The 57,671-nt window shown below is 29.0% G+C and carries 54 protein-coding genes, 1 pseudogene and 1 riboswitch (2 of these 56 only partly in view); of the genes and pseudogenes, 38 read left to right on the top strand and 17 right to left on the bottom strand.

Features of this window, described 5'->3' with window-relative positions; translation table 11 throughout:
- A protein-coding gene (locus OXH55_RS06000) for a sensor histidine kinase (protein WP_268048808.1) crosses the window boundary here: on the bottom strand, nucleotides 1-1,363 show its 5' portion. 263 nt of this gene lie to the left of the window's left edge; 1,363 of the gene's 1,626 nt are visible here — the first part of the coding sequence; its start codon is at nucleotides 1,361-1,363; its stop codon lies off the left edge, out of view.
- Between the two features lie 390 nt (nucleotides 1,364-1,753).
- Between OXH55_RS06000 and OXH55_RS05995 the strand changes: the two genes are divergently transcribed.
- The 4 genes from OXH55_RS05995 to OXH55_RS05980 all read left to right on the top strand — a co-directional run bounded on the left by OXH55_RS05995 (nucleotide 1,754) and on the right by OXH55_RS05980 (nucleotide 5,603).
- Entirely contained in the window at nucleotides 1,754-2,899 is a 1,146-nt protein-coding gene (locus OXH55_RS05995) for a glucose-1-phosphate adenylyltransferase (protein WP_268048806.1), read from the top strand.
- A gap of 15 nt (nucleotides 2,900-2,914) precedes the next feature.
- Nucleotides 2,915-4,039, top strand: a complete 1,125-nt coding sequence (gene glgD / locus OXH55_RS05990; RefSeq protein ID WP_268048804.1) for a glucose-1-phosphate adenylyltransferase subunit GlgD — start codon at nucleotides 2,915-2,917, stop codon at nucleotides 4,037-4,039.
- 224 nt (nucleotides 4,040-4,263) lie between these two features.
- The gene (locus OXH55_RS05985) at nucleotides 4,264-4,827 is read left to right on the top strand and encodes a TetR/AcrR family transcriptional regulator (RefSeq protein ID WP_268048802.1); all 564 of its coding nucleotides are present in this window, start codon (nucleotides 4,264-4,266) and stop codon (nucleotides 4,825-4,827) included.
- A gap of 86 nt (nucleotides 4,828-4,913) precedes the next feature.
- Nucleotides 4,914-5,603 carry a hypothetical protein gene (locus OXH55_RS05980; protein ID WP_268048800.1) on the top strand — a complete coding sequence of 230 codons (690 nt, stop codon included), beginning with the start codon at nucleotides 4,914-4,916 and terminating at the stop codon, nucleotides 5,601-5,603.
- 16 nt (nucleotides 5,604-5,619) lie between these two features.
- Here OXH55_RS05980 and OXH55_RS05975 read toward each other — a convergent pair whose 3' ends face one another.
- Entirely contained in the window at nucleotides 5,620-5,781 is a 162-nt protein-coding gene (locus tag OXH55_RS05975) for an aspartyl-phosphate phosphatase Spo0E family protein (RefSeq protein ID WP_268048799.1), read from the bottom strand.
- Nucleotides 5,782-6,032: 251 nt separating this feature from the next.
- Between OXH55_RS05975 and OXH55_RS05970 the strand changes: the two genes are divergently transcribed.
- The 5 genes and pseudogenes from OXH55_RS05970 (at nucleotide 6,033) to OXH55_RS20195 (ending at nucleotide 11,454) form a co-directional block, all read left to right on the top strand.
- Entirely contained in the window at nucleotides 6,033-6,539 is a 507-nt protein-coding gene (locus OXH55_RS05970) for a hypothetical protein (protein WP_268048797.1), read from the top strand.
- Nucleotides 6,540-6,577: 38 nt separating this feature from the next.
- A complete protein-coding gene (locus tag OXH55_RS05965) occupies nucleotides 6,578-8,485 on the top strand; it encodes a peptidase G2 autoproteolytic cleavage domain-containing protein (protein ID WP_268048795.1) in 1,908 nt (635 codons plus the stop codon).
- 303 nt (nucleotides 8,486-8,788) lie between these two features.
- Nucleotides 8,789-9,196 (top strand): annotated as a pseudogene (locus tag OXH55_RS20205) (PAS domain S-box protein); the annotation flags it as partial.
- A 228-nt stretch (nucleotides 9,197-9,424) separates the two neighbouring features.
- On the top strand, nucleotides 9,425-9,991 hold the full coding sequence (locus tag OXH55_RS20200; protein ID WP_418921832.1) for a methyl-accepting chemotaxis protein: 567 nt from the start codon (nucleotides 9,425-9,427) through the stop codon (nucleotides 9,989-9,991).
- A gap of 1,154 nt (nucleotides 9,992-11,145) precedes the next feature.
- On the top strand, nucleotides 11,146-11,454 hold the full coding sequence (locus OXH55_RS20195; protein ID WP_418921831.1) for an Ig-like domain-containing domain: 309 nt from the start codon (nucleotides 11,146-11,148) through the stop codon (nucleotides 11,452-11,454).
- 58 nt (nucleotides 11,455-11,512) lie between these two features.
- Here OXH55_RS20195 and OXH55_RS05950 read toward each other — a convergent pair whose 3' ends face one another.
- Nucleotides 11,513-12,550: an FAD:protein FMN transferase gene (locus OXH55_RS05950; RefSeq protein ID WP_268048790.1), complete on the bottom strand. Its 1,038-nt coding sequence runs from the start codon at nucleotides 12,548-12,550 to the stop codon at nucleotides 11,513-11,515.
- A gap of 207 nt (nucleotides 12,551-12,757) precedes the next feature.
- On the opposite strand from OXH55_RS05950, the gene OXH55_RS05945 reads away from it, so the two are divergent.
- The 4 genes from OXH55_RS05945 to pepT all read left to right on the top strand — a co-directional run bounded on the left by OXH55_RS05945 (nucleotide 12,758) and on the right by pepT (nucleotide 16,211).
- A complete protein-coding gene (locus tag OXH55_RS05945) occupies nucleotides 12,758-13,138 on the top strand; it encodes a NusG domain II-containing protein (RefSeq protein WP_268048788.1) in 381 nt (126 codons plus the stop codon).
- Nucleotides 13,139-13,149: 11 nt separating this feature from the next.
- Nucleotides 13,150-13,653: a Gx transporter family protein gene (locus tag OXH55_RS05940; RefSeq protein ID WP_268048786.1), complete on the top strand. Its 504-nt coding sequence runs from the start codon at nucleotides 13,150-13,152 to the stop codon at nucleotides 13,651-13,653.
- A gap of 225 nt (nucleotides 13,654-13,878) precedes the next feature.
- A complete protein-coding gene (locus tag OXH55_RS05935; protein ID WP_268048784.1) occupies nucleotides 13,879-14,829 on the top strand; it encodes a DUF6263 family protein in 951 nt (316 codons plus the stop codon).
- A 158-nt stretch (nucleotides 14,830-14,987) separates the two neighbouring features.
- Nucleotides 14,988-16,211 (top strand): peptidase T, encoded by a 1,224-nt coding sequence (gene pepT / locus OXH55_RS05930; protein ID WP_268048782.1) that lies wholly within the window; start codon nucleotides 14,988-14,990, stop codon nucleotides 16,209-16,211.
- A 57-nt stretch (nucleotides 16,212-16,268) separates the two neighbouring features.
- Here the strand turns inward: pepT and OXH55_RS05925 are convergent, their stop codons facing one another.
- The 6 genes from OXH55_RS05925 to OXH55_RS05900 all read right to left on the bottom strand — a co-directional run bounded on the left by OXH55_RS05925 (nucleotide 16,269) and on the right by OXH55_RS05900 (nucleotide 21,572).
- Nucleotides 16,269-16,511, bottom strand: a complete 243-nt coding sequence (locus OXH55_RS05925; RefSeq protein ID WP_268048780.1) for a metal-binding protein — start codon at nucleotides 16,509-16,511, stop codon at nucleotides 16,269-16,271.
- 89 nt (nucleotides 16,512-16,600) lie between these two features.
- Nucleotides 16,601-17,701 carry a Ger(x)C family spore germination protein gene (locus OXH55_RS05920; protein WP_268048778.1) on the bottom strand — a complete coding sequence of 367 codons (1,101 nt, stop codon included), beginning with the start codon at nucleotides 17,699-17,701 and terminating at the stop codon, nucleotides 16,601-16,603.
- Nucleotides 17,688-18,770, bottom strand: a complete 1,083-nt coding sequence (locus tag OXH55_RS05915) for a GerAB/ArcD/ProY family transporter (RefSeq protein WP_268048777.1) — start codon at nucleotides 18,768-18,770, stop codon at nucleotides 17,688-17,690. Before OXH55_RS05915 ends, OXH55_RS05920 begins: the two co-directional genes overlap by 14 nt.
- A gap of 31 nt (nucleotides 18,771-18,801) precedes the next feature.
- On the bottom strand, nucleotides 18,802-19,884 hold the full coding sequence (locus tag OXH55_RS05910; RefSeq protein WP_268048776.1) for a GerAB/ArcD/ProY family transporter: 1,083 nt from the start codon (nucleotides 19,882-19,884) through the stop codon (nucleotides 18,802-18,804).
- Nucleotides 19,877-21,352, bottom strand: coding sequence for a spore germination protein (locus tag OXH55_RS05905; protein ID WP_268048774.1), 1,476 nt, complete (start codon nucleotides 21,350-21,352; stop codon nucleotides 19,877-19,879). Before OXH55_RS05905 ends, OXH55_RS05910 begins: the two co-directional genes overlap by 8 nt.
- 28 nt (nucleotides 21,353-21,380) lie before the next feature.
- Nucleotides 21,381-21,572: an H-type small acid-soluble spore protein gene (locus OXH55_RS05900; RefSeq protein ID WP_268048772.1), complete on the bottom strand. Its 192-nt coding sequence runs from the start codon at nucleotides 21,570-21,572 to the stop codon at nucleotides 21,381-21,383.
- A gap of 149 nt (nucleotides 21,573-21,721) precedes the next feature.
- Here OXH55_RS05900 and OXH55_RS05895 point away from each other — a divergent pair, with 149 nt between their 5' ends.
- The 13 genes from OXH55_RS05895 to OXH55_RS05835 all read left to right on the top strand — a co-directional run bounded on the left by OXH55_RS05895 (nucleotide 21,722) and on the right by OXH55_RS05835 (nucleotide 32,690).
- On the top strand, nucleotides 21,722-23,098 hold the full coding sequence (locus OXH55_RS05895) for a DUF5050 domain-containing protein (protein WP_268048770.1): 1,377 nt from the start codon (nucleotides 21,722-21,724) through the stop codon (nucleotides 23,096-23,098).
- A gap of 88 nt (nucleotides 23,099-23,186) precedes the next feature.
- Nucleotides 23,187-23,317, top strand: a riboswitch (FMN riboswitch).
- Between the two features lie 300 nt (nucleotides 23,318-23,617).
- The gene (ribD, locus tag OXH55_RS05890; protein ID WP_268048768.1) at nucleotides 23,618-24,718 is read left to right on the top strand and encodes a bifunctional diaminohydroxyphosphoribosylaminopyrimidine deaminase/5-amino-6-(5-phosphoribosylamino)uracil reductase RibD; all 1,101 of its coding nucleotides are present in this window, start codon (nucleotides 23,618-23,620) and stop codon (nucleotides 24,716-24,718) included.
- Between the two features lie 5 nt (nucleotides 24,719-24,723).
- Complete coding sequence (gene ribE / locus OXH55_RS05885; RefSeq protein WP_268048766.1) at nucleotides 24,724-25,377, top strand: riboflavin synthase; 654 nt, start codon at nucleotides 24,724-24,726, stop codon at nucleotides 25,375-25,377.
- A gap of 15 nt (nucleotides 25,378-25,392) precedes the next feature.
- Nucleotides 25,393-26,619 (top strand): bifunctional 3,4-dihydroxy-2-butanone-4-phosphate synthase/GTP cyclohydrolase II, encoded by a 1,227-nt coding sequence (locus OXH55_RS05880; protein WP_268048764.1) that lies wholly within the window; start codon nucleotides 25,393-25,395, stop codon nucleotides 26,617-26,619.
- Nucleotide 26,620: 1 nt separating this feature from the next.
- Nucleotides 26,621-27,082, top strand: coding sequence for a 6,7-dimethyl-8-ribityllumazine synthase (ribH, locus tag OXH55_RS05875; RefSeq protein WP_268048762.1), 462 nt, complete (start codon nucleotides 26,621-26,623; stop codon nucleotides 27,080-27,082).
- Nucleotides 27,083-27,144: 62 nt separating this feature from the next.
- Nucleotides 27,145-27,804 carry an HAD family hydrolase gene (locus tag OXH55_RS05870; RefSeq protein ID WP_268048760.1) on the top strand — a complete coding sequence of 220 codons (660 nt, stop codon included), beginning with the start codon at nucleotides 27,145-27,147 and terminating at the stop codon, nucleotides 27,802-27,804.
- Between the two features lie 299 nt (nucleotides 27,805-28,103).
- The gene (locus OXH55_RS05865) at nucleotides 28,104-28,334 is read left to right on the top strand and encodes a hypothetical protein (protein ID WP_268048758.1); all 231 of its coding nucleotides are present in this window, start codon (nucleotides 28,104-28,106) and stop codon (nucleotides 28,332-28,334) included.
- Entirely contained in the window at nucleotides 28,315-28,626 is a 312-nt protein-coding gene (locus tag OXH55_RS05860) for a YbjQ family protein (protein ID WP_268048756.1), read from the top strand. The genes OXH55_RS05865 and OXH55_RS05860 overlap by 20 nt, the downstream gene beginning before the upstream one ends.
- 180 nt (nucleotides 28,627-28,806) lie before the next feature.
- On the top strand, nucleotides 28,807-29,382 hold the full coding sequence (locus OXH55_RS05855) for a nucleoside recognition domain-containing protein (protein ID WP_268048754.1): 576 nt from the start codon (nucleotides 28,807-28,809) through the stop codon (nucleotides 29,380-29,382).
- A gap of 37 nt (nucleotides 29,383-29,419) precedes the next feature.
- Nucleotides 29,420-29,941, top strand: coding sequence for a spore maturation protein (locus tag OXH55_RS05850; RefSeq protein ID WP_268048752.1), 522 nt, complete (start codon nucleotides 29,420-29,422; stop codon nucleotides 29,939-29,941).
- 131 nt (nucleotides 29,942-30,072) lie between these two features.
- On the top strand, nucleotides 30,073-30,246 hold the full coding sequence (locus OXH55_RS05845) for a glycine zipper domain-containing protein (protein ID WP_268048750.1): 174 nt from the start codon (nucleotides 30,073-30,075) through the stop codon (nucleotides 30,244-30,246).
- Between the two features lie 52 nt (nucleotides 30,247-30,298).
- Nucleotides 30,299-31,024: an ABC transporter ATP-binding protein gene (locus tag OXH55_RS05840; RefSeq protein WP_268048748.1), complete on the top strand. Its 726-nt coding sequence runs from the start codon at nucleotides 30,299-30,301 to the stop codon at nucleotides 31,022-31,024.
- Nucleotides 31,017-32,690 (top strand): putative ABC transporter permease subunit, encoded by a 1,674-nt coding sequence (locus tag OXH55_RS05835; RefSeq protein WP_268048746.1) that lies wholly within the window; start codon nucleotides 31,017-31,019, stop codon nucleotides 32,688-32,690. Before OXH55_RS05840 ends, OXH55_RS05835 begins: the two co-directional genes overlap by 8 nt.
- 35 nt (nucleotides 32,691-32,725) lie before the next feature.
- Here the strand turns inward: OXH55_RS05835 and OXH55_RS05830 are convergent, their stop codons facing one another.
- Genes OXH55_RS05830 through OXH55_RS05815 form a run of 4 tightly spaced genes read right to left on the bottom strand, consistent with a single transcriptional unit; the run spans nucleotide 32,726 to nucleotide 37,585 of the window.
- Nucleotides 32,726-33,802 (bottom strand): GerAB/ArcD/ProY family transporter, encoded by a 1,077-nt coding sequence (locus OXH55_RS05830; protein ID WP_268048744.1) that lies wholly within the window; start codon nucleotides 33,800-33,802, stop codon nucleotides 32,726-32,728.
- A 58-nt stretch (nucleotides 33,803-33,860) separates the two neighbouring features.
- Nucleotides 33,861-34,937, bottom strand: a complete 1,077-nt coding sequence (locus OXH55_RS05825) for a GerAB/ArcD/ProY family transporter (protein ID WP_268048742.1) — start codon at nucleotides 34,935-34,937, stop codon at nucleotides 33,861-33,863.
- Nucleotides 34,938-34,947: 10 nt separating this feature from the next.
- Entirely contained in the window at nucleotides 34,948-36,105 is a 1,158-nt protein-coding gene (locus OXH55_RS05820; RefSeq protein ID WP_268048740.1) for a Ger(x)C family spore germination protein, read from the bottom strand.
- Entirely contained in the window at nucleotides 36,086-37,585 is a 1,500-nt protein-coding gene (locus OXH55_RS05815) for a spore germination protein (protein ID WP_268048738.1), read from the bottom strand. Before OXH55_RS05815 ends, OXH55_RS05820 begins: the two co-directional genes overlap by 20 nt.
- A 271-nt stretch (nucleotides 37,586-37,856) precedes the next feature.
- Here OXH55_RS05815 and thrB point away from each other — a divergent pair, with 271 nt between their 5' ends.
- Complete coding sequence (gene thrB / locus OXH55_RS05810; protein ID WP_268048737.1) at nucleotides 37,857-38,747, top strand: homoserine kinase; 891 nt, start codon at nucleotides 37,857-37,859, stop codon at nucleotides 38,745-38,747.
- Nucleotides 38,748-38,787: 40 nt separating this feature from the next.
- Here thrB and OXH55_RS05805 read toward each other — a convergent pair whose 3' ends face one another.
- From OXH55_RS05805 to OXH55_RS05795, 3 genes are read right to left on the bottom strand one after another with little or no spacing between them, the layout of a single operon-like run.
- Nucleotides 38,788-39,861 carry a GerAB/ArcD/ProY family transporter gene (locus tag OXH55_RS05805; RefSeq protein ID WP_268048736.1) on the bottom strand — a complete coding sequence of 358 codons (1,074 nt, stop codon included), beginning with the start codon at nucleotides 39,859-39,861 and terminating at the stop codon, nucleotides 38,788-38,790.
- A 55-nt stretch (nucleotides 39,862-39,916) separates the two neighbouring features.
- The gene (pdxR, locus tag OXH55_RS05800) at nucleotides 39,917-41,368 is read right to left on the bottom strand and encodes a MocR-like pyridoxine biosynthesis transcription factor PdxR (protein ID WP_268048734.1); all 1,452 of its coding nucleotides are present in this window, start codon (nucleotides 41,366-41,368) and stop codon (nucleotides 39,917-39,919) included.
- A gap of 28 nt (nucleotides 41,369-41,396) precedes the next feature.
- Nucleotides 41,397-42,299 carry a D-alanine--D-alanine ligase gene (locus OXH55_RS05795; protein ID WP_268048732.1) on the bottom strand — a complete coding sequence of 301 codons (903 nt, stop codon included), beginning with the start codon at nucleotides 42,297-42,299 and terminating at the stop codon, nucleotides 41,397-41,399.
- A gap of 216 nt (nucleotides 42,300-42,515) precedes the next feature.
- Here OXH55_RS05795 and OXH55_RS05790 point away from each other — a divergent pair, with 216 nt between their 5' ends.
- The 5 genes from OXH55_RS05790 to OXH55_RS05770 all read left to right on the top strand — a co-directional run bounded on the left by OXH55_RS05790 (nucleotide 42,516) and on the right by OXH55_RS05770 (nucleotide 47,435).
- Nucleotides 42,516-44,540 (top strand): methyl-accepting chemotaxis protein, encoded by a 2,025-nt coding sequence (locus OXH55_RS05790; protein ID WP_268048731.1) that lies wholly within the window; start codon nucleotides 42,516-42,518, stop codon nucleotides 44,538-44,540.
- 243 nt (nucleotides 44,541-44,783) lie between these two features.
- Nucleotides 44,784-45,161, top strand: a complete 378-nt coding sequence (locus OXH55_RS05785) for a GntR family transcriptional regulator (protein ID WP_268048729.1) — start codon at nucleotides 44,784-44,786, stop codon at nucleotides 45,159-45,161.
- Nucleotides 45,162-45,165: 4 nt separating this feature from the next.
- On the top strand, nucleotides 45,166-46,062 hold the full coding sequence (locus OXH55_RS05780; RefSeq protein WP_268048727.1) for an ABC transporter ATP-binding protein: 897 nt from the start codon (nucleotides 45,166-45,168) through the stop codon (nucleotides 46,060-46,062).
- Nucleotides 46,043-47,155, top strand: a complete 1,113-nt coding sequence (locus OXH55_RS05775) for an ABC transporter permease (RefSeq protein WP_268048725.1) — start codon at nucleotides 46,043-46,045, stop codon at nucleotides 47,153-47,155. The genes OXH55_RS05780 and OXH55_RS05775 overlap by 20 nt, the downstream gene beginning before the upstream one ends.
- Nucleotides 47,156-47,198: 43 nt before the next feature.
- Complete coding sequence (locus tag OXH55_RS05770) at nucleotides 47,199-47,435, top strand: hypothetical protein (RefSeq protein ID WP_268048723.1); 237 nt, start codon at nucleotides 47,199-47,201, stop codon at nucleotides 47,433-47,435.
- Nucleotides 47,436-47,460: 25 nt separating this feature from the next.
- Here OXH55_RS05770 and OXH55_RS05765 read toward each other — a convergent pair whose 3' ends face one another.
- On the bottom strand, nucleotides 47,461-48,813 hold the full coding sequence (locus OXH55_RS05765) for an MATE family efflux transporter (protein WP_418921830.1): 1,353 nt from the start codon (nucleotides 48,811-48,813) through the stop codon (nucleotides 47,461-47,463).
- A gap of 367 nt (nucleotides 48,814-49,180) precedes the next feature.
- Between OXH55_RS05765 and OXH55_RS05760 the strand changes: the two genes are divergently transcribed.
- The 6 genes from OXH55_RS05760 to OXH55_RS05735 all read left to right on the top strand — a co-directional run.
- Nucleotides 49,181-51,208: a methyl-accepting chemotaxis protein gene (locus OXH55_RS05760; protein ID WP_268048720.1), complete on the top strand. Its 2,028-nt coding sequence runs from the start codon at nucleotides 49,181-49,183 to the stop codon at nucleotides 51,206-51,208.
- 155 nt (nucleotides 51,209-51,363) lie between these two features.
- On the top strand, nucleotides 51,364-51,675 hold the full coding sequence (locus tag OXH55_RS05755; protein ID WP_268048718.1) for a hypothetical protein: 312 nt from the start codon (nucleotides 51,364-51,366) through the stop codon (nucleotides 51,673-51,675).
- A 125-nt stretch (nucleotides 51,676-51,800) separates the two neighbouring features.
- Nucleotides 51,801-52,358, top strand: coding sequence for a uracil-DNA glycosylase (locus tag OXH55_RS05750; protein ID WP_268048716.1), 558 nt, complete (start codon nucleotides 51,801-51,803; stop codon nucleotides 52,356-52,358).
- Between the two features lie 180 nt (nucleotides 52,359-52,538).
- Complete coding sequence (locus tag OXH55_RS05745; protein WP_268048715.1) at nucleotides 52,539-53,945, top strand: MATE family efflux transporter; 1,407 nt, start codon at nucleotides 52,539-52,541, stop codon at nucleotides 53,943-53,945.
- 15 nt (nucleotides 53,946-53,960) lie between these two features.
- Entirely contained in the window at nucleotides 53,961-54,407 is a 447-nt protein-coding gene (locus tag OXH55_RS05740) for a MarR family winged helix-turn-helix transcriptional regulator (RefSeq protein ID WP_268048714.1), read from the top strand.
- A 218-nt stretch (nucleotides 54,408-54,625) separates the two neighbouring features.
- A protein-coding gene (locus OXH55_RS05735) for an SNF2 helicase associated domain-containing protein (RefSeq protein ID WP_418921829.1) crosses the window boundary here: on the top strand, nucleotides 54,626-57,671 show its 5' portion. 179 nt of this gene lie beyond the right edge of the window; the window shows 3,046 of its 3,225 coding nt (coding positions 1-3,046); it begins with the start codon at nucleotides 54,626-54,628; its stop codon lies beyond the right edge, outside the window.

The following is a 57,671-nucleotide window of genomic DNA, read 5'->3' as shown; positions in this document are numbered from 1 at the left end:
CAAATATTATATTTTGTTTGTCTTTTGGAATACCTATTCCAGTATCTCTTATAGAAATAATAATAGAATCACTTTTATCATATACATTTATAAATATTTTTCCAGGTGATGGAGTGAATTTAACGGAATTAGAAACAAGATTTAATAATATCCGTTCAATTTTATAGGAGTCACAAGCCATAATTTTTTCTTCTATATCTGTATCAAAAGTTAAAGTTAATCCTTTAGATTCAATAAATTCTGCTATAGATAAACTTATATTTTCTACTAATTCTACAATATTTTCATTTTTTAAATTTAAATCTAAATATCCAGTATCAATTTTAGTAATATCTATAAGGTTATTAGTTAGTCTTATTAGTCTCAAGCAATTTTGTTTCATAGTGCCTATATATTTTTGCATTTTTGAGCTAGTTTTTTTAAACCCTTCTTTAGAAGAATTGTTAAGTAAAATAGTTAGTAATTGTAAAGAACTATATAAAACATTTAAAGGAGTTCTAAATTCATGAGATAAATTAGCAAAGAATTCAGATTGAAGTTCATTATATTTTTTTGCATCATTTAATAATTTTTGTTTTTCTTCAACTTTTTTTTGAAGAGTTTGAGCTTGTCTATGCTCTGTAACATCTTTAAAACTCCAAACTCTTCCTATGATTTTATCATTTTGAATTAAAGGTGTGCTGTAGCGTTTAAAAATTCTATTGTCTTTAAATAGTAAAGAGTCAGTTACTTCTTTATTTGTATTACGAATAGAGTTTATATTACTTTTAAATTTATCAGGTTCCTTTAATCGGTTACAAACAAGATTTATTAGTGCATCATTGTCATATTTTTTTACACTAAAATCTTCTGGTAATTCCCACATTTCTATAAATCTCTTATTTACGTGAAGTATACTTCCTTTTAAAGATACTACAAGTATTCCATCTCCAGTTGAATTAAGTATAGCTGTTAAAAGGTTTTGATTAAGACGAAGTTCGTTTTGTTTTTTTAGCAGTTCAGCATTATTTCTTTTTATGTGCTTATCCAAAATATTAGCCAAAAAGGTAGTGCTTAATAAAGATAAGAAAAGAAAAATAAAATTTAAGTGTTCATAATTCTTAAATGGAAAAATAAAAAAACATAAATCATAAAAATATATAGCAGTAATAGCTGCGCTAATTAGAGAAACAAGAAGTCCTCCTGTAAAAGTTGAGTAAAGAATACTTATATAAAATATAGAATACAAAGTTGGAATTTTAACAATAGTATATATATTTAATGTAAATACTGTTCCTATCAATAGTGTAAGAATAGGTCCACTAATTTTTAATAAACCTTTGTTTCTCAAAATTATATTTTTAATTGGATTAGAATTTTTCAATATACCACATCCTTATATACGCTACTAATAATATTACTAAATGTTTAATGTATATTTCAACAAAATTAAATAAATACCTCCTAAAAAGTAAAAAAATATCATAAAAATGAAAAAAATGACGTTTACCACATAAAAAAACCATAATTTGGGGATATATTAACAGTATATATATAAATAAGAATATATTGGTTACAGATTTATTAAGAATTGATAGTATTGATTTTCAATTTCATCTAAGACTTTGAGAGCTTATTTTATCTTTAGCACTATATTAATTGTAAAAAAAAGGATAAAAATTTGTTTTTAATATTGAACATTATTTCAAAATATTGTAATATTAACATATATATACTTTTTTTATTGAAATTAACATGAATGGTGGTGAAGAAAATGCTAAAAAAAGAAATCTTAGCGATGATTTTAGCAGGTGGACAAGGTACTAGATTAAAAGTATTAACTAAGAAAAATGCAAAACCCGCAGTACCTTTTGGCGGTAAATACAGGATTATAGATTTTACCTTGAGTAATTGTTCAAATTCAGGAATAGATACTATTGGAGTATTAACTCAATATCAACCACATAGACTAAATGCCCACATAGGAATAGGAAGTCCTTGGGATTTAGATAGGAATAATGGGGGTGTAACTATTCTTCAACCTCATATGAAAAATGATGGTGGAAATTGGTATATGGGTACAGCAGATGCTATCTATCAAAATATGTCTTTCATTGATAGATATAATCCAGAAAATATTTTAGTGTTATCAGGAGACCATATTTATAAGATGGACTACTCTAAAATGCTTAAATTCCATAAGGAAAAGGCAGCAGATGTAACCATTGCGGTTATTGATGTTCCAATAGAAGAGGCTAGTAGATTTGGTATTATGAATACAGAACCTGATAATAAAGTATATGAATTTGAAGAAAAACCAGAAAAACCAAAGAGTACTAAAGCTTCTATGGGGGTTTATATATTCAATTGGAAAATTCTAAGAAAGTATCTTGTAGAAGATTCTAAGGATAAAGAGTCTAGTCATGATTTTGGTAAAAATATAATACCAAAAATGTTGAATAGTGAATTTAGTTTATATGCATATCCTTTTGAAGGATATTGGAAAGATGTTGGTACAATTCAAAGCTTATGGGAAGCAAATATGGATTTACTAAATCCAGAAAATCAGTTGAATATCCATGATGAAAGTTGGAAGATATATACAGCTAATCCAACAAAGCCTCCTCAATATATAGGTAATACTGCTAAAATAAATAATTCTCTTGTAGTTGAAGGATGCAGTGTGTTTGGAACTGTAAATAATTCAGTTTTATTCCCAGGAGTTTATGTAGGGAAAAATACCATAATTGAAGATTCTGTTATTATGTGTAATACGAAAATTGGAGATAACGTAATTATAAGAAAATCCGTAGTTGCTAAACGAGTCACTATAAGAAGAAATAGTGTAATAGGTAATTCTGAAGAAATAACGCTTATAGGTGATGATGAGGAAATAAAAAGCAATTCTATAATCAAATAATCAGGGGGTGAAGTGATGACTAATGATTATATGGGAATTATAAGTTTAAATGAAAATGATGAACATATAAAAAGCTTAACAAGTGCAAGACCTTTAGGAGCAATTCCTATAGGGGGAAGATATAGAATAATAGATTTTGTGCTTTCTAATATGGTAAATGCAGGATTAACAAATGTAGGTGTATATACTCAAAGTAGGTCAAGATCTTTGATGGACCACTTAGATTCAGGTAAGGATTGGGATTTGGATAGAAAGATTAATGGATTATTTATCTTTAATTTTAATTGTTCAAATTCTGTTACTAACGATATAAATCTTATAAAGGAAAGTATAGAATATCTTTGCCGTAGTAAGCAAAAAAATGTTATATTTTCTTCTTCAAACATGATTTGTAATATAGATTACAAACAAGCTATTGATTTTTATGAAAAAGAAGGAACGGATATAACTATAATATATAAAAAGGTAACAGACGGTACTAAAAACTTTTTAGATTGTAATGTATTAAATATAGACGAGAATAATGCAGTTAAGAGTGTAGGAAAGAATACTGGAATTAAGGATAAATCTGATATATCTATGGATATGTTTATAATGAAAAAAGAAACTCTTATAAATATTCTTAATGAATGTGTTTCAACAGGATGCTGCGAATCTATAAAAGACTATATTTACATGAATGCTAAAGATCTAAACATTAATGCACATGAATTCAAAGGTTATTTAACATGTATAAATTCTACAAAGACTTATTATAAATCAACTATGAGCATGCTTAATCCTAAGATTTGTAGAGAATTATTTTTTGATGGAGCACCTATATATACTAAAGTAAAGGATGCACCACCAACTAAGTATTCTTCAAGCTCTCAAGTAACAAACTCTTTAATAGCCAACGGATGTGTAATAGAAGGAGAAGTAAAAAATTGTGTGATTTCGAGAAATGTTATAATACATAAGGGAGCTAAGCTTGAAGATTGTATTATAATGCATAACTCTGAAATAAAAGAAAATGCTAAATTGACAAAGGTTATTATTGATAAAAATGTGGTAATTCAAAAAAATAAGGAACTGAAGGGAGATAAGGAATTCCCAGTAGTAATAGAAAAAAGTCATTATTATGATTCATTTGTGAAATAAAAATTAGGCATGTGAGATTACTTTGACAGGTATAAGTGTAAGGTTATAAACCAATTTATTACTTTTATGAAATATTATAACTTTATATATCTCTAAAAGTAATTTTGCATGCCTTTTGGTATTTTTTTCTTGAAAAATTTAAATTCAAAAATATTGACAGATAAATTATTTGAAGATATAATTTAAATGAACAGTGTTCATTTGACGTTTTTAGGAGGGGTAAATTGGCTAGAGTAATTGAAAATCCTAGAGAACTCATTTTAAATGAGGCTAAAAAAATCTTACACAATGAAGGATTTGCTAACATCAGTATTAGAAGAGTTGCTAAGGAATGTAACATTGCAGTAGGAACAATATACAATTATTTTCCAACTAAAAAAGAATTAATTGTAGAGATGATGACAAATTTTTGGAAGGAATATTTTTATAATATCCAAAGCATAGTGAGTTCCCAGGAAACCTTTTATGTAAAGCTTAAAAGTATATTCAACAATCTTGCTGAGTTTATAAAAAGATTTAGAGAGGTTTGGTTGAATAATGAACTTTATTCTTCACCTGATTATATAGAAAGTGGTTTAGAAAAACAAAACATTTATATTCATAAGCTGATTATAATCATAGAAGATTTGCTAAAAAAAGAAGTAGATAATCATAGTCATGAAATCACAAAAAAACTTAATTCATATGAATTGGCAAGTTTTATTGTTATGAATTTTATTTCAATGATACAAATGCCATACTTTGACTATGCATTATTTGAAAGTATATTAAAAGAGTTAATCCAATAGATCATATCTAAAAAGAGATATGATTTTTAAATGAACTCAAATGAACAATGTTCATTTGACGAAAATAATTAAAGGAGATGATTTATATGAAGTATTTTGAACCAATTTTTCATGTGTTTTATTTAGGCGTAGTATTTTACATGTCACTTAAAATGATTTCTGCTGGTAAGAACAATAAACTTATAAAATTATTTGGAGTTATGGGATTTACATTAGGGGCTGGAGACTCATTTCACTTGATACCAAGAATATATGCTTTGTTAACTACTGGATTAGAAGCAAATGCAGCAGCTCTAGGGATTGGAAAGCTTGTTACATCCATTACAATGACATTATTTTATGCAATTCTTATTAAAATTTGGGAAATAAGATTTGATATAAAAGAGAATAAAGGCATTAGAGTGTTTGCAGGAATATTAGTTGCATCAAGAATAATATTAACCCTTATGCCTCAAAATCAATGGACACTATATGATGCTCCAGTTAGCTGGGGAATATATAGAAATATACCTTTTACAATCTTGGGAGTTTTAATAGTTTATTTAATTTTAAAGGAAGCAGTTAAGTATAAGGATGAGGCATTTAAAAAGATTGGAATAGGGATCATAATATCATTTGCATGTTATTTGCCAGTTGTATTATTTGCTACCACATATAGATTAGTTGGAATCCTTATGATTCCTAAAACACTTGCTTACTTGTGGATAGTATATATTGGATATAGAGAGATGAATAATATGGTTTTTGATTCAATAAATTTAGAACAAATTATTTAATTTCCTATTTTAGTTTTTAAAGTTTTTTAGAATTAAATTTAGAATTTTGATATTTAATTATAAGCTTGTCTAAATATTGACTACAATTTATAACTTCTATATCAGTAGGCTTTTTATAGTCTAAAAGTGTGTATAGAAGTTTTTTTACATATTCAATTTTTGAATCTAATAACTTCAACTTAAAATTATATTTCATAATAAATATGATGCCTTTCTTTTAAATTATTACAAGAATTTTATATTATAATTAACCATAATCAATACACTTATAGGATAATATTGAAATTATACCATAAAATCAAATAAAACACTTATTTAAATAAAATAATAAGATATTGTTAAATAGAATTTCTCAATATATGATAACACTTCCATAGCATAGTGCATAGTTTGTTGGTAGATATAAATATCTTAAAGGGGAGAAACTGAATGGATTGCTATCAATCCCTAACACAACATGCAAAATCTAATTTTGTACAAAATCCAAGTTTTGAAAGAGGATTGTCTAATTGGACTTCTAATAATGTAACAATTGCAAATAATAATGCTTTTGAGGGAACGGCATCAGCACGATTAGGTCCTGGTATTGCTAGTTTGCACCAAGATATTCCTATAAATATGAATTCAAGGGAAAAATCATATTTCTTGTTTGGGTTTGCTGTTCAAGCACCAGTAAACGTTAATCCAGGAAATCTTATAGTAGAAATAGAGTGGTTAAATAGTACTGGTGCATCTATTGGTATTGGTTTAAAGCTTTTTATAGCTAACAATACAACAGGTACGCAGATATCCTGGTTAACCTACTCTGATGTAACTGAGATTATTCCAAACAATGCTAAGAAAGCTCGCATTATATTTAGTAAATCAGTGGGGGAAGATAACCCGAATGATGTTTTAGATATAGATAAGATTTTCATGGCTAAAGTAAGAGTGTAGGAAGAGACTTTATTAGCAAATCTAAAGGGGGATGTATTATGGCAGATGTGAAGTTGAAATCAGATATTATTAAAGATCTTTTTAGCAGGGTAGGATGCAATAATCAAGCTACAGGAGAATGTTCTCATGCTGAAGGTAAAGGAACGGAAGCAAGTGGCTTAGCTTCTCATTCAGAAGGCGGAGGAACAAAAGCAATTGGAATAGAATCTCATGCAGAAGGTGAAGGTACAAGAGCAATTGGAGACGTTTCACATGTAGAAGGCATTAGTATAATGGAGGAAGGAAGCTTAACTCGTACAACAGCAAATGGTTTAGCTTCTCATGCAGAAGGTGGAGGTACAACATCAAATGGAAAGTATTCTCATGCAGAAGGCAAAAAAACAGAAGTATCTGGACAGGGTTCTCATGCAGAAGGTGTAGAGACAAAAACAAGGGCAGCAGGTTGCCATGCAGAAGGTATAGAAACAAAAGCAGAAGCATGGGGATGTCATGCAGAAGGTTTCAAAACAACAGCAGGTTTGACAGCAGATGAAGAAGGACAAATTGTTCTCGGTGGAAATTATTCTCATGCAGAAGGTCATGAAACAAAAGCAAATGGAGAAGCTTCCCATGTAGAAGGTTTTAGAACAGAAGCAAAAGGTAGTTCTTCTCATGCAGAAGGTTCTCATACAATAGCAGAGGCAACTGATTCTCATGCAGAAGGGTTTGAAACAAAAGCTATGAAATTTTCCTGTCATGCAGAAGGTTCATTTACGGAAGCTATAGAAGAACATTCTCATGCGGAAGGTTATAGGACAAAGGCAGAGGGAGGCTCTTCCCATGCAGAAGGTTATAATACAAAGGCAGAGGGAGGTGCTTCTCATGCAGAAGGTTTTAATACAGAAGCATTGCGTGGAGGTTCTCATGCAGAAGGAGAAGAAACAAAAGCATTTGGATCGAATTCCCATGCGGAAGGTTATAAGACAAAGGCAGAAGGAAGTTCTTCCCATGCAGAAGGTTCTAATACAGAAGCATTAGGGGGAGCTTCTCATGCAGAAGGGGAAGCAACAAAAGCACTTGTAAGTGATTGTCATGCAGAAGGTTACAATACAAAAGCAGGGCGAGTGATTACAATTGGTGATGTTACCTATTTTGAAGGATATTATGCTCATGCAGAAGGCAATAGTACAGAAGCAAGTGGAGAAGCTTCCCATGCAGAAGGTTGGAATACAACAGCAGGAGGAGATTTTTCTCATGCAGAAGGTAGGGATACCTTAATAGAACAATTCTTTCCAGGTGCTCATATTATAGGGCAACATGGAAAAGCAAATAAAGAGTATTCTTGGTTTTTAGCAAATGGTTCAACTGATACTGAGTTTGGATTAGCAGCTAAAATTTTGAATAATGGAGATGCTGGTTTTGATGGTACGATAACTACCGGTCCTGGTAGTGCAGATTATGCAGAAATGTTTGAAACTGTTGATGGTAAATCTATTGAACCTGGGTATTTCGTTACCTTAGATGGTAAGAAAATACGAAAAGTAAATGAGAAGGATGATTATATATTAGGAGTTACTAGTGCTACTCCTTCAGTAGTTGGAAATAGTGGAGAACTAAGATGGAAAGATAAATTTATAACTGATGAATGGGGTAGGGTTCAATACCAGGATGTACTTGTTCCAGCAGTAAAAGATAAAGAAGAAAAAATAATAATTCCAGAACGTACAGAAAAGCAACATGTTTTAAATCCTGAATGGAATAATACAAAGGAATATATACCACGATTAAAGAGAACGGAATGGGCAGCTGTAGGTCTACTTGGGCAAATCCTTATTAGGGATGATGGAACGTGTCAAGTTAATGGATATTGTAAACCTAATAAAGAAGGAGTTGCAACAGATTCTAAGGAAGGCTACAGAGTCATGGAGCGTACAGGAGCAAATCAAATATTAATTTTGTTTCGTTAAGTGAATATAATTAATTGCATATAAATAAGGTTTATGACACAAAAAGTTCTTGCAAAGGCAGGAGCTTTTTTATTTTGTATGAGATGATTTTATATAGATAGTTAGCGTATAAATAAATTTTTGTAAAAAATATATTTATACAAAAAGTGACTCTTTAATATATTGATTTTAATTCTATATATTAGTAAACTAATATATAATATACTTATTATAGTAAAAATATGAATAAAAATGGGAAAGATATATGGGCTTTGTCTACAAATGACAAAACATGTAATAAAAAAGGGGGATAAGTGAAGTAGTATGTTTAATAACAAAAAATTAAAAGAAGAATTGATTGCAAAAGAAAAAGAGATATTGGAATTAAAAAGACAGAATAATATTTTGAAAGGAATACAATCTGCTATGCCTGATCCATATTATGTTAGAGATATGGATTATAATATAATTTTATGGCCAAAGGCTATGGAAGAATTGACAGGATATAATGAGGAAGAAGCAAAAAAAATTAAATGTTGTGACATATTTAAGGCAGATGTATGTAGTGACTGTCCAACACAAAAATGTGTGTTAAATAAACAGTTTTTAAAAGATGCGGCAGTAGCGGTTTGTACTAAAAAAGGAGATTGGATTGCTGCTTTAGTATCAAATGCAGGAATTTATGATGAAGATGGTAATCCGATAGGAGCAGTAGAAATAATAAAGGATAATACTCAATATAAAGATTTAATAAACTCAGTAGAAACTAATTCCGAACAAATAAGTTCCGTATCAGAACAACTTGCAGCATCTTCAGAAGAGGTAGTAGCTTTATCCAATGAAGTAAATGAGCAAACAATAGAAATTAATAACCAAACAAAACAAGGAGTAGATACTGCAATTGATGTTCAGAATAAGGCTAATAACTGTACCGAATTCGCTAATGATGTTATAGATAATATGCAATCTATTAATAAATCTATGAAAACATCCGTTGAAAAAATAAATGACTTAAAAGAAAAATCAGAACTTATTGTAAGTATAGTAACAACTATACAAGGAATTGCTTCTCAAACCAATTTGCTTGCTTTAAATGCTTCTATTGAAGCAGCTAGAGCTGGTGAACATGGTAAAGGCTTTGCAGTTGTAGCGGATGAAATAAGAAAATTAGCAGAAGGTTCAAATGAATCTGCAGGGGAAATAAATAAAACTATTGATGATATTATAAATGTTGTTAAAGAAACAGTAGTGTTTACTACAGAAACAGAGAAGAGCTTGGAAGCAGGTGAAAGTGCTATTAAAAGATTACTTGAAGTAATCGAAGGAATAAATTTAGCTTCAAATGATATGCTTCAATTAGTAAAGAAAATAGAAGAAGTTACTTCTGAAGGATCTGAAATCACTAATAATCAAAAAATGGCTATGGAGGATATAGCTAGAGCAAGTCAACATTTAGCGGATATTGCACAGACATTAAAAAATGATTTTGAATCAGAGATTAAGAAAGTAAGGCATGAAAAAATGTAATATCTAAATAAATTAAGAATTTTAATACGATTAAAATTTCCACTAAAAATTAAACTTTCCAATATATTAAACGATAAAATTTAGTAAGGGAGCTATATCCCAAAATATAATATATTATACAAGGAGGGTTTGGTATGAAAAAATTTAACAAAATTATGTCAGCTATTGTCACAGGAATATTTATTTCTTCATCTTCAACAATAGCTTTGGCAAAACCAAAGTCAAATATTGACAATGGAAGTGTTAAAAGTAAAAAAGCACCAAAAGTGGACAAGGTCAGGGAGGACCAAAAGGGTAAGCCGGATAAAAAGGATAAGAAGGATAAGAAAGAGAAGAAAGATAAATCAATCAGAACTTTAGAAAAGATAAATATTAAATTAGATAAAATTGAAAAAGATATTAATAAAATATCTATTAGAATCGATGGATATTTCAATCAAGAAGTAGAAAATGATGAAATAGAAAATCAAGAAGAAGTAAACCAAGATACAGAAGCTAGTGAATCAGAAAACCAAGAGGTAGTAAATCAAGATACAGAAGCTAGTGAATCAGAAAACCAAGAGGTAGTAAATCAAGATACAGAAGCTAGTGAATCAGAAAACCAAGAGGTAGTAAATCAAGACACAGAAGCTAGTGAATCAGAAAACCAAGAGGTAGTAAACCAAGATACAGAAGCTAGTGAATCAGAAAACCAAGAGGTAGTAAATCAAGACACAGAAGCTAGTGAATCAGAAAACCAAGAGATAGTAAATCAAGATACAGAAGCTAGTGAATCAGAAAACCAAGAGGTAGTAAATCAAGACACAGAAGCTAGTGAGTCAGAAAACCAAGAGGTAGTAAACCAAGATACAGAATCTAATGAATCAGAAGAGCAAGAAATAGAAGATGAAGATGAAGATGAAGATGATGTAGAAGATGTGGAAGAAGAAGAAAGTATTAGTGGATACAGCTTTATTGGAAAGTTAAATGCACTAAATAATAGACTTAATGCGATACAGAAACAAATTAAGTCTCCATCAAGAAAGCTTGATACTAATAGTGAACAATATACTGAAACAATTAATAGAATATCTAAACTTAAGAAAGATATTTCTAATAATGTTGAAAAGTTAGATGAGTTTCAAAGTCCTGTTTTAGAAAAATTAAGAAAAAAAGTGGAAGAACATAGGGAATATGTGCCTAAAGAGAAAGTGATTGAAACTAATAAGGTTTGGACAATAAAGTTTAATAAAAATATTGATTTAGAAACATTAAAAGGAGTTAATATATTTGTAGTTGATTCTAATGATACTATTGTTGATATTAAAGTAAGTTATGATAAAGAAAAAGGAGCTATTAGAATTATTCCTATAGAAGGATATTTGCCAGGAAACAAATATACCTTATTTATTAGTAATGATATAAAGTCAAATGATGGAGATCAACTTCAACAAGCAACAAAAGTTCAATTCGAAGCTAAGTAATAATAAAAGAGCGTAAGGTATTAATATAAGACCTTACGCTTTTTTTTATTGAAAAAATTTAATTTTTTAACTTGAATTTTTCATTAGTAATTTTAAAATTATTTTTAAGTCCAGGTGTAATATATATATCGTAGTCTTTTGTTACAAATATTGCCTCTACATTTTCCATAGAGTCTATTAGCTTTAAACCATCTTCTAAGCCTAAAGCAAAAGTTGTAGTAGATAAAGCATCTCCATCTATGGATTTATCAGATATAATAGATACACTTGCAAGGGAATTATCAACAGGGTATCCATTTTGAGGACTTAAAATATGATGATATCGCTTACCGTCTTTTTCTATATACCTTTCATAAATACCAGAGGTAACAACTGATTTGTCTGATACTTCAATAGTTCCTAAATGTTGTCCTCTTGAATCAAAAGGATTTTGAACTCCAAGCCTCCAATTTTTATTATCAGGTTTTGAACCTAAAGTTAAAATATTTCCACCTAAATTTATAATAGCGTGTTCAACACCATTTTCTTTTAAAACTCTTTCAACTTCATCACCTGCATAGCCTTTTGCTATAGCACCTAGGTCTATAATCATACCTTTTTTCTTTAACATAACTTTATTTTCTTTTTCATTTAGTAAAATATTTTTATAATCAACAAAAGGTATTTTATCTTCTATTTCCTTAGCTGAAGGTACTCTAGCCTTGTCAGTTCCTATATTCCACAGCTTTACTATAGGACCTATTGAAACATCGAATTTACCACTAGAAATTTCAGAATAGTGCTTGGCCTGTTTGATTACATAAAAAGTATCTGGAGATACTTTAACATAATCTAAGCCAGCTTTTGAGTTTACGTTTATGATTTCGCTGTTAGATTTATTAATAGTCATTTTGTTTTCAATTTTTTCTATTCTATCAAAAGCCTTTTCTAAAATATCTCTAGAAGCTTCATCATATATGGTAATCTTACAAAATGTTCCTAAGAAAAGTCCTTCCTTTGAGATAGGTTCTGGCTGTTTTTTTGTACAACCTGAGAGTAAAAGCACCAAAGTAAGTGATGTTAGAATAAACAGTAAACTTTTTTTAAACTTAAACATCTTATTCCTCCAATGTTTATTTAATAGTGTAAATATCATTAATTGACTCCCTAATTTTACTCTTTGCATAGATAAAAGTCAATTTAGAGTAAAAATCAATTACATTAATAGTTGCTCATGTAAATTTCTAATTGTACAAAAGATTTGTTTAACGATATAATACTAATGACAGTTAACAGACTGTAGCTTTTAGAAGGAGTAGATTCTATGAAGAAATTTGATAAGATAATAATAGTTTTTTGTGTTTGTATAGCTGTAGGGTTAGGAATTTTCTTCAAAGTACGCAAAAAAGCTGATTATGCCCAAAAGTATGCTGAGATTTATGTAAAAGGTAATTTGTACAAAAAGGTAATTTTAACTAAAGAAATGAAAAAAGATAGAATAGACATTAAAACCGAGTTAGGTGAAAATATTATAGAGATAGAAAATGGTGGAGTTAGAATCATAGATTCAGATTGTCCAGATCAGATATGTGTTAAAGATGGCTTTAAGGACGAGCCAGGAGATATTCTTGTATGCCTTCCACATAAAGTTGTGGTGGAGATTAAGGGAGAAAAAAAATCAGATATAGATGAAGTATCTTTTTGAGGTGAAAACTAATGAAAAAAACACAAAAGTTAACATTTATTTCTTTATTTGTAGCACAAGGTTTAGTCCTATATATGATTGAAAGAATGATACCAGTACCATTTATTACACCAGGTGCTAAATTAGGTCTTACTAATATAATTACAGTATTGGCGTTATACATGTTTGATTTTAAAGATGTATTTTTAATTATTGTTCTGAGAATACTTTTATCCACATTAATGGGAGGAAGCTTATCAAGTTTTTTATACAGCATAGCTGGAGGAATTTTAAGTTTTCTAGCAATGTATGGAATTAAAAAACTAGGTAAAGACGAAATAAGTATTATAGGAATAAGCATTGTTGGGGCAGTTTTTCATAATGTAGGACAGATAACAGTTGCAGCTTTAGTAATAGAAAATGCAATGATAGTTACTTATCTTCCAGTTCTTATAGTAGCTGCATTAGGTACAGGATTTTTCGTAGGATTAACATCAAAGTATTTACTGCCATTTATAAAAAGAATTAAGATTTGATAAAATCTAAGATAGATTTTATCAAATCTTTTTTATTTTATAGGAAATTATAAATTAGACTTTCTTAGTGAAGTGAAGCGCCTTTATAGCAATATATACATTTGTTCTCTTTAATATAGAATTTCATTATTAATAAAATAAAACATAGTAGAAGGTTATATAAAATTATTAATTCATGGAACACTATAATTAGAGAGAGTATATAAGTTAGGAGGTATTAGTGTTTTGAAAAAGAAAGTAATTACTCTGATAGTATTTATTTTAACTAGTATATTATTATTAACTGGCTGCATGGAAGAGAAAGTTAAATTTTCATTGAAATTAAAAAAAGGTGATTCATATAGGATTGAAACGGGAATAGATCAAAAAGTTGTACAGGAAATAAATGGAAAAACGATAGAATTAAATTCAAAATATAATATAAGTTATTCATGTTTGGTTTCAGATGTTGATAACAATAAGAATGCGACTGTTCAAGTTACTTTTGATACCATAAATATGAAGAATGTGGTAAATAATGGACAAACGTTGGAATATAATTCAGGAGATCCTACTGCAAATATGGATAATTTGAATAGAGTATATTCTGCATTATTGGGAAAAAAATTTACGGTTAAGATAAGCGAAGATGGAAAAATAAAAGAAATAACTGGAATAGACGAAGTGATTAAAAGTATAATAACTGAACTAGATATAGAAAATCAGAAGCAAAGAGATGAAATACAAAAAGTTGTTATGGAGCAGTTTGGAAAGGATGCTTTAGGAAAGAAAGTGCAAAATATTACAGGTGCTTACCCTGATGAACCAGTTAAAGTAGGAGATTCATGGGAAAAGAAAATAGAAATATCCGAAGAATATCCTATAGAAGCAGAAAGTAAATATACACTTAAAGAAAGAAAGGATGAAATATCAGAAGTAACTGTAGCATCAAAACTAAAAACAAAAGAAGATGCAAAACCACTAATTTTGGCCAATATAAAGATTAATTATGAGTTTGAGGGAACACAAGATGGTGTAATAACTGTGGATGAAGAAACAGGTATAACAAAATATGTTGAAATGAATAGTAAATATTCAGGAACTATTAAATTTACTTCTGATGACCCTAACATAGGAGCTCAAACATTTCCTATATCTGTGGAAGCAAAAACAATAATTACTATATCTAAAAGATAAGCTAGTACATTGTAAATTATTAAATGTACATTATAATATATAGTAGGGGTTTTATTCCATAGGTTACCAGTTGCAAGATTTTGAAGTCTACAATTGTAAGTAATTATTAGTAGACACTACTGGATTACTATATATGATAGAGAAGGAGAGAGTGGGAAATGGAAGCAGTAGTAAATAAGTTTTTAAAATATGTTAAATATGATACTAAATCAGATGAGGAGAGTAATGTTACTCCAAGTACAGAAGGACAAAGAGTTCTTGCTAAAGAGTTAGCAAGGGAACTAAATGAAATGGGTATGAGTGATGTATCTGTAGATGATAATGGATATGTAATGGCAACACTTCCAGCTAATACAGATAAAGAGATTCCTACAATAGGATTTATAGCTCACATGGATACAGCACCAGATATGAGTGGAAAAGATGTTAATCCTAAAATTGTTGAAAACTATGATGGAAAAGATATAGTACTTAATGAGGAACAAAATATAGTATTAAAGGTTGAAGATTTTCCTGAAATTAAAGAATATGTAGGAAAAGATTTAATAACTACAGATGGAACAACTCTTTTGGGAGCTGATGATAAAGCAGGAGTAGCTGAAATTATGACAGCTGTAGAATATTTAATTAACCATCCTGAAATAAAGCATGGAACTATTAAGGTTGGATTTACGCCAGATGAAGAAATAGGTGCTGGTGCAGATCATTTTGATGTTGAGAAATTTAATGCAGATTTTGCATATACTGTAGATGGAGGAACTGTTGGAGAGCTTGAATATGAAAACTTTAATGCAGCTGGAGCTAAAATAACTATAAAAGGTAGAAATGTTCATCCAGGTAGTGCAAAAAACAAAATGATTAATTCTATGGTAATTGCAAATGAACTTATTTTCATACTTCCAGATGAAGAAACTCCAAGTCACACAGAGGGATACGAAGGCTTTTATCACCTTACTTCAATAAAGGGAGAAGTTGAAGAAACAAAGCTTAATTATATAATAAGAGATTTTGATAAAGATAAGTTTGAAGAAAGAAAATATATAATGTCTAGTGTAGTGAAAAGTTTAAATAAAAAATACGGAGAAGGTACTGTAGAACTAGATCTAAAGGATCAATACTATAATATGAAGGAAAAGGTTGAGCCAGTAAAACATATTGTAGATACTGCATTTAAAGCTATGGAAGAGTGTGAAGTGGTTCCAAAGGTAGTTCCTATAAGAGGAGGTACAGATGGAGCAAGACTTTCTTATATGGGTCTTCCAACTCCAAACTTATTTACAGGTGGACATAATTTCCATGGGAAATATGAATTTATTCCTACTTTTGCAATGGAAAAGGCTGTAGATGTAATTGTTAAAATAATAGAACTATATGCAAAATAAAAAAAGTAATAAAAAAATAATGTTGCATCGCAACATTATTTTTTTATTACTGTATACTTACTGCATACTTTTTTTTGCTTCCTGTAATAGTTCTTCATCTGTAAAGGGAGCACAAAATTTGAATAATTTTTCATGACCGCATTTTGCACAAGTACAAATGCAAACATCATAAGGAATATCATTTACTATATGTATTTCTAAATCTTCAGCTATATATGAATCTCCACAAACTTCACAAGGTGTAGAATTAATAATATCATATTCACTTTCAATGTATTTCATAATATCATGTAATACCATTTTTCTCCTCCAAATTCTATAGGATTACTTAATATAAATAATGGTATCACTAAGAAAACTTATTTTCAACAATAATCTAGATATATTAACTACTTATCTACTTTCCTTCCAGATGAATTTACCTTTACATTTACATGAACATCTATTTTAGCATTACAAAAACTTTCATCACTACCATACCCTTTTCCTCTACCGTACTTTGCTACAGCATATTTACCTAAATCTAGACAATCTATTTTATAGTTGTTTTTTATTTTAGATATTTCATTATTTAGAGCAGTTTCAAGTTGTTCTGCAAATATTTTTCCTACTTTTTCAGGTTCAGCTAAGGTTTTATTTTGTTCTACTAAAGAATTGACAGTTAAGTAACCGTTGAGATTAACAAAAATATCGTATTTTAAGTTTCCATTTTCTTTTGAAACTTTAACTTTTCTTTTGTTTTTACCATTAAAGTCAATATACTCTTCAGGTTTTTTAGAAGTTACACTTAAAAAACCTTTTCCATCACTTGATCTTAATAAATTTATTAGGCTAGCTTCCTCTAGAGATACTTTTACTATCATTTTATCACCTTTAAATAAAGCTAATCCTGTAATTTGTGGAATGTTTTCTTTTATTTGAATATAGGGAACAACTATATCTCTACCTTCCTGAGTATACATTCGCATAAATCTAAGTAAGTTAATATGTGGAGAGAAAAAATTAGCATTATGAGCGAATTCTAAGAGTCCGTGTAAATTTTCTGAAGTAGAAATAGCAAAAGGGGTTTTAAGAGAAAACACTTCTTTTGTTGACTGCTTGCTTACAGCAACAAAGCTTTTTTCATTTCTCATAAAGTCTCGTATGAAAGCGTCAAGTACATCTTTTACGCCAGCTCTAGCTCTTTCCTCACTAAATAGATAAACTTGTTCTGCACCTGTAACTAAGAATTTATTTTCTTTAACTTGACGTTCATTGATAGTAGTATATATAGTGTTACTTTTACCTTCTAATGCTACACTATCTATCTCATTATTACCTTTAAACACTAGTATTTCGAAGGTGCTAGAATATTGAGACTTTTTTTCTTCGTATGAATCATTTCCTATACCAACTACTATTCCTAACTTTTCTATAGGTTCATAACCAAAGCATCCAGAAAAAACTAAAGGTATAAATAAAATTAAAATCAAGAATTTAGATTTTTGCATTTGTTTTTCCTCCTACTCTTAAAAAAGTTAGTATAAAAGATATTACTGCCCATATAAAAATCAATAATGCAAGATAAGGAGTTACAATATCGACTACTTTTATTCTAAATGTATCGTAAATTGCAGCAATTAATGACAATATTAATATAAAAGGTAAAACTATATCACAGCTTTTTTTGTAGTTCAAGTTAAACATTTTAGAAATACTATAACAAAGAAAGAATTGTTCAATAGATAAAGTTATTATTATAACTGTACTCCAAATTATCATAAATAGAGCTGTAAAATCAGAAAAAATTGGAGGTTGCATTTGTTTAAATAAAAACAGAACGGGGAATTTAAGCTGTGAAGTTAGTTCCCATCCCAAATAATATATACTCATAAATACTGTAAAGGTATATAGTAATGCAGTCATTAAAGTAGCCCAAATACCAGATTTTTTAGTACTCTTTCTATTAGATATAGAAGCAATTATAAAGAAAGCTATTTCTGAACCTTGATAAGCAAATAAACTTTCAGGAACTGCAGATATAATCTTCTCAGTAGAATCAAAATAAGGCTGTAAATTAGTAATATATCCTCCATCAAGATAAACTATAGGAGTAAATATAATAATAAATATGAAATAAAGACAAAATTCACATAAACGTCCTATTATGGTAAGACCTTTTCTAGTGGTAGTTATGCTTAATAAAATTACTATGGATACTATTATAATATGAGGAAACATATCAGATATTGAGCTCTTTAGTATATTACTATAACCAGCTATAATGTCAGCTTGAAAGAAAAAGGAATCTATTATAAACATAAGCAATATTATATAACCTAGATATTTCCCGTATAGTTTTTTGATTATGTTCCAAAAATCATCATGATCCATTTTGTTATCTATATAAGAGGCTATAAGTAGGACAATAAGAGGATATAAACAGCCTATGAAGACAGATATCCATCCAGTTTGCTGAGCTTTTTTACATACATCTGATGCTAGAGATATAATTCCAACTCCTATAAAAGCGCTTAAAATAATAGAAGTATATTGTCTTTGAGTTATTTTGCTATTCATGTTTCTTCTCCTCAGTTTTAGTAAGTTCAAGTTAGATGTTTACGTTTGTTTTCCTCCTACTTCTAAAGAAAGTTAGTAGAAAAGATATTAATGCAAATATAAAAACCAATCCTGCAAGATAGGGAGAGGCAATACCTACTAGTTTTATCCTAAATGTATCGTAAATTGCAGCAATTAATGACATTATTAATAAAAAGGGTAAAACTATATCACAACTTTTTTTGTAGTTCAAGTTAAACAGTTTAGAAACACTATAACAAAGAAAAAATTGTTCAATAGATAAAGTTATCATTATAGTTGTACTCCAAATTATCATAAATATAGCTGTAAAATCAGAAAAAATTGGAGGGCGAACTTGTTTAAATAGAAATAGGAGGGGAAATTTAAGTTGTGAAGTTAGTTCCCATCCAAAATAGTATATAGTCATAAGTACTGTACAGGTGTATAGTACTGCAACTGTTAAACTAGCAACGATAGCAGATTTTTTAGTGCTTTTTCTGTTATATATAGAAGCAATTATAAAGAAAGATATTTCTGCTCCATTATAGGCTAATAAACTTTTAGGAACTGCAGAGAGAACAGTTTCACTAGAATTAAAATAAGGTTGTAAATTAGTAATATCTCCTCTACGAAGATAAACTATAGGAATAAATACCATAGGAATTATAAAATAAAGAGAAATTTCAGACAAGCGACCTATTATAGTAAGACCTTTTCTAGTGCTAGCTATGCTTAATAAAACTACTGTGGATACTATTATAACATGAGGAAACATGGTAGAAATTGAACTCTTTAATATATTGCTATAACTAGCTATAATGTCAGCTTGAAAGAAAAAGGAATTTATTATAAACATAAGCAATATTATACAACCTAGATATTTCCCATATAGTTTTTTGATTATGACCCAAAAATCATTATGATCCATTTTGTTATCTATATAAGAGGTTATAAGTAGGAGAATAAGAGGATATAAACATCCTATGAAAACAGATATCCATCCAGTTTGCTGGGCTTTTTCACATACATCTGATGCTAGAGACATAATTCCAACTCCTATAAAAGAACTTAGAATAATAGCTATATATTGCCTTTGAGTTATTTTACTATTCATTTTTTTTCTCCTTATTTTTAGTAAATTTAAAAATCTTAGGTTTTGAATTCAAATTTTTTAAAGGAGCTCTTAAAATAGTATCTCTTAGACCACTGCTTCTTAAAGGGGCAAAAGGAGAAAAATAAGGTATACCAAAAGAATCCTTACTAACTATGGATAGAAATATAATGTATAAACCTGATATTATTCCAAAAAAACCGAATAGTTTAGCCAAAATTATTAGAGGAAATCGTAAAAATCTAATAGTAATACTCATTTCATAGTTAGGTATAACAAAGGTTGAAATTACTCCTACTGCAACCACCACAAGGGTAACATAACTTACTATCCCTGCTTTAGTTGCAGCTTCTCCTAAAACTATACCACCAACTATACCAAGCGTTTGCCCTATAGGGGTAGGCAGTCTTATTCCCCCTTCTCTTAAAAACTCAATTATAAGTTCCATGGACAGTACTTCTAAAAATGGAGAAAGAGGTATTCCAAGTCTTGAGTTTATAAGTACTTTAATAAGGGGTAAAGGTAAAAATCTAACGTTATATTCCAATAAAGTAAGATATACAGGAGAAAGTAATAAAACAATAATAATAGCCGCAATTCTTAAAAGTCTATCAAAATTACCTAAAACTAATCTATTTGAATAGTCCTCAAAGGCTTGAAAAAATTCTATAAAAACTGCAGGTAATATAATTACTTGAGGAGAACCATTTAACATTATCACAGCTTTACCCTGAAGCATATCTGATATAGCTTTGCCTGGTTTTTCAGTTACTTTGGTTTCCGCAAAACTACAAAACGTATATTCTTCCATATGTTGAGATAAATAACCTACATCTGGGATATATGGAGCTTTTATGGATTTTAGTTTTTCTCTTATGTTATTTAATACTTTAGGGTCAATAATATTTTCTACATACATAAGGACTACATCTGTTTCGCTTTCATCTCCTATAATAAAACTTTCCATTTTGAAATTTTTATTTTTCAGTTTTTGCTGTATAAGTGCTATATTAATTTCTAAACTTTCAACAAAGGATTCTTTTCCACCTCTTATATCAGTTTCTATAGTTGATTCTGTGATAGATCTATAACTTCCCCCTATAGTGTTGCATATAATACAGGAATCATTATTTTCTGTTAATATAATACATTTACCATGTTTTAAGCTATAACATATATCATTTATATTTTGTGTTATTTTGCAATCATAACAAGATATATACCTTTGGGTAAGATAGGAACAAATATTTTCTCTATTATCTAATTCCTCATCTATTTTAAATAAAAGAGGATAAATTATACCACGTTCTATATACTCTTGGTTTGAAAGACCATTTATATACAAAATAACACATTTTATATTTCCTTTTAAAATTAAATCTCTAATTATAAAATTTGAATTTGAAGGTATTTTACTTGAAATTAAATCTATATTATTTTTAAAATTTTTTGTAAGAAGTGATTTTTCCATAATAATACCTCCATGTTTATATTTTTAATTAAAGAATTCTTCCTGTTTCAGTTAAATCAGAAGATGATACTACCAGGCAATTATTATCTCTTAAATTTCTAACTTGTACTGAATTTCTTTTTTCATTTATATCTTCAATCCATATAGGAACATTATTATATATAACCTCAATGTTTGATTCGGATTGCATTATTTTCTTGGCTCTATCTATGCTTAACATAAGGGCACCTCCTTTAAATTAGTGTTTGTAAGAATAATACATAATATACCATGTATATGGGAAATAGGTTGTTTTATTAATCAGGAAAATATTATATAATTATAAATAGTAATCATAAAATAATAAATATTGGAGGTAAAGGTAAAAAGATGAGAAAATATTGTAGAAATTTAGTTACTGTAAGTATGTTTGCTATGTTTGCTTTTCAACCAGTTTTTGTACAAGCTAAAAACATACCAGATGGTAAGAGTGTAGATAGTAATAAGGCATGGAAAATTAGATTTAGTGATTCAGTTGAAGTCAATGATAATGTAAAGAAGAGCATTGTAGTTAAGGATAGTAAAAATAATGAAGTAAAGGTTTCCATAACATCGGCTGATAATGGGGAAGCTATTTTAGTTAAATCACCTGTAAATGGATATAAAAAAGGCGAGAACTATGTTTTAACAATAGAAGATAAAATTTATTCTAAAAACAATAAAAAGTTAAATAAAAAAGTAGATTTTAAGTTTGATATTAAAAATGATATTGATATACCTGAAAATTCAAATATTGAATTAGGGAATACATCAGGTAATACTGTAAACCAAGGCTGGGTTACAGAAAAAGACGATTTTCTTTATTTTACTTCAAGTCAATATTGGGATGTAGCAGATTTATACAAAATGAAAAAAGATGGTACAGGGTTAACAAAAATAAATAAGAAAAAGATGTATTATGCATCAAATTTAAATATTGTAGGCGATTGGTTATATTATGAATTATTTGAGTCTGGCGAAAAAGATTGGCAAAATAATTTATATAAGGTAAAAACAGATGGTACAGGTGATACAAAAGTATTAGATAATGCAGAAAGTTGTGTTATTACAGGAGACAGTATATATTATGTGAATCGTTCAGATGAAAATAAATTATATAAAGCAGCTTTAGATGGAAGCAATAAAGTTAAGCTTTGTGATGATGAAGTTACAGAAATTAATTTAAGTGGAAATTGGATTATATATAATACAATAGATAATGAGTATTTTAAGAATCTTAGAGCAAGATACGTAGGAAGTATATATAAAATTAAGACAGATGGTACAAATAAGATTCAGCTTACAAAGAATGAAGGATATCATATAAACACAGTAGGAAATGAAGTTTATTATATAAATCATTCTGATAATAATAAAATTTATAAAGTTTCTCTAGATGGCAGTAAGGATATAAAAGTATCTGATGATTCTGCATTTTGTTTAAATGTTAATGATGGATGGATATATTATTCAAACGACTCAGATCCAATTAAAATGTCAACAGGATATTCAACTATGGAATGTGCAACACTATATAAGATGCAAATAGATGGAACACAAAAAACAAAGCTGCGTAATGTATTTTCAACAGATATAAATGTATCAGGAGAGTGGATTTATTATAAAGAGTATTTTGATACTGGAATGGGAAATGGTGAGATAAGAAAGAAAATTAATAAGAATGGTACAGGAGACAAAGATGTAGAATATTTCCAAGAACAACTTTAGAGAATTTTTTAACAATTCATATTGACATAAAGTTGAAGAAGTGATATTCTTTACGTGTAAACATTTTAAAACTTAATAAAGGATAGCTTTAATCCTTCAGGGCAGGGTGAAATTCCCGACCGGCGGTTATAGTCCGCGAGCAATAGTACAAGTTGTATTGTTGTTGATCTGGTGAGATTCCAGTACCGACAGTAAAGTCTGGATGGTAGAATGGATTAATGGATTTTGTATACTGATATCAATGTGAATTATTGTTGATTTATTCACATGCAGTTAATTTGTATAATTAAGCCCTGAAAATATAATTTTCAGGGCTTTTGTTTTTGGATTAATGTTGCGGATAAGTTAATAATTTCAATTCATAGGTGTTAATATATATGCCCACACATTTTTAATTCTCATAAGGGCATCATATCTAATAATCAATTAAATTTTCTTCCATCAAAAAATCCCTTAAGTTAAAGTTATTGAAATCTAAAATTTAATATAAATTAATTTTATAAAATTCGAGGTGATTTAATGGACCAAGAATATATGAAAAGAGCTATTGAGTTAGCTAAAAGAGGAGAAGGATATACTAAGCCTAACCCTTTAGTTGGTGCCGTTATCGTTAAAGATAATAAAATAATCGGAGAAGGCTACCATGAATTTTATGGAGGACCTCATGCAGAAGTAAATGCTTTTAGAAATGCCGTAGAAGATGTTAATGGTGCAAAGATGTATGTTACTTTAGAGCCATGTTCTCATTATGGCAAAACTCCACCTTGTGCCTTGGCTATTGTTAAAAATGGCATAAAAGAAGTAGTAATTGGTATGAAGGATCCTAATCCGCTGGTAGCGGGAAGAGGCATAAGTATATTAGAAGAAGCAGGTATAAAGGTAACATGTGGTGTTCTTGAAGATGAAGTAAAAGAGCTTAATGATATTTTTATAAAATATATAACTACAAAGCTTCCTTTTGGCATAATGAAAACTGCTATGACCTTAGATGGAAAGATAGCTGCCTATACTGGTGATTCAAAATGGATTACAAATGAATTATCTAGAAAGTATGTGCATCAAATAAGAAATAGAGTATCTGCAATAATGGTGGGTATCGGAACTGTTTTGGCAGATGACCCTAAACTTACTACTAGGTTAGAAGAAAAAGAAGGTGCTGATCCAATTAGAGTAATTGTAGACAGCAGTGGAAGAATATCACTAGAAGCAAAAGTTTTAAATCTTAATTCAGAAGCAAAAACTATTGTTGTAGTTACTGAGAGGGCAAGCAAAGAGAAAATCAAGGAGATAGAGAAAAAAGGAGCAGAGGTAATAATAACACCTACCAAGAATGGTAGAGTTGATCTTAAGCATTTGATGAAAGAATTAGGAGAAAGAGATATAGATAGTGTTTTGTTAGAAGGAGGAAGTACTCTTAATTATTCAGCTTTAGATGAAGGTATTGTAGATAAGGTAATTTCTTTTATAGCTCCTAAAATTGTTGGAGGGGAAAAAGCCAAAACTCCTGTAGGAGGAAATGGTAGAGAATACATGAGAGATGCTATTACTTTTGGAAATATGAAAGTATCAAGATTTGGAGAAGATGTGATGATAGAAGCTTATATAAAAAGGGGTGAGTAGAAAAGTTGTTTACAGGACTAGTTGAGGAAATAGGAACAATTGATACAGTAACCAAAGGGGTAAAATCTGCAAAGATAAAAATAAAGGCAGAGAAGGTTCTTGCGGGTGTAAAGCTTGGAGACAGCATAAGTACCAATGGTGTATGTCTTACTGTAACAGAGTTTAGCAAGAACAGTTTTGTGGTAGATGTTATGGCAGAAACTATGAGAAGAAGTAGTTTAGATAACTTAAAAAAAGGTGACAAAGTTAATTTAGAAAGAGCTTTAAGGGTAGGAGACAGATTAGGAGGACACTTAGTTAGTGGTCATATTGATGGGGTTGGTGCAATAAAGAAATTTGAAGAAGAGGATAATGCTACATGGGTAAGTATAGGAGCTTCTAGTAACATTCTTAAATACATAGTTATGAAGGGATCAATAGCTATTGATGGAGTAAGTTTAACAGTAGCTTATGTGGACAATGAAATTTTTAAAGTTTCTATAATTCCTCATACTAAGGATGAAACTACACTTTTAAAAAAGAAGGTAGGAGATACGGTTAATTTAGAATGTGACATGATTGGGAAATATGTTGCGAAGCTTTTAGGACATAGTGAAGAAGAGGAAAAACCTAAAAGTTCAATTGATATGAATTTTTTAAAAGAAAATGGATTTTTATAAGGGGAGTGTGTAAAAATGGAAGAAATTAGATTTAATACTATAGAAGAAGCAATAGAAGATGTGAAAAATGGGAAAATAGTAGTTGTTGTAGATGATGAGGACAGAGAAAATGAAGGCGATTTATTGATGGCTGCTGAAAAAGCCACTCCAGAAGCTATAAACTTTATGGCTAAGTACGGACGAGGATTAATATGCATGCCTATGACAGGGGAAAGATTAAGTAAGCTAGATTTAAATCAAATGGTATCTAACAATACAGATGCAAAAGGAACTGCTTTTACAGTATCTATAGATGCTGTAGGAACAACTACAGGAATTTCAGCTCATGAAAGAGCAATGACAGTTTTAAAGGCTGTAGAGGAAGATGCAAAACCAGAAGATTTCCAAAGACCAGGTCATATATTTCCACTTCAAGCTAGAGAAGGTGGAGTTTTAAAAAGAGCAGGACATACTGAGGCTGCTGTAGACCTTGCAAAGTTAGCAGGACTTAAGCCAGCAGGAGTTATATGTGAAATAATGAGTGAAGATGGAACTATGGCAAGAGTTCCAGAACTTATGAAATATGTTAAAGAACACGATTTAAAGATTGTAACTATTGCTGATTTGATTGCTTATAGAAGAAAAAATGAAACCTTAATAGAAAGAGAAGGAGAAGCAAATTTACCTACAAAATATGGAGAATTCAAAATAGTAGGGTACAGAGAAAAATTAACTGGAAAAGAACATGTTGCTTTAGTTAAAGGTGATGTAGAAAATGGAGATCCTGTGCTAATCAGAGTACATTCAGAATGTTTAACAGGAGATGTGTTAGGTTCTCTAAGATGTGACTGTGGGGATCAGTTAGCTGCGGCTTTGACTGCAATTAATAAAGAAGGAAGAGGAATTCTTCTGTATATGAGACAAGAAGGAAGAGGAATAGGTCTTGTTAATAAGATAAAAGCTTATGCACTTCAGGACCAAGGTATGGATACTGTAGAAGCTAATGTAGCATTAGGTTTTGCACCAGATTTAAGAGACTATGGAATTGGAGCACAAATACTTGAAAATCTTGGAGTTAAAGAAGTAAGACTTATGACTAATAATCCTAAAAAAGTGTCAGGAATAACAGGCTATGGAATAGAGATAGTTGAAAGAGTGCCTATTGAAATGGAATTTAATAAATCAAATATATTTTATTTAAAAACTAAAAAAGAAAAAATGGAGCATATGTTATGTTTCGACAAATTAGAGGAGGAAGAGTAAGATGAGAGTTTATGAAGGAAATTTAATTGGAGAAGGTTTAAAATTTGGAATAGTATTAGGAAGATTTAATGAATTTATAGGAAGTAAATTATTAGATGGTGCATTAGATGCCTTAAAACGTCATGGAGTTAAAGAGGAAGATATAGAGCTTACATGGGTACCAGGAGCTTTTGAAATACCTCTAGTTGCAAAGAAAATGGCTAAGTCTAGTAAATATGATGGAGTTATATGCTTAGGAGCTGTTATCAAAGGAGCTACTGCTCATTTTGAGTATGTATCTAGCGAAGTATCAAAGGGAATTGCACATGTAGGTTTAGAAACAGAGGTTCCTGTAATATTTGGAGTGCTTACTACAGATACTATAGAACAAGCAATTGAAAGAGCAGGAACTAAAGCAGGAAATAAAGGATATGAATCTGCAATAACTGCTATTGAAATGGCTAATATATTAAAACAATTTTAGTATAATATAAACTGACTGTATATTTACAGTCAGTTTATTACTTTACGGAAAGGAAGAAATATATGGATATTTTCAAAAACGTAAAAACAATTTTCTTTGATTATGATGGAACACTTCATGACAGCATGAATATTTATAAGCCAGCTTTAAACAAAGCATATTCATATTTGGTAGAAGAGGGATTAGCAGAGCCTAGAGACTTAAAAGATGAAGAGATTAAATATTGGCTTGGCTTTAACAGTATAGATATGTGGGCAAAATTTATGCCAGAGCTTTCTAAAGAAATGCAGACTAAAGCTAGAAAAATGGTTGGAGCAGAAATGAAATCATTAGTTGAGCAGAAAAAAGCGGCTTTATATGAAGGAGCTTTAGAAACATTAGAATATTTAAAATCAAAAGGATATCGTTTGGTGTTTGTAAGTAACTGCAGCCATTATTATAAAGACATGCATAATGAAGCTTTTAATTTAGATAAATACTTTGAAGAACTAGCTTGTGCACAGCAGTATGAATACATACCTAAATATGAGTTTTTAGCAAAGGTTATGACAAAGTATCCTAAAAATATGGTGATTGTAGGAGATAGACATCATGATATGAAGGCAGGAAAAATGAATAATATATATACTATAGGTTGTGATTATGGTTTTGGATTAGAAGGAGAGCTTGATGAGGCAGATATAATAATAAAAGATATAAGGGAGCTAAAAGAATATTTATAGTTTGCAGAGTTAGCCATATGTTTAATTAGGATAGTTATAGGAGTTTTTTAAAGCTTTGATTACTATCCTTTTATTTATAATAAAGTAAAAAAAATCAGTTTTTATCTAATTCTTAAATCCTCCTTAAAAATTCCTTAAATTAACTATAATAATATTTAATTTAGCATAGTATTGAGTATAATAATAATAAATAACTAACTAAATAACTAACTAAATAACTAACTAATTAACTGCAGTTAGTTATTTATTATTTGATTATTAGATGTAAGATGATTTGATTGTATATGGAGGATACTTAAATGAAAAGAAAAATAGTATCTGTAATTGTTATAACAGTAATTGTAGCAGGAATAATATTATTATATGCTTCAGGAATTATATTTGGAGTATTAGAATCAAGAATAAATCGTATGTTTTTAGTACTAGTTATAGGGGCGACCTTGGCAGTGGTAGGGGCATTAATTTATACTGCGATAGAAAGAATTAAGGAAATAAAGGAGGAAGATGAGGATGATCTTAGTAAGTACTGATTATATATCAGGAAAAGAGCTTGAGACTTTATCTATAGTAAAAGGTTCAGTTGTTAATTCTAAAAATGTGGGAAAAGATATTTTGAGTGGTCTTAAAACACTAGTTGGTGGAGAAATTGCAGCTTATACCGAAATGATGAATGAAGCTAGAGCTATTGCTACAAAGCGTATGGTTCAGGAAGCTCAATCTTTAGGTGCAGACGGAATTATAAATATTAGGTATGCAACAAGTGCAATAATGCAGGGTTCTGCAGAAGTGATAGTTTATGGTACAGCAGTAAAGTTTAAGTAACCAGTTACTAGTGATTAGTAACCAGTTAATAATATTTTATTTTTAAATTTATATTTAGGGGCAGTTTACAATTTTACTTAATTATAGTATAAATTTTGAAACTGTCTATTATTTTGCCATACATCATGAATATTTATCATATATATTAATAAATTCCATATAAGGATAGGGTGATATATTATGATAAATATTATTTGGTTTTTCTTATTGATTTTTGGAATAATATTTGGACTTGTTACTGGTAAAGGAGATATTATATCAAAATCAATAATAGATTCTACAGAAGCATCAGTTGAATTATTAATAGGACTCATAGGAATGATGTGCCTTTGGAGCGGAATTATGAAAATTGCTCAAAGGAGTGGAGTTACAGAGAAATTAGCAAAGGTTCTAAAGCCTATATTAAATTTACTTTTTAAAGATGTTTCAAAAAATGAAAATGCTATGGGAAGTATATTATTAAATTTAACCTCTAATATGTTAGGGCTTTCTAATGCAGCAACTCCTTTTGGAATTAAAGCTATGGAAGAACTTGAGAAGGTAAATCCTAAAAAGGATACTGCAACTAATGATATGGCGCTTTTCTTAGTGATTAATGCAGCTTGCATTCAACTTTTACCAACATCTGTTATTTCTATGAGAGCGGCTTGTGGTTCAAAGAATCCAGGAATTATAATCATACCAGCTATAATTGCAACAGGTACTGCGGCAATTATGGGAATAATATATTGCAAAATACTAGAGAGATTTTTTTAATTTGATAAATTATTGATTAAAAAGTGGGAGGGGTTTAATGCAATATATTATTATTTCTATAATTCCTATATTGATGGGATTCATAGTAATTTACGGGATGGCTAAGGGTGTAAAGGTTTATGAGTGTTTTGTAGAAGGAGCTAAAGAGGGACTTACGTTATGCTTTAACATATATCCATATTTACTAGCAATGCTTTTAGGAGTAGGTGTATTTAGAGAATCAGGAGCTTTAGGATATTTCATAGAGCTTATAAAGCCTATAGTTAAATTTATAGGACTTCCACCAGAGGTTGTTCCACTTGTAATGGTAAAGCCTTTATCAGGTAGTGGAGCTCAGGGTATTTATATGGATATATTAAATCAATATGGAGCTGATACATATATAGGTCTTGTAGCTTCAATAATAATAGGTTCTACAGAAACTATATTTTATACACTAACAGTTTATTATGGTGCTGTAAATATAAAGAAAATAAGACATACTCTTTGGGCAGCTATAATGGCTGATTTAACTGCAGTAGTAGCAGCAGTTACTATAGCAAGAATTATGTTCAAGTAACTATAGATATAATCAATAAAAGGTATAAAATAACTTATAATAATGTAATTTATAATTGATAATGAGTTAATAATAATATATAATGGAGTTATAAAAGAGATTTTGGGGTTTGGGAATTGGGGGGAATAAAAATGAAAAAAACAGAAATAACTTATGGTGTTAAAGAAAAAGGACTTGAATCTAACAAATTAATCTTAGGAGTAAGCTTGGGAGCATGCTTTGGAGCTATTTTTGGTAAAATAATATTAGCAGTTATAATTGGACTAGCTGCAGGAATAATATTAGGGATTGTTTCTCATAATTAATACAAATGAATAGTTTGAAATTATTTACGGATAAAAGGTGAGGAGAAGAACTATGATTGAGATAACAAATGTAACAAAGAGCTACAATGGAAAGGTAAAAGCTGTAGATAACTTGAATTTAACTATTCCAGATGGAGAGATTTTTGGGTTCTTAGGACCAAATGGAGCAGGTAAAACTACTACTATAAAGATGATTACAGGAATTTCAAATTCTGATTCTGGAAGTATAAAAATAAATGGAATAGATATAAAGGAAAGTCCACTTGAAGTAAAAAAACAATTTGGTTTTGTGCCAGACAGTCCAGATATGTTTTTAAGACTTAAAGGATTAGAATATTTGAATTTTATGGCAGATATATATGGTGTGCAAAAAGAAGAGAGAAAAAGAAGAATAGAAAGTCTAGCAGAAAGATTTGAAATGACTACTGCTTTAGGAGATCAGATTCAAAGTTACTCTCACGGTATGAGACAGAAAATAGTAATAATGGGAGTTTTAATTCATGAACCACCAGTATGGATTCTTGACGAGCCTATGACAGGGCTTGACCCAAAATCATCATATACATTAAAACAAATGATGAGAGAACATGCCGATAGTGGTAAAACAGTATTTTTCTCAACTCATGTTTTAGAAGTTGCAGAAAAGATTTGTGATAGAGTTGCAATTATAAATAAAGGAAAGATATTATTTTGCGGAAAGATTCAGGATATGAGAGAACATGCTAAAGAAAACGAATCCTTAGAAAAAATGTTCTTGGAGATGACAGAAGATGAGTAGGTTTATAGCATTAACTAAAGTATTATTAAAAACTAGCGGGGATTTTTGGGGTAATAAAAAAAGTGATAAAAATAGTAAATTAAAATCTATTTCACTAAAATTATTATTGGCAGCATGTTTCCTTCCTTTAGCAATAATGATGGGGGAGTTTGTTTCATCACTTTATGAGGGACTTTCTTTCATTAATCAACAGGGTGTTATTTTAAGCTTTGGTTTTGTTTTAGTAAGTTTAGTGGCATTCTTCTTTGGTATTTTTTATGTTATGGGAACTTTTTATTTTTCTATGGACATAGATAATTTATTACCTTTGCCCTTTAGACCGTCAGAAATATTAGGGGCAAAATTTGTTGTAGTTTTAATTTATGAATATATCACTGAATTATTAGTACTGCTGCCAATTATAATAGTTTATGGATTCGAAAGTGGTGCTGGTGCTTTATATTATATATTTAGTACATTAATTTTTTTAACATTACCAATAATACCTCTTGTATTAGCTTCTGTAATAGTTATGGTTATTATGAGGTTTACAGGTATAGCTAAAAACAAAGATAGATTTAGGATAGTAGGAGGTATTCTGATACTATTTTTAAGTTTGGGAATCAATATATTTATTCAGAGAACTTCCCAAAGTACTTTAAATCCAGAGACGCTTCAGCAAATGTTTGTAGAAGGCAATAATTCTTTGGTGAATATTGTATCAGGAATGTTCCCAAGTTCTAAAATTGCTTCATTAGCTGTATTAGAAAGCAGTAATATAACAGGAATTACAAATATGGCAATTTTTATAGCTATGTCAATTTTAGCTATAGGTATATTTATAGTTGTAGGAGAAGGGCTATATCTAAAAGGTGTAGTGGGAATTTCTGAGACTAAATCAAAGAGAAAAAAATTAAGTGAAGCTGAAATTGATAAAATAGTAGTTCAAAACTCAGTATTTAAAACATACTTAATTAAGGAATTAAAAATATTATTTAGAACACCAGCATATTTTATGAATTGCGTATTAATGAATTTTTTATGGCCAGTATTTTTACTTATACCAATGCTGGCAAGTCCTCAAGGAATAGGAAACTTCAAAGAATTAGGAATGGTGATAAATAATCCAAGAATAGCTGCTTTAGTTGTTGTAGTTGGCTTTGCTTTAATAGTATTTATAACCTCAAATAGTCCAATAGCTTGTACTAGCATATCAAGAGAGGGTAAGAATTTTTATATTAATAAGTACTTGCCTATTAGCTATAAAAAACAAATAGTTGCAAAAGTCTTATCAGCATTTATTCTGGGAATTATAAGTATGGTCATGCTTTTGGTAGCTTTATTAATCTTATTTGAACCTCCAAAGATTATAGTTGTGTTAATTGGATTGGTAAGTTTACTAGGAATTTTATTCAGTAATTTTGTTGGTATACTTATCGATTTATATAGACCTAAATTAGATTGGGATAATGAGCAAAAGGCTGTAAAACAAAATATGAACATATTACTAAACTCACTTCCTTGTGTTTTAATAGCTGCTATTACAGTATTTATTGTATTTAAGTTTAAGTTAAGTCTAGTAACAGCTACTATATTAATTATAGGGGTATTTGGTACTATAGATTTTATGCTTTTTAGAGTTCTTATGACTAAAGGAGTTCAAATATACAATAATATAAACAACTAGTAATAAAGAATAATGTTGATTCTAGGCATTATTCTTTATCCTTTTATACGAACTAATAATGCTATAGAAGATACATATATGATTGAAAATATTACTGTAAGGGGTATCACTTTTCCAAAAAAGTTTCTTCTCATAACTTCATTAGTAAAAAATAGTGGTAAACAAATTAATATAGGATAAATAAAAAAGTAAATTTTTTTCGGATTCGTTTTTTTCATAAAATCCTTTAGGATAGTAACTACAATAAAGTATTGTATAGTTATAGTTTTAAGTATAATAAAACTCCATGAAAGTACAAAAAGATATCTAAAATTGTTTATAAGAGGTATATCTATAATTTCTGATGCAGATAAAAAAGGCCATAAACTTTTACTAGTTACATCCAATGAAAAATAATATATTGTTATAAATATAATCCATATATATATAAACGCAGTTAAAGATACTGCTTTAAGTGATGAGATTTTTATTTTATTTTTATCATTTATGTAAGGATATATTAAGAATAAGACTTCTATACCTGTATATGAAAATACTGTTTCTATACTCCCTTTTAATATATTACTTAATCCTGAGCCAAAGATAGGTAGTAAATTTAAAATACTTGATTTGTTAAGAGCGAATAATGGAAGGAATATTAATGGTAAAGTTATATAAAAAATGATTTCGCACATTTTACCAATTACCTGTATACCTTTAGAGGCAGTATATAGACACACAGTAGTTATAACAATTATCAATTTTAGAGGAGTTAAAAATTCAGCAGTAAATACTCTAGTTAAATTGGTATATCCTGAAGATACTCCGAATGAATATATCGTAAACTGAATTAAAAATAATAAATTTAATATACTTCCCAAAAAATTTCCAAAATATTTCTTGCTCAAAAATAGTATATTATGGTTAGGATATTTTTTACTTACGTATATACATATAAGGCTAATATATAATGGATATACTGCTCCTAGGGCAGTAGATATCCATGAGTCCTGCTGTGAAATTTTTACTAAAGTATTAGGTAAACTTAAAATTCCAAGACCCAACATTGTACCTAACACTGTAAAAATAAATTGACTTGGAGTCAAAATGTCATTTTTTATCTTATTTATCATAATTATTCTCCTGAAAATTTATTATTTTATAAATAATAATATTGTAAATAAGTATATTTCATCCTTTTATACGAACTAATAATGCTATAGAAGAGACATAGATAACTAAAAATATTACCATTATAGGAGTTACCTTTCCTAAAAAGTTTCTTCTAGTTAGTTCATTAGTTAAAAATGTAGATAAAAAAACAAATATAGGAAAAATAAAAAAGTAAATTTTTTTTACGTCTGTTTTTTTCATAAAATCTTTTAGAATATATACTATAGCAAAGTGATAGATAGTTAGACATCTAAATAGTAGAAAACTCCATGAAAGTATAAAAAAATATCTAAAATTATTTATCATAGGTATATCTATAATTTCTAAGGCAGCTAAAAAAGGCCACAAATTTTTACTGGTTACATCTATTCCAAAATAGTATATTGTTATAAATACAATCCACACATATAAAAGCATAGTTAAAAACACTCCTATAAGTGATGAGCTTTTTAGTTTGCTTTTATCATTCATATAAGGGTGGATTAAAAGTATAAATTCTAAACCTATATAGGAATACATGGTATCAATACTTCCTTTTAATATATTAGTAATTCCTGAACCTAGAATAGGAAATATATTTAAAATACTTGATTTCTTAAGAGTTAATAATGGAATAAGTAGAAAGGGTAAAGTAATATAGAAAATGATTTCGCATATTTTCCCAATTAAACTTATACCTTTATATGAACTATATAAGCATACAGCAGTTATGACAATTATTAATTTTAGAGGAGTTAAAAATTTTGTAGAATATACTAGCATTATATTGGCATAACCTGAAGTTAATGATAATCCTATCACAATAAATGGAATGCAGAATAATAAATTCAAAATATTCCCCAGAAAATTTCCAAAATATTTTTTGCTTAAAAAAAGTATATTATGGTTAGGGTATTTTTTGCTTATATATATGCACATAAGACTAATGTATAATGGATATATTACTCCTATGATAGTAGATATCCATGCATCCTGCTGTGAAATTTTCACTAAAGAGTTAGGGAAAGCTAAAAATCCAATTCCTAGCAGTGAACCATATATTACAAAAATAAATTGACTTGGAGTTAAACTTTCATTTTTTGACTTACTCATCATAATTATTCTCCTAAAAATCTCCTCTTCCATATCTATCTATACTAACTTTAATGTTGATTTTTATATCAGAATTAGAAACTATTTCGTTCCAATCTGTTTCTGGATTTCTTCCATATTTAGCAGCGGCGATTCTTCCTAGTTCAAGAGCATCTATTTTATACTCGTTTTGCATTTTTTTTAAGAAATTGTAGCACATTTCCTCTATTTCTTTTTTCATGTCACTTTCAAACTTTTTATTTTCACTAGGATTCTTTAAGAAATCCCCATATAATTCATTGCACATTATATCTCCTGTAAAATCTAAATTTATAGTAAACTCATATTTATCTCCAGTTTTATTACATTTAGCTTTTCTTTTAACTTGTGTTACATAATCTACATATTCTTTTGGGCTTTTTCGAATAGAAAGTATGCCTTTAGAGTGTTTTTCTTTTAAAATACTCATGATTCTAGCTTCTTTTAAGCCAATTTTAGTTACCATTTTATCTTTTTTAAATAAAGCCATACCAGTAATTTCTACATAACCATCTTTTATTTCTACATATGGTACCGAAAGATCTCTACCTTCTTCATCAATTCTTACATATGAATCTACTAGTTTATAATTTTCTGGAAAAAAATTATAAAACTTAGCATTTCCTATAATTCCTTCCATGTAATCAGAAGAACTTGCATATCCTGTAATTTTAAATTTTAATAGATCAACAGCGGTCCCTTTACAAACAATTAGCCATGTTTTATCATTTATGTGAGGATCTGAGAAGGTTGTGTTTATAAAAGGTCTTATACCATATTTTGCAAATTCTTCACCTAAAATAATTACTTTTTCAAGTCCAAATACAAATTTTTTATTACTTTTTCTTTGTCTATCTTCGCTTGTAGATATAAGTGTTTTACCATCACCTTCAATTACATCACTAAAAGTTTTAGCTTCTTGAAAAATATCTCTGTTTATAGATATCTTATATAAAATATCATCTTTTGACCTTTCGCCAATATCAACTCCAACCCCTGTAACAATATCAATTTCTTCTACAGGTACAACATCAACTCCAGAATTTAAATATACAGCAACAATTAAGATTAACATAGGTATTATTAATATTTTAAATCTATTGATGCTATTCATGGCTTTGGAAGTAAAAGTATTATTTTGGGTTTTGTTCATTATTATTCTCCTTAAAGTTATTTCTAAAGTCTGTTTGTTTCGTAGGGTTAATATTAGGAATAGATTCTGGACGTTTATTCATTTTCCATAATGGAGCTCTTATAAAGATATCTTTTAAGTCATTTTTATTAAACTGAAGATAAGGAACACCAAAGCTATCTAGTGAACATAGATGAACCATTAAAAAATACCATCCAACAGCTATACCAAATATGCCCAAAAAATTTGCGAGTAAAAGCATTGGATACTGAACAAGTCTTATTACAAGGGCCATATCATAGGTAGGTATTAAGAAGGTAGCTATTACAGTAATTCCTATTATAAGAAGTGTAGTTGGACTAACTACTTTTGACTTTACAACTGTATCGCCTATAATAATACCGCCTACTAAGCTTAATGTTTGACCTATTTTGTTTGGAAGTCTAAGTCCACCTTCTCTTAAAAACTCAATTACAATTTGCATAGATAAAATTTCTAAAAAAGGAGTGAGAGATATACCTACTCTTGACTGAATAATAGGTGTTATAAATTTTACTGGTATAAGTTCTTCGTTAAATTTTAATAATGTCAAATATATAGGAGCAAGGGTTATAACTATAAAAACTGCTAGGATTCTAAGTATTCTTGTAAATGATGTTACTGCAGTTCTCTGATTATAATCTTCAACTGCATGAAAAAAATCTACAAATAAAGTAGGTGCTGTAAATACATGGGGAGTTCCTTCTGTGATAACAGCAACTCTTCCATCCATTAAATTAGCTTCAATTATATCGGGTCTTTCACTACCAAAGGTTTGTGGAAAAGGGGTATAAGTATAGTCTTCAATATATTGCTTAATCTGACCTGATCCAGTGATGAAGTCTACATCTATAGCGTTTAGTCTTTTCTTTAACTCATCAACTATATTTTTATCAACAATATCTTGTATATAAATAATAGCTACATCAGTTTGAGAACGTCTTCCTACTATTAATTTTTCTATAACTAAACTCTTATCTTTTATTCTTCTTCTAAGAATACTTATATTAGTTTCTAAATTTTCTACAAATCCTTCTTTGGCACCTCTTATAGCGGTCTCAGATGTAGGTTCTGTTATTGAACGATACTCGCCACCTTTGGTATCAACTATTATATATTCATTTGAATTACATACAATTATGATAGTTTTTCCTCTTTTCAACTCTTGAGAAGCTGTATATATGTTTGTTACTACAGTAGTATTGCTGGAAGAAATATATCTTTTACAAAGATATAAACCAATATCCTCTGTTCCTGTTAAATCTTCATATACATTATGCATTAAAGGATTTAATATATCTCTGTTTATAGTATCTTTATTTGCTAAACCATTCATATATATAACAATACCTTCTAGTGGGCGTTTTTCACCTATAAAGAATTCTTTTATGACTAAATTACTTTTAGCCCCTATGATATTGATTATCTTGTTTATATTTTTTTCAAGACTTTCACTTTGCATAATAGATACCCCACTTTTAGATAGATTTACTTACAAATAGTTTTAACGTTTTTTTATGTTATTATTAGTAGAAATTATTTTCTAGTATGAATCTATTTTTAAGCATTGTATGTGGCGGGTTAGGTAATCTTAATATAGGTGTGAAATTTTTAAATATTGAAAAAATATGAAGTGTGATATATAATATTTGTTAATATATACGTATATGAAAGACAAATGTATTTGCGTAAAAAACAAAAGAGGCTCAATTTATATAAAAGGGGTGTGTTATATGATAAAAATTAGAATACCTGCTACTACTGCAAATATGGGACCTGGCTTTGATAGCTTTGGAATGGCACTAAAGTTTTATAATGAAATTTGGATAGAAGAAATTAAACAGGGAATTCAGGTTATTCAAGAGGGAAAACCTTCTGAAATACCTTTAGAAGATAACTTAATATATACAAGCCTTGTAAAAATTCTAAACAAATATGGGTATGATTATCATGGATTTAAAATAGAAGTCAAAGAATGCAATATACCTATTTCAAGAGGACTTGGAAGTAGTGCTGCTTGTATAGTTGCAGGAATTACTGCAGCTAATGCTTTGATGGGGAATGTACTTAGCACTGATGATATAATAAGGGAAGCTGTGGAGATAGAGGGACATCCAGATAATATTGTACCTGCAGTAATAGGTGGAATGGTTGTTTCATTGATGGATGAAGATAAGGTAATATATTCAAAAGTGAATATTCCTAATGATCTAAGAATGTTTGTCATGATTCCAAATTTTAAATTGAGTACAGAGGAAGCTAGACATGTTCTTCCACCAAATTATAGTAATGGAGATTGTATTTTTAATATTTCAAGAGCTGCTATGTTTGTTAATGCAATGAATAATGGAGAACTAGATAAACTTAGAGTAAGCACACAGGATAGAATTCATCAAAATTATAGAATAAATCTAATAAGTGATGCTGAAAAAATATTTGAAGGTGCACGTGAATATGGTTCTTTAGCAGAGTTTATAAGTGGTTCAGGATCTACTCTTATGGCATTGGTGGATAAAAATAATAAAGGTTTTGAGAAAAAGATGACCAGCTTTTTAAATAAGTTACAGGATAAGTGGGAAGTCCACTTACTAGAGGCTGACGTTGAGGGAACAACTATTTTATAATTTTCATGCATAAGACATATAGTGTGTATAATGTTTGGGGTTAACCTTTTATACGAACTAATAATGCTATAAAAGAGACATATATGACTAAAAATATCACCATTATAGGAGTTACTTTTACTAAAAAGTTTCTCCTTGTTATTTCATTAGTAAAAAACGTTGATAAAAAAACTAATATAGGATAAATAAAAAAGTAAATTTTTTTAGTGTCAGTTTTTTTCATAAAATCCTTTAAAATATACACTGCAATAAAGCAATAGATAGTTATGCATCTAAGTAATATAAGAGTCCACGAAAGCATAAACAGGTACCTGAAGCTGTTTATGATAGGTATATCTATAATTTCTGATGCAGATAATACAGGCCATAAGCTTTTACTAGTTAAATCTAATCCAAAATAATATACTGTTATAAATACACACCATACATATATAAGCGTGGTTAAAAAAATTCCTTTAAGTAAGGAATTTTTTATTTTCTTTTTATCATTTACATAAGGGTAAATTAAAAGTACAAGTTCTAGACCAGTATAGGAATATAATGTCTCTATACTTCCTTTTAATATATTATTAAATCCTGAGCCGAAAACAGGAAGTAAATTTAAAATACTTGATTTTTGAACAGCAAATAATGGAAGAATTATTAATGGTAAAGAAACATAAAAAATAATTTTGCATATTTCACCAATTAAATTTATACCATTATATGCAGTGTATAAGCATACACCAGTTATAATAATTATCAATTTAAAAGGGCTTAAAAACTCTGCAGAATAGATTCTTAGTATATTTGTGATACTTGGAGTTACTGTAAATATAATAAATATAAATGGAATTAAAAATAATAAATTCATTATACTTCCCATAAAGTTACCTAAGTATTTTTTACTTAAAAAAAGTATATTATGGTTAGGGTGTTTTTTACTTATATATGTAATTATTAGACATATGTATAATGGATATACTGCTCCTATGGCAGTAGATATACATGCATCCTGTTGTGTAATTTTCACCAAACTATTAGGTAAAATTAAAATTCCAACCCCAATCAGTAAACCATTTACTATAAAAATAAGTTGACTTGGAGTTAAAACTTCATTTTGGGATGGATTCATTGCAATCATTCTCCTAAAATTTATATATTGAATATTAGCAGTTTTAATTTTATTATTAATAATAAGATGTTTTAATATACCTAATAGTTTCTCCAATTATTTTAAAGCCTTTTTTCATATCTTCCATGCTGACTCGTGAGAATCCAAGTCTTAGGGTATCTTTCCCGGAACCATCTGTATAAAATATATCTCCAGGAGTAAAAATTACTCCTTTCTTATAGCAATGCTTTAACAATTCTCTAGAATCAATTCCTTTTAATTTTGTAAATATATGAAGCCCCCCATCGCCCATAATAAATTCACAAGGAATGTACTTAGCAACCAATTGTACTGCTAGTTCATATTTCTCTTTGTAAAATCTTCTTGTCTTTTTTAGATATTTTTCAAAATTTCCGCTTTTCATATATTCATAAAGCAGTGCCTGATCTAAAAAAGAGGTATGAATATTTCTGCTTCTCTTTACACTTTCCAATATGCTTATAAGCCCCTTATCTGCAAGAATCCAACCAATTCTCATGCCTGGGAAAAGTATTTTTGAGAAGCTGCCGATATATATAATACTATTTCCTTCACCACAAAAAGCTGCCATAGGAGCAATATGAGAGCCTAAATGAAGAAGTTCTTCGTTAAATCCATCTTCGATTATAGGCACATTATGCTCCTTAAATATATTATATATTTCACCTCTTTTTTCTGAAGAGGTTACAATTCCTGTAGGGTTATGATAAGAAGGAACTAGGTATCCTATTTTTATATTATTTTGCTGAAGTGTTGATTTTAATTTTTTTATGCTTAACCCATCATGTTCTACATCTATGCCAAGTATATTTAAGCCTTTGAGTTTCATAATTTTTAAGGCTGTATTATGAGTTGGATTTTCACAAATAATAGTATCTCCTTTTTGGGTAAGAGAAGATAAAACTATATCAAATCCTTCCGTAAATCCGTTAGTAATCAAGATATCTTTGTTATTTATATTAACACCTTTACTTTTCATATACTCCATGAGATAGTCTATTAATCGTTTATATCCTTGAGCATAGCCGTAGTTTAGAATCTTTTCTCCTTCAATAGAAATTCTATTAAGGAAAGCTCTTTTGAATTCCTCAACTTCAAATAAACTTTCATCAGGAGATATACTTTTAAAAGATATCATACCTTTTTTATATTGAACTTCGTTTTTGATTATGTCCAGTTCTTCAGCCAGTTTGGCATAATCATTTATCTTATTTGACCAATTAATGTCCCATTTGTCTTTTAAAGTTACTTTAATATCTGATACAAAGGTGCCTTTTCCTTTTAGGGTATAAACCAATTCATTATCTTCAAGAGTTTCATATGCTTTCATTATAGAATTACGACTTACATTAAGTATTTTTGAGAGTTCCCTGGTAGAAGGAAGTTTACTTCTACTAGGAAGCATGCCTTTTTCTATCATTTCTTTTATATAATTGTGAATCTGAATGTAAATTGGTTTTGATTTATTTAGGTTTATATCCGAAAACATTTCAGCACCTCTATTTCAAACTTAATTTTTAATCTTCTTTTTCTATTGAATATTCTATAATATGATCTAGTAACTGACTAAAGCCTATACCTTTTGCTTTTGCACTCTTAGGGAAAAGACTATTTTTAGTCATTCCAGGTAAGGTATTTATTTCAAGTACAAAAATTTCTTCATCCTTTAATATAATATCAACTCTAGCATAAGAACTACATTTAAATACATTCCAGCATTTGGTTGCTATATCTTCTACTTTATTCTTTAATTCACTAGGTAATTCAATAATTTTTTCTTCGGCTCCACCAGCATCATATTTTGAGCTGTAATCAAAAAATTCAGATTTAGGTTTAATTGAAATCATAGGCAGAACTTCTCCATTTAAAATACAGCAGGTTAGTTCTTTGCCTTGTATATATTTTTCTATAACAATTTCTGAATCGTATTTTAATGCTTCACAAACTGTTTTTTCTACTTGTGTATTATCTTTTACAATAAAAGTACCAATACTTGAACCTCCGCAATTAGGTTTTATTACTAAAGGATATTCCATTTTCTCTAATATATTATAATCTATATCTTCTAAACTTTTAACCATAATCCAATCAGGAGTTTTAATTCCCTCAGCTTTTAGTATTTTTTTGCTCATATTTTTGTCCATACATAAAGCACTTGATAAAACGCCGCTGCCTGAATAAGGTATATCAATAGTTTCCAATACAGATTGAACTTTTCCATCTTCTCCAAAGGTACCATGTAATGCGATAAAGGCAAAATCTATGCATTTAACCTTGTCTATAAGTTCAAATCCAGTGGTTATAGGCATAGGTAAAACTTCATATTTTTCTTTATCAAGATTTTCTATGATCTCTTTACCAGTTAGTAAAGATATTTCTCTTTCTGAGGAGGTTCCCCCCATTATAACTCCAATCATCATTTTTTATTACCTCCAAAAGTATTCTTAATTACATTTTACCTTTTCTATATAAATAAAAAAGAACCACTATAACGCTAATTTTAATTGTAAGTGGTTAAAGATTTTGAGGTGCACAAAAAAGGATTTGGTGTAAATTCTTACAATAAGTTGTTAAAAAAAGATATTTTATGTATAATTTAATAATAAATACTTTATTATTCAAGGGGATGGATAAATATGAAGATAATGAAAAAATTACCGATTATGATTGCCGTTTTAGTAGCTGTAGTTGTAGTAGTTACCAGTTTTTTAGGATTTAGTTTTAGTTCCAAAACCATCAGAGAACAAAATAATGCAGCGTTATTAGGTACTTGCGCAGAAGAAAATCAAATTATCCAAGCTTTAATGGAAGGAGAAAAAAAAGAAGTAGAGCTTATGGCGTCTAGAAAAGAGATAGTTGAGATATGTAAATTAAGACAAACAAATTTACAAGAGAGTTTTTATGTAACTCATGCAAATGAAATAAATAATGTTAATACAATGCTAAAAGAAAGAATGAACGAATTACAAGATCATGAACATTTATTTATTGTAGATACAATTGGCGAAGATATAGGAGATAGTCAGGAAAAGCATTTACAAAATTTACATGTAAAAGATAGAAAATACGTGATAAATGGGATGAATGGGACTTATATTAGTGATACATTAGTATCAAGAGTAACTGGTCAAGGAGTTATTGTATTCTCTGCACCTGTTAAAGATGAAAACGATAATATAATTGGAGTTATGGTTAATTCAGTATATGCAGATTATTTTACTAAATGTCTTAAACAAGTAAAAATAGGAAAAACTGGATTTGCATATTTGGTTGATTCACAAGGAATGATATTGTCCCATCCTGATAAGAGTCAAATAACCAAAATAGTTGAAAATGAAAAAGATAAACAAATGGTTAAGAATACTAACGAAGGAAAAAATAATGACCCTAAACTAGAAAAATACACATACGAAGGGAAAGAAAAAGTACATGCTTATGTTGCTATTCCCAATGTGAATTGGACATTAATGATTACTCGTGAGCTTAATGATATGGAAGAAGTAGTAATGAATATGCGTAATATTAATTTAATAATAGCAATTATTGCAATATTATTGGCCATATTTATAGGTAGTAGGATTTCAAAAAGTATTACAAATCCAATTAATAAACTTGTGGCATTTATGGGAGAAGCAGCTAAGGGTGATTTAACAGTAAAAAGTGATATAAAATCAAAGGATGAATTTGGAGAATTGTCTTTAAGTTTTAATGAAATGACAAATAAAATGAGAGAACTTGTAGGGCAAATAAATAAATCTGTAGAAGTAGTTTCCTCAACAGCTGGTATTTTAGTTAATACCTCAGAAAACACATCTTTATCTGTTGATGAGGTGGCAAAGACTGTACAACAAATAGCCGAAGGAGCTACAACTCAATCTGAAAGTGTAGAAGATGTTGTAAATAAAGTAGATAAGTTGGGAAGTGAGATAGAGAATTTAAATTTATATTCTAAAGATATGAAAGGTAATTCAGAGCATATAGTAGAAATTAATAAGAATTCTAAAGTAATAGTTGATATTCTTTTGAAAAAATCGGAAGAAAGCCATAATGAAGTAAATAAGGTATCAGTGATTATGGATGAGCTTAAAGTAAGTTCAGGAAATATAGGAGCTATAACAGATGCTATAAGTGGTATTGCTGAACAAACAAACCTTCTTGCATTAAATGCGGCAATAGAAGCTGCAAGAGCAGGAGAAGCAGGAAAAGGCTTTGCTGTTGTAGCAGATGAAGTTAGAAAACTTGCTGAACAATCATCAGATTCAGTGCAGGAAATAGCAAATATTATAAATGAAATACAGAATAAAACAAATAATGCAGTTGACATTGTTTCAAATGTGAAGACGGTTGCAGGAGAACAAATAGAAGCTGTTAATGAAACTGAAAGAACTTTTGAAAACGTATCAAATAATATAGAGAATATTACTACTAAAATAGAAAATATGAATAAATCTTTAGAAAATATGAACAAAGATAAAGAAAAAGTTGTTGAAGGATTACAAAATGTTTCAGCAGTTTCAGAAGAAACAGCTGCATCTTCACAACAAATGTCTGCATCTACAGAAGAACAGGCAGCATCTATACAAGAACTAGCAGGTTCTGTTACACATCTTGATTCAATGGTACAAGAATTATCAGCAGCAGTAAATATTTTTAAAATATAAAAAAACAAAGTATATATTGCTATAAAGACGGTTCACTTCACTAAGAAATTCTAATTTCTTAGTAAGTAAAAAGAAAGTTCTCTAATTTTTTATAAATTGGAGAGCTTTTTTAATGTTTAAACTCAACTATAACAAAATTTCTATTATCTATATATTGACAAATAATCTAAAACGGACTATATTATAAGTGTACTACTTAAACTAATACACTTAATACACGTAATACAGTTAGGAGGTGTAACTTTGATTAATATAGATAGTAGAAGCAGCAAACCTATTTATGAACAGGTTGTAGATGGGATAAAGGAAAATATTATAAAAGGTATTTTGCAGCCCGGAGATAAATTACCTTCTGTTAGAGAATTGTCAGCTATTCTTACAACTAATCCTAATACTATCAGTAAAGCATATAAAGAACTGGAAAGACAGAAAGCTATTGAAACTATAAGAGGAAAAGGTACTTATGTTGCTAGTAATTATGAAGCAAAGATTGATAAAGATAAATTAGAAGTGCTTAAAAAACAGATGAAAAATATAGTAATAGAAGCTCACTATATGGGGATGGAGAAGGATAAAGTTATTAATTTATTAGAAGAAGTTTATAAAGAATTAAGGGAGTGAGTATATGATAGAAATAAGTAGCTTATGTAAGAATTTAGGAGATGAGCAGATATTAAAGGATATAAATCTAAAAGTAGAGAAGGGAAGCATATTTGGATTAATTGGAGAAAACGGAGCAGGAAAGACTACTTTAATCAAATGCTTAACAGGAATTTATAAAGCAGATGAAGGAGAAATCAAAATAAATGGTCAAGAGGTTTTTGAAAATTCAGATGTAAAACAAAAAATAGGATATGTGGCAGACCAAAATCAATATTTTTCTTCTTTTAAAATAAAAGAATTAGTTGAGTTTTATAAAATGACTTATACTAACTTTTCTTTAGAAAGATTTAAAGAGCTTAATAAAATTTTTCGGATTTCAGAAGAAAAAAGAATAAGGGAACTTTCAAAGGGAATGAAAATGAGAGTATCTTTGATGCTTAATTTAAGTATTCAACCAGAAGTTTTAATTTTAGATGAACCAACATCAGGGTTAGATCCTATTATTAAGAAAAAGCTTATGAGCATCTTAATGGAAGAGGTAGCTGAAAGAAATACAACTATATTTATTTCTTCTCATCATTTAAATGATTTAGAGCGAATTTGCGATAGCATTGCCATAATGGACAAGGGAGAAATAAAATATATAAATAATATAGAAGCTATGAAGGACAGTATTAAAAAGCTTCAAGTAGTATTTAAAGATAAAGTTTCAGCAGACTTTTCTTCTTGGAATGAGATTATGACTGTAGAAAAATTAGGAAGGGTTAATTATATTATTACAAAGAATTATTCTAAGGAGTTGGAACAAAAACTTCTTAGTCATGGAGCTATGTTTGTAGAAGAAATTGATTTGAGCTTAGAGGATATGTTTATTTATTCTATGGAGGAGGGAAAAAAGAATGAAAAGATTTTGGCGTAATCCTTTAGTTTATAAGGAATGGAAAAGTGTAAGATGGATTACATTACTTATGACTTTAGGTATATTCTTTACAAAGATAATGAATGTTATGAGCCATTTAAAATGGATTAAAGAGATTGAAGCTGATGGAAAATATTGCGATATACCAATAGCAACAAAAGATTTTCCATTACATATAAAGTATTGGTTTAATCAGGCTTTATTAGGTCATGATAATGAAATGTTTAGTGTTTTTATGATAGGCTGCTTGGTTATACTCGTTGTTGTTCTTTTTAGAAGTGAAAGACAGAACAAAACCTATGGGCTTTTAGCTTCTATGCCTTTTAAAAGAAAAGATATAATAGTAACTAAATGGTACATGGGTATGCTAAGTATATTTATTAGTTGCTTTATAGGATTTATTGCACTTTCAGTGTTTTATATAAGCAATATTAAATATATTCAAGATTCCTATAGTATTGTTTTGAAGTGGTCATTGCTTCATATGCTTATGTACATGTCTATTTTTACTATATTATTTTTTGTTCAGACCCTAATGGGACAGAACATTACAGGTTCTATAGTGGGAGTTATTATAATATTTGTACCATTTTTTATACTATCAATAATTTCATCACTAATACAAGTTTATGCCGGATTATCATGGAAAGATAAAATTATAATAAATATAGATAGAATAGCTAGAAAGCTGAATTTATATGATTTTAATAGAACCGAATGGATAGAAGTAAGCAAAGATAAAGTTTCAAAAGAGTTTACTTATTATGGTGATCATTATTTCATTTATAATAACTATAATTTTAAAATTATAGCCTTGTTGATAATACTGTGCATATTCTTTGCACTATCAATTTATGCATATAAGAGAAATGCCTTTGAAAAGAACGGAAACTTAATTTTATTCTCTGCTTTAGAGCCAGTATTTAAGTATGGTGTGGCTATTTGTTCAGGACTTTGGCTTAGTGCTATATTTGGTTTGGGATATGCAGATAATAATAAAATTGTTATAGGTATTTTCTTAGTTATAGGGAGTGTTGTAGGATATTTTATATCTAATAAAGCTATTAAAATCTGTGCTAGTAGTAATAAATAATCTAACTTGCTAATGGGAATTAGATATGAGAGTGGGGGATTATTTGAATAAAAGAATTTTTAAATCAGTTGCCCGGATAATAGTTTTAGTTGCTATTATTGGAGTTATGAGCATAAAGTCTCAAAGCATATCAATGGAAAGAGAGTTAAAAACTAATTTAGAAATTATGACTAAGACTAAAAGAAAAAATAATGAAAAAGTAGTTATTGGTTATAAGAAAACTATAGATTTAAACTTCAATAAGGTTGTTATTGTTACTATAAAAAAGTTGTTAAAGTAAAGAAGCATATAGTATTGGGAGGATACTATATGCTTTCTTTTATATGCTTAAATTTTCTCTTGAACAAGATAAACATGGTTACTCCTTCAAATATCCATTGAATAGCTGTTACCCACCATACATATACTACAGATACTTTTAGTACATATATAAAATAGAACATTAAAGGAAGTCTTATTAACCAGCTGGAAACGAAAGAAACCTTAAATGGAGTTTTGGTATCACCAGATCCTTTTAGTGCTCCACCAAGAATAAGAGAAATTCCCATAGGAATTTGCTCAACAGAAGCCACCATGAGACACAAGATTCCAATTCGTATTACTTCTTTTTCAGTATTAGTGATAAATAACTTTATTAAGAATTCTGGACAAACTAAGAAAAATAATGCACATAAAGCCATAAATAATGCACCAAGAAATGTGCATGTAAAAGCATATTCTTTTGCTTTTTTATAATTTTTTTCTCCTATTTTATGTCCAACTAAAGTAGTTGCAGCCACACCAAAGCCCCATCCAGGCATAAAGGATACTGATTCAATTGTGGTGGTTATTTGATTAGCAGCGAATGCAGTAGCACCTATATGCATTATCATAAATGTGTTTAAAAGTCTGCTTATGGAGAATGCTCCTTCCTGCATTGAAGAAGGAATAGCTAGTTTTAATAGTTGTTTTAACTTATTCTTATTTAAAGATTTTATATATTTAATTCTAATCTTAATTTTGGATTTTCTTAACATATAAATTATTGCAAATATAAAACCGGTTATTTGTGCTGTGGATGTAGCAATAGCCGCTCCTTTTACCCCTAGTTCTGGAAATCCAAATCTACCGAATATTAAAATCCAATCTAAGCTAAGATTTACTACATTTATAAGTGCAGATATTAAAAGGGGGGTTTTGGTATTTCCATAACCTCTAACAATTCCGTTAAACATGCTTGTTAGCATATTAAAGAAAAGGCCAAAGGAAATGATTCTCATATAGGTAACCCCAAGGTTTATAACATCATCTTTAGCTTGTGCCAGTGTAAGAATGTGTTTTGAAAAAACAAACATTATTATAGATATAAATAAAGAAATAATAATTCCTATAAAAAAGCCTACAGATGCATATTCTTCAGCAGAATCATATTGTTTAGCACCAAATCTTCGTGACACTAATGATGTAATTCCAACAGAAATACCCACAGATATAAATATATTGATAAAGGTATATAAAATTTCAGAGCTTAAGCCCACAGCACTTACGGCAACTCTTCCACCATACTTTCCTACCATCATTGTGTCAAACACCCATATCATCATGTATAAAGTCATTTCTCCAACTGCAGGTAGAGCAAGAGATAGAACGTCCTTAATTGTATTTTTATTAAACATAATATTTCCCTTTCTGAAAACATAATACTTCCTATTTATATTAATGGATAGACGAAAATAAGACAAGATGATTTAAAACAAAGATGTTATTTAATATAATTTAACGAAAAAATTGTTATGTTTTTAACAAAATTTACAATATAAAATATTTGATTATTAAAATAAAAAACCAAAAATTGTAAATTAAAAGTAAAAAAAAGAAAGAAGAAAAAGTTAAATTTTATTGACAATACACGATAATAGTAATAATATAAACAAAAATAATATTGGTACATGGAAAAAAGTAATATTTTGTGAAAAAATTCTCAAACAAATTAGAATTTAATTGAAATTTTAATTGAAAAATTAACAAAGGAGGATAAGAGTATATATGAGTATTAAAAAGAAATTACCGTTTATGATTGCAATATTAGTAACTATATCGTTAATCATTACAAGTGCATTAGCATATGTTTTTAGTTCAAAAACTATCATGAATGAAAGTAGACAAAGATTATTAGATATTAGTAAACAAGATGGGGAAACTCTTAATGCATTAATTGTTAGTGAAAAAAGAGAAGCTGAAGTTATATCATTAAATAAAGATATTATTGAAATAGCTAAGTTAAGACAGCAAAACTTAGGAGAAGAGTTTTTTACACAAAATGCTTCAAAAATAAGTGAAGTAAATGGTATTTTAAAAAGAAAATTCAATTCACTGGAATCACGTGAACAATTAATGGTTTTAGATACAAATGGAATTATAGTTACAAGTAGTAGTGAAGAAAGATTAAAGCTAAGTGCAAAAGATAGAGACTATTTTAAAAAAGCTATTCAAGGAGAAGTAACTGTAAGTGATACTTTAATATCAAAATTGGATGGAAGATCAATAGTGGTGTTTGCAAATCCTATTAAAGATGAAAGTGGTAAGATAATTGGTGTTGTAGGTAATATAGTATATGCAGATTATTTTGCCAAATATATAGGTAAAACTAAAATTGGTACAACAGGATATACTTATTTGGTTGATTCATCAGGAATAATATTAATGCATCCTAAAAAGGATACTTTAGGTAAACCTACAGGAAGTTCCATAGTTAAAAGTGTAATGGAAGAAGTTCAAAAAGGGCAAGAGGTTAAACCTGATGTTAAAGAATATGAGTATAAGGGGACAGATAAAATACAATCTTATACTGTTATACCAGGAGTAAATTGGGTAATATCATCAACTTGTGAAGTATCTGATATGAAATCTTCAGTAAATACTATGCTTAAAAGTATTTTAGCTATAACGTTTTTAGCCATTATAGTGTCTATTGCTATAGGTATAGTAATTTCTAGAGGAATAACGAATCCTATTAATAAATTAGTTGAAGTTATAGAAAAAGCTTCAGAAGGAGATTTAACAGTAAAATCTGATATAGTTTCAAAAGATGAACTTGGACATTTATCAAACAGCTTTAATTCTATGACAGAAAATATAAGATTGCTTGTGAATAAGATAAATTCATCAATGAATATAGTATCATCAACTGTAGATACTTTAGTGGAAACTTCGGAGAGTACATCTTTATCTATTGAGGAGGTAGCAAAAACAGTACAGCAAATAGCACAAGGTTCATCACATCAATCTGAAAATGTAGAGAGTGTGGTTGATAAGGTTGATAATCTTGGAAATGAAATAGAGAATTTAAATTCCTATTCTCAAGATATGAAAGCTAATTCAGATGACATAGTAAATATAAATAAGAATTCAAAACAAATAGTTAGAAATCTTTTTGATAAAACAGAGCAAAACGATCAAGAAGTTGAAAAAGTATATGTGATTATGGACGAGCTTAAAGTAAGTTCAGCTAATATAGGAGCTATCATAGAAGCTATAAGCAGTATAGCAGAACAAACTAATCTTCTTGCCTTAAATGCAGCTATAGAAGCGGCTAGAGCAGGAGAAGCGGGAAAAGGCTTTGCTGTAGTAGCAGAAGAGGTAAGAAAGCTTGCTGAGCAATCATCAGAATCTGCAAAAGAAATAGAAAAAATAATAATTGGTATACAGAACAAAACCAATGATGCAGTAGATATTGTTTCAAATGTGAAAAATGTTGTAAAAGAACAAGCTGAAGCTGTTGATGAAACAGGAGATATTTTTGAAAGTGTATCTCAAAATATAGACAATATTGCATTGAAAATAGAAAATGTAAATAAAGCTTTGGTAAACATGAATAGTAATAAAGAAGAAGTTATCAATGATATGCAAAATGTTTCAGCAGTGGCAGAAGAAACAGCAGCATCATCAGAAGAAGTATCAGCTTCAACAGAAGAACAATCAGCAGCAATGCAAGAGTTAGCTGGCTCTGTAGGTAAACTTGAAGAAATGGTACAAGATATGTCTGAGGCAGTGAAAATGTTCAAGATAGAATAAAATTGTTTAACAATTTTATTCTTAGGTACTAGGCGCTAGGTGCTGGTACCTTTTTTCTTTGTTATTATATAATACCTTTTGTACACATTATTCACTTTGGTAAAACATATTATATAGTGGGAAATAATTTTTGGGATAATGGAGAGGGTATTTTAATGAAAATAGTTATAACCAGAGCAGTTCAAATTCCAGTTTTCACCAAAGTGAGTACAACTATGGCAATACACGCCAAAAATCTTAATACAGAGATAAATAATCTTAAAAACAAAACAGAATTATCAGAAGAAGAGTTTATTCAAAGAATGGATGGGATAAAAAATAGAATTAAAATGTTAGAAGATTTAGAGGAAAAGCTAGAAAAAATTTTTTATGAAAATGTTAAAAAATATAATAAGCGAAATGTAGGGGAAACTTGTGAAAAATTTAATGAAAATGATATAAAGGATAAAAATTTAGGGATGAGTTAAACGTATGTAAAACATACATTATCACTGTTAATTTTCAATTATCTACTTAATAAAATTGTTACGCAATTTTATTATCTTGTGGTATTATTTAGGTAAAGTATGTTGAATTTATCGAGGTGGTTTGTTTGCTTCAGTGGAAAGAGTTGTATGAAGAATGTAGTAGATGTAATAAATGTAGATTAGGAGATACAAGAACAAATATGGTTTTTGGTGAAGGAAATCCTAAGGCTAAGTTAATCTTTGTGGGAGAAGCTCCAGGAGCTGATGAAGATAGGACTGGTAGACCTTTTGTAGGAAGAGCGGGACAGTTGTTTGAAAAAGGAGTTCAGGCTTTGGATTTAATAAGGGAAAGAGATTTTTACATAGCTAATATATGCAAATGTAGACCAGAGAGAAATAGAACACCTTTTGAAGATGAAGCAAAGGCATGTATATCTCACCTTAGAAATCAAGTAGCACTTATAAAGCCTAAAATAATTGTCTGTCTTGGAGCAACAGCTATGAAATATATAATAGATCCTAGTTGGAGAATTACTAGAGATAGGGGCAAGTGGCTAGAAAGAAAAGGTTGTTATCTAACATGTACTTTTCATCCATCTGCAGTTTTAAGAGATGATAGTAAAAAGATATTGCTGTGGAGAGACCTTCAGGCAATTAAAACAAAATATGATGAAATAAAATAAGCTTTCGTGTTTTAAACATGGAAGCTTATTTGTTTACAAAAAATTCAAAGAAATTAATTGACATTAAAATTATTTTAGAATAAAATGATTTTAGAGTAAAACTATTTTAAAATCAAATCAATTTTGTTTGACAAACATATTTTTAATACGTTAGTAATTAGGAAAGGAGATAAATAACTTATGAGAGATTTGACTAAAGGTAATGAGGCTAAGCTTATATTCTATTTTACTTTGCCTATGCTTATAGGTAATGTATTTCAACAGCTTTACAATACTATAGATAGTATTATTGTAGGAAGAGTAGTGGGAGAAAGTGGTCTTGCAGCGGTAGGCACAAGTTTCCCTATTATATTTTTACTTGTATCCTTAATTATTGGAGTAACCATGGGTTCCACCATACTGATTGCTCAATATTATGGAGCAAAGGATATGAAAAAGGTTAAAAGGACAATAGATACGGCATACATTTTTATGTTTGCAGCATCTTTAATAATGAGTGTACTAGGAATCATTTTTAGTGAGAGTATTTTACACTTGATGAATACACCACCAGAAATATTATCACAAGCAAAAAGTTATTTAAATATAATGTTTATTGGATTAATTGCTATGTTTGGTTATAACTCTATCAGTGCAATTCTTAGAGGACTTGGAGATTCAAAGACTCCCTTATATTTTTTAATATTATCTTCAGGTATAAACATAGGTTTAGATTTATTGTTTATTAAGGTCTTTGGATGGGGAGTAAGTGGAGCAGCTTGGGCAACTGTAATTGCACAGCTATGTTCTTTTATTTTTGGAGTATATTATTTAAACAAAAATCATAAAGTATTTAAGCTTAAAATAAAGGAAATGATTTTTGATAAGGAAATATTTAAGCTAAGTTTAAAAATAGGTTTACCAACAGGTGTTCAACAAATGCTTATGGCAATAGGACTTGGAGCTCTTCAAGCTTTTGTTAATGGATTTGGTAAGAATACAATGGCAGCTTTTACTGCAGCAAGTAGAATAGATTCTTTTGCAACTATGCCTATTATGAATTTTGGTGCTGCAATTTCAACTTTTGTAGGACAAAACTTAGGTGCAAATAAAATGGATAGGGTGAAAAAAGGATTTAAGGCAACGGTATTTATGTCTGGAGCATTTTCTCTATTTATTACTTTAATTATGTTCTTATTTGGAGAGAAGTTAGTAAGGCTATTCAATACAAATCCAGACGTTATTGCAATTGGATTGGATTATTTAAAGATAGTATCAGCTTTTTATGTTACTGTTGCAATTACTTTTGTAATTAATGGAGTACTAAGAGGAGCAGGAGATACCATGATTCCAATGGTTATATCTATATTATCCTTGTGGCTTATGAGAATACCAGTAGCTAAAGTGCTTTCTACTACATGGAATTCACCAAATGGAATTTGGTGGGCAACGCCTGTTGCATGGATAGTTGGTCTTGTGTTAACCATTGGTTATTATATGACTGGTAAATGGAAAAATAAGATTGCAATTAAAAGAGGAATGGTTCAAAATAGAAATGACAATGAAGATTCAGAACAAAAGCTAATACTAAAGGAAATAAGAGAATAGCAAGGGGAAGATTTGATGGAAAGTAGAGAAGTATCAAAACAATTTATAAATTTTATTATGAGTATAAGAAATTTTTTTAAAGCACAAACAAATTCTAATAGTACATCTAATGTCACTCATCAGCAATTTTCAACTTTAATGACCGTAAAGCACTTAAATAAGGCTGCTTTAAAGGATTTAAGCAAGGAAATCAAGGTTTCAAAATCAAGTCTTTGCATAATGCTTAATAAAATGGTAGATGAGGGTTATGTTGAGAGGGAAACTGATCCTAAGGATAGAAGGAATACTTTTTATAGTTTGTCTTCTAAAGGAGAAGAATTTTTAGGAATAGAAGTAGAAAATAGGTTATATAAGTTAGATAAAAGAATAGATAGATTATCAGAAGAAAGAAAAGAAAAATTTTATGAGTGTTTAGTTGAAATAGAAAAAGTTTTAGAAGAAATTTCAAATGAAGAAGCTTAGTTACTGATATTACTCAGAAAAAGCATATACTGTGTAAGATATATTTAAACAAATTTAGAATTAATTTGTAAAATAAAATGTATTTTTAACAGTACATGCTTTTTTGTTTTATTTTTAATGTTTTTTGGGCTAAAATATTAGGTATATGAATTGGACTTGAGGTGAAGTTTTTGGTTGATTTAAAGGAAAGAGCAATAAGAAATTTAACGAGTCAAACAATGTATACAAGAGGAGAAGTATATTATCTGCAAGGTAATGTGGTAGATTTGGAAACAGGTACAGTAAATAGAAAAGAAGTTGATGGAAAAATAACTGTTATTAAAGGAAATATTAAATCTGATGATGGAAATAGGATATACAAAGCTTTTGTTGAAGTTAATGAGTATGGTGGAATTGTTGATGTTAACTGTGATTGTCAAGCGTTTATGAACTATTTCCCAGCAGTTGGTGTATGTAAACATGTTATTGCACTTCTTTTAAAATACGTTAGAGAAAAAGACCTTATCTTAAAGCCTAGAGGTTCGAAAAAAATAAAAGAACTTATAAATGCTCTGAGTGATGGACTTTTAATTAAAGATAGTAATTATGGAAAAAAGCAAATAAATATAGAATATAGATATGAATATGAGAGCTATAATGGAGGATTAGCTTCTTTACAGTTAAAAGTTGGAGAAAATACTTTATATGTTGTAAAGAATATAAAGGAATTTTTAGAAGTTGTAAATAATAAGGAAAAAACTATTTATTTTGGACAGAAATTTACTTTTGATCCTACTATTCATCAATTTAAAGAAGAAGATAATGAAATAATTAAAGTTCTTATGGAAATATATGAAATGAACGATAAGGTTAGATATTTAGATAATCATAGCTATTCTTCAAATAGATTTTTAAAAGGTAAAAAAGCATATCTTATTGATAGTCAGATAAAAAGAGTATTTCCGTATTTAAAAGGAAAGGGTATAGAGGTGAAATTTGATTACGGAGATATTATTAAAGCAGAAATATTAGAAGAAGATATGCCTCTAGAATTTGATATTATGAAAGAACGTAAGGATATAGTTTTAGAGCAAAAAGGACTATTACCTATTCCTATTACAAAAGATGGAGAGTACTTTTTTTATGGTTCCAATATATATAAACCAACAAAAGAACAGAGGGAGGTTTATATACCTTTTTACCATATTCTTATAGACAGTAAACATAGAAGCATAAGATTTGATAATGAAGATAGTGAAGAACTTGCTTCATACATAATACCGAGTTTAAGAAAAGTTAGCTCAGAGGTGAATATTGATTCTGGTATAGTAGAGAACTTGTATGAAGAACCACTAAAAACAGCAATATATCTTGATAAAGAGGGAAATGGAGTAAGTGCTAAGGTAAAATATATTTATGGAGAAATAGAAATAAATCCTTTAAGGGATGAAGATATAAGAAAAGAAAAGACTATTTTAGTGAGAGATATTAGAACAGAGATAAAGTCTATAAATTCAATTCTAAACTTTGGCTTTGAAAAGGGAAAAAATAAGTTTATATTAAAGAATGATGAGAGGCTAATAGATTTTTTGCTTGAAGGTATTGAAAAGCTTCAAGAAATCGGAGAGGTATATTATTCTGAGGACTTCAAAAATGTTAAGATATATAACTCTTCTAGTATAACATCTAGTATTAAAATGAATGATGAAGACTTACTAGAATTTACCTTTGATATCGAGGGGGTAGATAGGGAAGAACTTAAAAATATTTTTGAAGCATTAAGAGAGAAAAAGAAATATTACAAGCTGAAAAAAGGAGGATTCATTCCTTTAGACAGTGAAGAGTTAAATAATTTTACAAATATGATTGACTACTTGAATATAAAAGACTCTGATTTAGATAAGGAAAAGATTCTCCTCTCAAAATATAATGCTTTATATATAGAACAGAGTATAAATGATAAAAATATTAAGATAAAAAAAGATGAAAAATTCAAAGAACTTGTAAATAATATTAGAGAAATGAAGCAGATAGAATTAAAGCCAAAGGAAGAATTGAACAAAATAATGAGAGGATATCAAAAATTTGGCTTCAAATGGCTTAAAACTTTATCTAAATGTGGATTTGGAGGAATACTAGCAGATGAAATGGGACTGGGAAAAACTCTTCAAGCTATATCATTTATTCAATCAGAGGTAGAGGAAGGAGAAAAGGTGCCTTGTTTAGTAGTAGCTCCTACTTCTTTAGTTTATAACTGGAAGGATGAAATAGAAAAGTTTGCACCAAATTTAAAAACTCTAATTATAACAGGAAGCAAGAAAGAAAGAAGAGAAAGATTAAAAGAAATATATAACTATGATATTATACTTACTTCTTATCCTCTTATTAGACGTGACATAGAAGAGTATAAGGAAATAAACTTCAAGTACAGCTTTTTAGATGAGGCTCAGTATATTAAGAATCCTAGTTCAATAAATTCAAAAGCAGTTAAGGAATTAAAGGCTAAAGGATATTTTGCATTGACAGGGACTCCAATAGAAAATTCGCTTACAGAGTTGTGGTCTATATTTGATTTTATTATGCCAGGATATCTTATGAATCATAGTAAATTTTCTCAAAAGTATGAAGGGCCTATAGTAAAAAATAATGATATGGATGCATTGAAAGAGCTAAATAAGCATATAAAGCCTTTTATATTAAGAAGAGTTAAAAAGGATGTTATAAAGGAACTGCCGCCTAAAATAGAGCATAAGGTACTAGTTGAAATGACCAGTGAACAGAAAAAAATATATGCAGCTTACTTAACTAATGCAAAAGAAGAAGTAAGCAAAGAAATAAGAGAAAAGGGATTTAAAAATAGTAAATTCAAGATTTTATCTATTCTAACAAGGTTAAGACAAATTTGCTGTGATCCTACTACTTTTATAAGTGATTTTAAAGGGGAAAGTGGTAAGATGGAGGTATTAGACAATTTATTAGAGGATAGCATAAAATCAGGACATAGAATACTATTATTCTCTCAATTTACGTCTGTATTAAAAAATATTGAAAAGAGATTAAGTAAAAATAAAATAGAGTATATGTATCTGGATGGTCAAACTAAAATGGAACATAGAGGAGAAATGGTTAAAAGCTTTAATGAAGGTGAGGGAAATGTATTTTTAATTTCTTTAAAAGCAGGTGGTACAGGACTTAATTTAACTGGAGCGGATACAGTAATTCACTTTGATCCTTGGTGGAATCCAGCAGTAGAAGAACAGGCTTCAGACAGAGCTCATAGAATCG

The organism is Clostridium ganghwense, from assembly GCF_026735165.1.
GTDB lineage: Bacteria > Bacillota > Clostridia > Clostridiales > Clostridiaceae > Clostridium_H > Clostridium_H ganghwense.
Note: the sequence above shows the minus strand (reverse complement) of the source record. Positions and strands in the feature narration are given on the sequence as shown.

Bases quoted from the DNA above. Each gene is read 5' to 3' on its own strand.
- OXH55_RS05845 (WP_268048750.1), top strand. From the start codon at position 30,073: ATGAAAAAAACAGAAATAACTTATGGTGTTAAAGAAAAAGGACTTGAA.
- OXH55_RS05950 (WP_268048790.1), bottom strand. From the start codon at position 12,550: ATGTTTAAGTTTAAAAAAAGTTTACTGTTTATTCTAACATCACTTACT.
- OXH55_RS05840 (WP_268048748.1), top strand. From the start codon at position 30,299: ATGATTGAGATAACAAATGTAACAAAGAGCTACAATGGAAAGGTAAAA.
- glgD (WP_268048804.1), top strand. From the start codon at position 2,915: ATGACTAATGATTATATGGGAATTATAAGTTTAAATGAAAATGATGAA.
- pepT (WP_268048782.1), top strand. From the start codon at position 14,988: ATGGAAGCAGTAGTAAATAAGTTTTTAAAATATGTTAAATATGATACT.
- OXH55_RS05825 (WP_268048742.1), bottom strand. From the start codon at position 34,937: ATGATGAGTAAGTCAAAAAATGAAAGTTTAACTCCAAGTCAATTTATT.
- ribH (WP_268048762.1), top strand. From the start codon at position 26,621: ATGAGAGTTTATGAAGGAAATTTAATTGGAGAAGGTTTAAAATTTGGA.
- OXH55_RS05880 (WP_268048764.1), top strand. From the start codon at position 25,393: ATGGAAGAAATTAGATTTAATACTATAGAAGAAGCAATAGAAGATGTG.
- OXH55_RS05760 (WP_268048720.1), top strand. From the start codon at position 49,181: ATGAGTATTAAAAAGAAATTACCGTTTATGATTGCAATATTAGTAACT.
- OXH55_RS05920 (WP_268048778.1), bottom strand. From the start codon at position 17,701: ATGCAAAAATCTAAATTCTTGATTTTAATTTTATTTATACCTTTAGTT.
- OXH55_RS05835 (WP_268048746.1), top strand. From the start codon at position 31,017: ATGAGTAGGTTTATAGCATTAACTAAAGTATTATTAAAAACTAGCGGG.
- OXH55_RS05870 (WP_268048760.1), top strand. From the start codon at position 27,145: ATGGATATTTTCAAAAACGTAAAAACAATTTTCTTTGATTATGATGGA.
- OXH55_RS05795 (WP_268048732.1), bottom strand. From the start codon at position 42,299: ATGATGATTGGAGTTATAATGGGGGGAACCTCCTCAGAAAGAGAAATA.
- pdxR (WP_268048734.1), bottom strand. From the start codon at position 41,368: ATGTTTTCGGATATAAACCTAAATAAATCAAAACCAATTTACATTCAG.
- thrB (WP_268048737.1), top strand. From the start codon at position 37,857: ATGATAAAAATTAGAATACCTGCTACTACTGCAAATATGGGACCTGGC.
- OXH55_RS20200 (WP_418921832.1), top strand. From the start codon at position 9,425: ATGCAATCTATTAATAAATCTATGAAAACATCCGTTGAAAAAATAAAT.
- OXH55_RS05900 (WP_268048772.1), bottom strand. From the start codon at position 21,572: ATGTTAAGCATAGATAGAGCCAAGAAAATAATGCAATCCGAATCAAAC.
- OXH55_RS05740 (WP_268048714.1), top strand. From the start codon at position 53,961: ATGGAAAGTAGAGAAGTATCAAAACAATTTATAAATTTTATTATGAGT.
- OXH55_RS05820 (WP_268048740.1), bottom strand. From the start codon at position 36,105: ATGAACAAAACCCAAAATAATACTTTTACTTCCAAAGCCATGAATAGC.
- OXH55_RS05915 (WP_268048777.1), bottom strand. From the start codon at position 18,770: ATGAATAGCAAAATAACTCAAAGACAATATACTTCTATTATTTTAAGC.
- OXH55_RS05805 (WP_268048736.1), bottom strand. From the start codon at position 39,861: ATGAATCCATCCCAAAATGAAGTTTTAACTCCAAGTCAACTTATTTTT.
- OXH55_RS05895 (WP_268048770.1), top strand. From the start codon at position 21,722: ATGAGAAAATATTGTAGAAATTTAGTTACTGTAAGTATGTTTGCTATG.
- OXH55_RS05865 (WP_268048758.1), top strand. From the start codon at position 28,104: ATGAAAAGAAAAATAGTATCTGTAATTGTTATAACAGTAATTGTAGCA.
- OXH55_RS05980 (WP_268048800.1), top strand. From the start codon at position 4,914: ATGAAGTATTTTGAACCAATTTTTCATGTGTTTTATTTAGGCGTAGTA.
- OXH55_RS05910 (WP_268048776.1), bottom strand. From the start codon at position 19,884: ATGAATAGTAAAATAACTCAAAGGCAATATATAGCTATTATTCTAAGT.
- OXH55_RS05995 (WP_268048806.1), top strand. From the start codon at position 1,754: ATGCTAAAAAAAGAAATCTTAGCGATGATTTTAGCAGGTGGACAAGGT.
- OXH55_RS05780 (WP_268048727.1), top strand. From the start codon at position 45,166: ATGATAGAAATAAGTAGCTTATGTAAGAATTTAGGAGATGAGCAGATA.
- OXH55_RS05745 (WP_268048715.1), top strand. From the start codon at position 52,539: ATGAGAGATTTGACTAAAGGTAATGAGGCTAAGCTTATATTCTATTTT.
- OXH55_RS05815 (WP_268048738.1), bottom strand. From the start codon at position 37,585: ATGCAAAGTGAAAGTCTTGAAAAAAATATAAACAAGATAATCAATATC.
- OXH55_RS05970 (WP_268048797.1), top strand. From the start codon at position 6,033: ATGGATTGCTATCAATCCCTAACACAACATGCAAAATCTAATTTTGTA.
- OXH55_RS05850 (WP_268048752.1), top strand. From the start codon at position 29,420: ATGCAATATATTATTATTTCTATAATTCCTATATTGATGGGATTCATA.
- ribD (WP_268048768.1), top strand. From the start codon at position 23,618: ATGGACCAAGAATATATGAAAAGAGCTATTGAGTTAGCTAAAAGAGGA.
- OXH55_RS05830 (WP_268048744.1), bottom strand. From the start codon at position 33,802: ATGATAAATAAGATAAAAAATGACATTTTGACTCCAAGTCAATTTATT.
- OXH55_RS05905 (WP_268048774.1), bottom strand. From the start codon at position 21,352: ATGGAAAAATCACTTCTTACAAAAAATTTTAAAAATAATATAGATTTA.
- OXH55_RS05965 (WP_268048795.1), top strand. From the start codon at position 6,578: ATGGCAGATGTGAAGTTGAAATCAGATATTATTAAAGATCTTTTTAGC.
- OXH55_RS05755 (WP_268048718.1), top strand. From the start codon at position 51,364: ATGAAAATAGTTATAACCAGAGCAGTTCAAATTCCAGTTTTCACCAAA.
- OXH55_RS05790 (WP_268048731.1), top strand. From the start codon at position 42,516: ATGAAGATAATGAAAAAATTACCGATTATGATTGCCGTTTTAGTAGCT.
- OXH55_RS05945 (WP_268048788.1), top strand. From the start codon at position 12,758: ATGAAGAAATTTGATAAGATAATAATAGTTTTTTGTGTTTGTATAGCT.
- OXH55_RS05855 (WP_268048754.1), top strand. From the start codon at position 28,807: ATGATAAATATTATTTGGTTTTTCTTATTGATTTTTGGAATAATATTT.
- OXH55_RS05860 (WP_268048756.1), top strand. From the start codon at position 28,315: ATGATCTTAGTAAGTACTGATTATATATCAGGAAAAGAGCTTGAGACT.
- OXH55_RS05775 (WP_268048725.1), top strand. From the start codon at position 46,043: ATGAAAAGATTTTGGCGTAATCCTTTAGTTTATAAGGAATGGAAAAGT.
- OXH55_RS05940 (WP_268048786.1), top strand. From the start codon at position 13,150: ATGAAAAAAACACAAAAGTTAACATTTATTTCTTTATTTGTAGCACAA.
- OXH55_RS05925 (WP_268048780.1), bottom strand. From the start codon at position 16,511: ATGGTATTACATGATATTATGAAATACATTGAAAGTGAATATGATATT.